Below are 57,671 nucleotides of genomic sequence, written 5' to 3'. Positions count from 1 at the left end.
TTATGAAGGTTCATCCAATCACCATTCTGGTTCTTCTCTTACTTTCTAGCAATATTTATGGTGTTATCGGAATGATTGTAGCAGTACCAACATATTCTATCCTAAAAGAAATTACGAAGTTCTTGGCGAAATTATATGAAAATCATAAAGAAGCCAAAGAAAAAGAACTGGAAAAATCAGAATCAATCTAAAAATCAGGGAGACCTGATTTTTTTTGATAAAAAGACTTGAGGTTAGACTGGTCAAAAGTGTTTTAAATGATTCTGTTGGAGAAGGAAAAGAATGGGAAATTATAAGATTTAGAATAATTCACAAAATGTGTGTAAAACACTTGCAATTTAGCTGAAATTTGATAAAATAGTAAGGAAAGTTAGACTGTATTGCCTACTGTCTATCTATAAAATATATTTTATTGGAGGCTTTTACTCAAATGGCAAAAGAAAAATACGATCGTAGTAAACCACACGTTAACATTGGTACTATTGGACACGTTGACCACGGTAAAACTACCCTAACTGCAGCTATCACAACTGTTTTGGCACGTCGCTTGCCTTCAGCAGTTAACCAACCTAAAGACTATGCGTCTATCGATGCTGCTCCAGAAGAACGCGAACGCGGTATCACTATCAACACTGCGCACGTTGAGTACGAAACTGAAAAACGTCACTACGCTCACATCGACGCTCCAGGACACGCGGACTACGTTAAAAACATGATCACTGGTGCTGCTCAAATGGATGGAGCTATCCTTGTAGTAGCTTCAACTGACGGACCAATGCCACAAACTCGTGAGCACATCCTTCTTTCACGTCAGGTTGGTGTTAAACACCTTATCGTCTTCATGAACAAAATTGACTTGGTAGACGACGAAGAATTGCTTGAATTGGTTGAAATGGAAATCCGTGACCTCTTGTCAGAATACGACTTCCCAGGTGACGATCTTCCAGTTATCCAAGGTTCAGCTCTTAAAGCTCTTGAAGGTGACTCTAAGTACGAAGACATCATCATGGAATTGATGAACACTGTTGATGAGTACATCCCAGAACCAGAACGTGACACAGACAAACCATTGCTTCTTCCAGTCGAAGACGTATTCTCAATCACTGGACGTGGTACAGTTGCTTCAGGACGTATCGACCGTGGTACTGTTCGTGTCAACGACGAAATCGAAATCGTTGGTATCAAAGAAGAAACTCAAAAAGCAGTTGTTACTGGTGTTGAAATGTTCCGTAAACAACTTGACGAAGGTCTTGCCGGAGATAACGTAGGTGTCCTTCTTCGTGGTGTTCAACGTGACGAAATCGAACGTGGACAAGTTATCGCTAAACCAGGTTCAATCAACCCACACACTAAATTCAAAGGTGAAGTTTATATCCTTACTAAAGAAGAAGGTGGACGTCACACTCCATTCTTCAACAACTACCGTCCACAATTCTACTTCCGTACTACTGACGTTACAGGTTCAATCGAACTTCCAGCAGGTACTGAAATGGTAATGCCTGGTGATAACGTGACTATCGACGTTGAGTTGATCCACCCAATCGCCGTAGAACAAGGTACTACATTCTCTATCCGTGAGGGTGGACGTACTGTTGGTTCAGGTATGGTTACAGAAATCGAAGCTTAATTCGATTTAGTTCCCAGAAGAACAATTATTTAAGTCAGACACTAAAAGAATCTTGCTTTGCAAGGTTCTTTTTTGTGTTCGAATTATTTTAGAAGGCGTTCTAGTATAGCGATATGATAGATTTTTTGGTATAATAAAGGTTATGGAAATCGAAAAAACCAATCGCATGAATGCGCTTTTTGAATTTTATGCGGCGCTTTTGACAGACAAGCAGATGAACTATATTGAACTCTATTATGCTGATGATTATAGTCTTGCTGAGATTGCTGAAGAGTTCGGTGTCAGTCGTCAGGCTGTCTATGACAATATCAAGCGGACAGAAAAGATTCTAGAAGATTATGAGATGAAACTGCACATGTATTCGGACTACATTGTCCGCAGTCAGATTTTTGACCAGATCTTAGAGCGTTATCCCAAGGATGACTTTCTGCTGGAGCAGATAGAAATTTTAACAAGTATTGACAATCGGGAGTAATCATGGGCAGTCTAGTTATTTATCAAGGATTACCTTGCAAACTATTAGCCGCAGAGGAACCATTTCCTACTCGACTACAGATTATCTCGCCCAATGATATCTCCAAAGCTATGAAAATAGGTTTTAGCTGTTGGGGATATCCAAATGAAATCATGAAAGAAATCACACCCGAAGAACTTGAGTGTTTGCAACATTTCGGACGATTTCCACTGAATTGAGTAAATAGGAGAAAAAAATGGCATTTGAAAGTTTAACAGAACGTTTACAGAACGTCTTTAAAAATCTACGTAAAAAAGGAAAAATCTCTGAGGCGGATGTCCAAGAAGCAACCAAAGAAATTCGTTTGGCCTTGCTTGAAGCCGACGTTGCCTTGCCTGTTGTAAAAGACTTTATCAAGAAAGTTCGTGAACGTGCAGTCGGACACGAGGTCATTGATACCCTTAATCCTGCGCAACAGATTATCAAAATCGTTGACGAGGAACTGACAGCTGTTTTAGGTTCTGATACGGCAGAAATTATTAAGTCACCTAAGATTCCTACGATTATCATGATGGTCGGTTTGCAAGGGGCTGGTAAAACAACCTTTGCTGGTAAGCTGGCTAACAAACTCAAGAAGGAAGAAAATGCACGACCTTTGATGATTGCTGCGGATATTTATCGTCCAGCAGCCATCGATCAGCTGAAAACACTTGGACAACAGATTGATGTTCCTGTTTTCGCTCTTGGAACAGAAGTACCAGCTGTTGAGATTGTTCGTCAAGGTTTGGAGCAAGCACAAGCCAATCACAACGACTATGTTTTGATCGATACGGCGGGTCGTTTGCAGATTGATGAGCTCTTGATGAATGAGCTTCGTGACGTGAAAGCACTGGCTCAACCAAACGAAATTTTGCTCGTCGTTGATGCCATGATTGGTCAGGAAGCGGCCAATGTCGCCCGTGAGTTTAATGCTCAGTTGGAAGTGACTGGTGTCATCCTTACCAAGATTGATGGGGATACTCGTGGTGGTGCGGCTTTGTCTGTTCGTCATATCACTGGAAAACCTATCAAGTTCACTGGTACGGGTGAAAAGATAACAGATATCGAAACCTTCCACCCAGATCGTATGTCAAGCCGTATCCTCGGTATGGGGGATATGCTGACCTTGATCGAGAAAGCTTCTCAAGAATACGATGAGCAAAAAGCTCTTGAAATGGCTGAGAAGATGCGTGAAAACACCTTTGATTTCAATGATTTCATTGATCAGTTAGATCAGGTGCAAAACATGGGGCCAATGGAAGACTTGCTCAAGATGATACCAGGTATGGCTAACAACCCAGCCCTTCAAAACATGAAGGTCGATGAGCGCCAGATTGCTCGTAAACGTGCCATCGTGTCCTCTATGACACCTGAAGAACGTGAAAATCCTGATTTGTTAAATCCAAGTCGTCGCCGTCGTATCGCTGCAGGTTCTGGAAATACCTTTGTCGAAGTCAATAAATTCATCAAGGACTTTAACCAGGCCAAACAGCTCATGCAAGGTGTTATGTCTGGGGATATGAACAAAATGATGAAGCAAATGGGGATCAATCCAAATAACCTTCCTAAAAATATGCCAAATATGGGTGGCATGGATATGTCTGCCCTTGAAGGAATGATGGGACAGGGTGGCATGCCTGACTTGTCAGCTCTCGGAGGAGCAGGAATGCCAGATATGAGTCAGATGTTTGGTGGCGGACTCAAAGGTAAAATTGGTGAATTTGCCATGAAACAGTCCATGAAACGCATGGCCAACAAAATGAAAAAAGCTAAGAAAAAACGCAAATAAAAAAGGAAGGAAAGCTGAAGTGCTTTCCTTTTTCAATATAGAATATGTACTTTCTATGATTAGGCAATTTTCTTAATCGAAAAATTGATTAAATAGAAAGAGAGATTTCAAATCCTTGCAGCCATTCGGATTTTACTGTGATGTCGATTTTTAAAGCATCTGCTAATTGTTTGACCAGATAGAGGCCCATGCCTGTTGATTTTTTCCTGGTATCTCCCGAGTCTCCTGTAAAGCCTTTTTCAAAGATATGAGGGAGGTCGCAAGCTTTAACTCCGCAGCCATTATCCCTAATAATCAGACTTGTGCGTCCCTTGTCTTTTGACATAGAAATGCTGAGTTTGGGCTTGTCAGAGCTGTATTTAAGGGCGTTGGCGAGGATTTGGGAGAGGATAAATTCAAAACTGCGTTGATCAGTGTAGCAAGTTCCTTGTATATTTTCTAGCTGAATCGTAAAATTCTTTTCTTTGAGTAAGGGATCAAAGTTTTCCAAGAGATCTTGGATACATTCTTCTAGATCAAGGTCTTCAAATAGAAAATCATTTTTCTCACTTTTCACCCTGTAGTAGAATAGGATTTGTGATACATTTCCTTGGATTTGATTTTTCACATAGTCCAACTTAAAAGCTGTATCCTTAGGCAACTGGTCACTTTGGTTGTCCAAAAGGAGGGAAAGAAGCGATAGAGGGAGTTTAATCTCATGCGCCCATTTTTCAACATAGTCCTCGTATTCGGATAGTAATGAGTTGAGTTTTCCTATTTCAGACTGCTTTTGATAAAGTGTATCTGCCATTTTTTCAATGCTTTCTTTCTCTGAGGCACTTGATAATTGCAATAATTCAAGCTCAGTATCGATCTTAGGATTGGATATGAAGGCTTTATAGGCAGCGGATTTTTTTCTTTCTTTTCTTATCATTAGGAATGATAGGATGAAAAAAAGCAGGACGGTGGCTAAAATATAGAGAAGGATGAGGGCTTGAAACATTCTCACATCTGAAAGCCAAAGCAGGACAGCTGTAAATAGATCAAATGCTAAGAGAACAAGTAACCAAGGCAGATAAGTAGCTAGATATTTTAGATTATGTTTCATCTGGGCTTACCTCTTCTAGCTTGTAACCAATACCTCTGACGGATTTGACTTGAAGGGCAATGCCAGCCTGTTTCATCACCTTTTTCAGCCTTGCAATATTTACTTGTAGGGCATTTTCATCGATGAACTCAGTTGTATTCCACAGTTTCATGCTCAATTCTTCTTTTGTGACGACAGAATCAGTTGCCACTAATAGGGTTTCTAACAGTTTCCCTTGATTTTGGGGGAGTAAAATCGAATGTCCGTTGATATAAAGGGTATAGGTATTTCGATCCAGCAGGAAATTATCTTTTTCAAGTAGATTTTGCCTACCTTCATAGCGTTTCAAGATGTTTTCTATACGAGCCAAGAATCTTTCTTTCTTGAAAGGCTTTGTTAGGTACTCATCAGCCCCTAATTTTAGGGCATAAATCTCATCTTTTAATTGTTCACGGGAAGTGAGAACCAATATGGGCACAGAGCGTTTTGACTTGAGATTTTTACAAATTTGAAAACCTGTTTCTCCTGGCAAATTCAAATCCAGTATGATTAGATCCGTATCGTATTGCAGCACTTGCTGGGTTGTATCTTTGAAGTCAGTCAACTTATCAACCTGATAACCCGCTTTCTCTAACAAGATGACAATTTCATCTCGAATCAAGGCCTCATCTTCAATAACCAGAATATGCTTCATATCGGTTCCTCCTTTTCCTAATTTATTCTACCTTATTCATCTCTTTTGGGTTCCATTAAGGACAATAAGTACTTGTTGCTATTTTTCTTTACAATTCTAATATAGATGACTTCGAAGCCTGCTAAAAGCAGTACTATCAGCATGGCTGTGATAAATTTCTGCCCCATGACCATTCTTGCACTGGCTGGTACTATTCCTGTGAGGAGGGAGCCCACTCCGAAGCTACTACTGATAAGTGCAAGGGCTATTGGCAGACCGAAATACCAGTTGACTTGCTTTTCTGACGATTTACAAAGAGTTTCGTAATTAGCTCCAAGATGAATCAAGGTTTGGTATCGTCTGTAGGATTGTCTCTGACCCATCAAAAATTGAACGCCGATGATTGTATTTGCCACAACAAGGAAGATGATAGCCAGATAGATGGTGACATAGCTGGCAGAGATAATGTAAAATAATTGTCTTCCCATATTTTGTATATAGCTTTCATAGCCAAGAGAGGTTTGATTTAACTTTTTATTGGTATCTGAGATAGCTCTCATCAGGCCTTTTTCCTTGACTAGCTCAGGAGCCAAGATACCGCTGACATAGTTTGAATAGTGACCGTCTGTATAGCTCATAAAGGTCTCATCTGGGACTATGAGGGCAACAGAGAGGGTTATTTCACGATCCGTTACGATTGGCAAAGACTCCACCTCTCCAATCAATTTTACATCATTTTCCATGACTTTGATTTGAGGCTTCGTCTTCAGAACAGAGTTGACGAGACTTTCATCTGGCAGAAAATCTTTCCCCATATACAAATATGCTTCCTTACTAGTTAATTCTAGAGGAGGGAGATTGGCAGTCTTTCTGAGTTCGTTGTATTCGGAAACAGGCATGAGGTGGGAAGTAGTAGACTGTTTAAATTTATGGAGCAAAATTTCCTTGTTCTTGCTGTCTTTTTGCTTTTTCAACTCCTTGATGACCTCTTCGAAGGACACGGACTCGTGTTCTTTAGGCATGCCCACTTTAATTTGCAGAATCTTTGAAAACTGTGATGCTAGTCCAGCAGCTTCAAGCTCTTTTTTTACTGTATTTACATCAAGATTTTCATCTGTTTCCTGCTTGCTATCTCTAAATGTATAATCCAATACGTGGGTTTGATTGCCTGAATTGCCACTTGCAATGGCCACACCTGCTCCAAAGAGGCACAAGGCAGAAAAGATTAAGAGGGAGCAGATGGCCAGTATAGTTGAGCGCTGGATAACTAATTCCTGAATCTGTCTAAAATTATAGGCATGAAGTTTTCGATTGTTTCCAAGCTTAACCAAAAAGTCTATAAATAAACGCATACCAAAGAAGAGGAGGATAGTTCCCAGAGTCCCCAAGAAAACAGTGATGCCCATGGTTATAACACTTTTCCAAGCTCGTCCACTCATACCCATGTAATAGGCTGTTCCTAGAAGCAAAATTCCGAGGACTGAAGCAAGAAGGTACACACCCTTGGGGAGTAGTTTCTTCATTCCAGAAGGAGAATAGGATAGCAGATTTCCAATTTCCTTATTGGCCGTCTTTGCACTTAAAAGAACAAAAACAGCTAATTTTACGGCTAGGAAGCCGATTACTGTATAGAATAGAGCTGTGGTAGATAGAGAAAATTGATGTTCAATAATCCCTAGTCCTACAATTTTAGCGGTTATTAGGCTAATCAGTTCTGAAATTAAGATAGAAATAGGAAGGCCTATTCCAAGGGCAAGGATACTGTTTCTCAAATCCTCAAGCAGGAGTAGCAAGAACAGTTTGCTTCTTCGCATTCCCAGTGTGAGATAGACACCAAATTCATGTTTTCTTCTTTCCATCTGCATACTGCTTGCGAAGTAGACTAGAAAAAAGAGAATAAAGAGCGTTGCAACATAAAGAATGGGAATCATGCTAAAGAGTTTATTTACAGCGTCACTCTCTATTTGTTTGAGAAAGATCATCACATCTTGATGGGACAAAGAAAGGATGATGTAAAAGGAGATAATAGAAAGAACCATGGAACTGAAGTACAAGCCATTATTCTTTCGATCTCTCTTGCTATTTCTTGAGACTAATTTAGAAAACATTGCCATCACCTCCAGCTAGCGTAGCCATGACCTTTAGTATTCTGTGGTAAAAATCTTCCTGACTCTCTCTTGGATAATCGCGTCGGATTTCATGGAATAGTTTTCCGTCTTGGATAAACAAGATGCGGTTGCAAAAGCTGGCTGCGACTGAATCGTGTGTCACCATGAGAATGGTGGTTTCTTCCACTTGATTCATTTCAGCTAATTTTTGCATCAAAATGGTCGCATTTTTTGAATCCAAAGCCCCTGTGGGCTCATCCGCAAATACAATCTTAGGGTCTAAAATCAAGGCACGCGCAGCAGCTACCCTTTGCCGTTGACCACCCGATAATTGAGATGGGAACTTATCCAGAAGTTCAGAAATATCCAGATATTGGGAAAGCAATTCTAACCGAACCTTGCTTTCGTTGGCATCGACCTTGTGCAAAGACAAGGGAAGTAAAATATTTTCTTTGGCTGTCAAATTGTCCAAAAGCTCAAAATTTTGAAAGAGGTAACCGATTTCCTTACCACGATAATCAGCTAACTGACTACCTTTTAATTGACTTAAATCCTTTTCTTGCATTTGAATGGAGCCGTCAGTTGGCTTGATGATAGTGGCGAGACAGTTAAGAAGGGTTGTTTTCCCAGAACCACTGCTCCCCATAATCCCTAAGAACTCACCTTTGACAACTTGAAAAGATATGCCGTTCAAGGCCTTAGTGATATTCGGCTCTTTTCCATAATGCTTTGTTAATGATTCTACTCGTAAAATTGTTTCCATGTTAAACACCTCCATCTTTTGTTACTTTCATTATAGTATGAATCAGAGTAGAATAACACTTACGGATGATGTAAGAAATCTTTATCGCTGACATTTATAGTCAAGTTATTGGACTTATACTTACTATATTATAGCATGGATTCAGGGATTTAAAAAGGGAGTCTCGGAAGATACTCCAATTTAAAAGCAAATGCTATGAGAGAAGAAGTAACCAGAATGGCTGGAAAAGTAGTGGTGAGTGATAATAATATCAGAAAGAGTAAATTTAATTACAATCAGTATATTAAAAAGATTCGATCTAAAGTTTTGTCTGACTAATGAGGTCGATCTGATTAAACTTTTGATTCCTAATAATTCAAAAAATGTTGAAATAGAAATTTCATTTTCTCCCTTTCAAATCTAAAAAGTTGAGATTTTGATATAGAATCAGCTATAGCATGCTTAAAGAATATTCGATTAATTTTCTAAAATATCGAAAAGCTCTCTGTAATGTTTCACAATTTAGTCCCCTTAATTTTCTTTTCGAGCTATAAACATGCCATATTCTTTAGGAATGACTAACACACCATTATTAAACTCCCTTTCCAATCTTTTATGAATAATTCCCTCTTCTAGTGAACCTATTTCTGAAATTCCTTTCAAGGATTGAATATATTGAACTAGATCGTCTATACTTGTTACCTGTAGCTCGTCATCATAAATTAATTTTTCCACAGTGTCAAAATGCCTATTTAAATAAGCCTTTCCATTTTGTAAAGTAAAAGTTTTATTTTCTAAATCTTGAACAACCTCATCTTTAAATAAGCTTGCCAAATAATCTACAACTCCATTTTCACCAAATGTAGCACAATAAAAAATGCCCCCGTTTTTTAAAACTCTATTCACTTCAGAGAGAGCTTTAGGAATGTCATTTACATGATATAGAAGCATATTGGCAATAACAATATCAAACGTTTCTTTCTCAAAAGAAACATTTTGGATATCCATTATTTCATAATTGACATTGTCTCTATTTCCAATCACTGCCCTAGTAGTTTCTACCATGTCACTAGAAAAATCCGTAATTACCAATCGCTTCATCTTGTCTATAGAATCAAGATTACTTTTCCACAGTTCTCCTGTGCCGCATCCCAATTCTAGAACGTTAATTTCATCAGTAATTTGGTAGTTAGAAAAAATCCAATTATTAAAGCCCAATTTATTTTTTGAATACTTCTTATGTAGTTTTACTCTAATGTCAAGATTATCTTGTTTTGCATATTGTTCAATTACTCTATTAATCATTTTAAATTACCTCCACTTTATAATTTGACATTATATCACAAAAATAAAGGTAGCGTAAAATAAGTTGTATAAATACAAAAAGGAATAAATCCGTTATAGTAGAGTTATAACACATTACTAGAAAGAAATTTATTACTATGACTCAGTTTACCACATATTCTCCAACGTATAAAAGCTGAGTATAGTTTAGAGGAATAATTTTAGTATTTGTTGTTAATGCAAAATAAAAAGCTTTAGAAATCAATATTTCTAAGGCCTTTTAAACTTATTAACTCTATTCCCACTCAACTGTTGCTGGTGGTTTACTTGTAATGTCGTAGACGATACGGTTTACGTGATTCACTTCATTTACGATACGTACAGAGATTTTTTGAAGGACTTCCCAAGGAATTTTAGCAAAGTCAGCTGTCATACCATCGATAGAAGTAATGGCACGAATGGCGATTGTGTAGTCGTAAGTACGACCGTCACCCATAACACCAACTGAACGAACGCCTGTGTTGACAGTGAAGTATTGCCAGATATCACGGTCCAGACCAGCTTTAGCAATTTCTTCACGAAGGATGGCATCCGACTCACGAACAGTTTCAAGTTTTTCCTCAGTGATTTCACCCATGACACGGATAGCAAGTCCTGGTCCTGGGAATGGTTGGCGCCATACGATGTGGTCTGGCATACCAAGCTCTGTACCAAGGGCACGAACTTCGTCCTTGTAGAGGGTATTCAATGGTTCAATTAGTTCAAACTGCATGTCTTCTGGAAGACCACCAACATTGTGGTGTGATTTGATGGTTTGAGCAGTATCTGTACCAGACTCAATCACGTCAGTGTAAAGCGTTCCTTGAGCAAGGAATTTTACATCTTTTAGCTTGCTTGCTTCGTCATCAAAGACATAAACAAACTCATTACCGATAATTTTGCGCTTTTGCTCAGGATCAGAAACACCAGCAAGTTTATAAAGGAAACGTTTAGCGGCATCTGCTTTGACAATGTTCAAACCAAACTTACCACCAAGCATGTCCATAACTTGGTCAGCCTCTCCCTTACGAAGAAGACCGTGGTCTACAAAGATACAGATCAATTGATCGCCGATTGCTTTTTGAAGAAGAACTCCAACAACAGAAGAGTCAACACCACCTGATAGACCGAGAAGAACACGCTTGTCGCCTACAGTTTCGCGGATTTTCTTGATCTGCATATCGATGAAGTTGTCCATTGACCAGTCACCCTTAGCTTTACAGATGTTAAGGGCAAAGTTTCGAAGGATATCATTTCCATATACAGAATGGCGAACTTCTGGGTGGAATTGGATACCATAGATGTGCTTGTCAGGGTTTTCAATGGCTGCATAAGGACAGTCAGCAGAAGTTCCAGTACGAACGAAATCAGCTGGAATCTCTGTAACAGCATCGCCATGGCTCATCAAAACAATCTGTTCTTCAGGAGTTCCTTCAAAGAGGGCAGAAGTGGTATGGGTAAGTGGTGATTGGCCATACTCACGGTTACCAGCATCACCTGCAGGGACAACTTTTCCTCCAAGTTTATGAGTTAAAAGTTGCATACCATAGCAGATTCCCAAAATTGGAATACCAAGTTCAAAAATTTCTGGGTCAATATCAAATGAACCATCTTCGTATACAGAGTTTGGTCCACCAGAGAGGATGATTCCTACAGGGTTAATCGCACGAACCTCTGCAGCTGAGATTTTGTGACTCTTTAGCTCCGAAAAAACACCAATCTCACGGATACGGCGTGAAATCAGCTGGTTGTATTGGCTACCATAGTCCAGCACGATGATTTTTTCTACATCTTGCAAATCAGTTGAAATGTTGCTCATCTTTTTCCTTTCTCAAAAGAAATATCTTTTTCAATATTCTATCACAAATAGGGGCGAATTACCAACTAAACAAGGCAAAGTTTGACTTTTTCTTAGCAAATACGGTACAATAGAGAAAATATAGAAAAGAAGTGAAAATCATGTTACCAGCTTATATGAAAATCCACGATCAGATCAAGAAGGATATAGATGAGCATCATTGGAAAATCGGAGAGAGACTTCCAAGTGAGCGAGATTTAGCGGAACAGTTTCAGGTTAGTCGGATGACCTTGCGACAAGCTATCTCCCTCTTGGTTGAGGAAGGAGTTTTGGAGCGTCGTGTAGGAAGTGGAACCTTTGTTTCTAGTACTCGGGTCCAAGAAAAAATGCGGGGGACGACCAGTTTTACGGAGATTGTCAAATCTCAGGGGAAAGTTCCTTCCAGCCAACTCATTTCTTATAGAAGAACCATTCCAAATGAGCAAGAGGTCGCTAAGCTAGGCATTTCACCAACTGAAAATATCATCCGTATGGAACGGGTGCGTTACGCTGACCAAGTTCCACTAGTCTATGAAGTCGCATCCATTCCTGAGAAATTTATTAAGGATTTCAAAAAAGAAGAAATCACCAGTCATTTCTTCCAAACCTTGCAGCAGCATGGCTACCGGATTGGCAAATCCCAACAGACCATTTATGCGAGATTGGCTAAGGAAAAGATAGCTCACTATCTGGAAGTTGAAAAAGGGCATGCCATTTTAGCGTTGACTCAGGTCTCTTATCTTGAAGATGGGACGGCTTTTGAATATGTAAAAAGTCAATACGTGGGCGAACGCTTTGAATTTTATCTTGAAAATAACTAGTCTAGAAAGGCTAGTTTTTTGTTTTAGGAAAGATTAGAATTGTCAAAACAATCTGTCTAGGCTTGATTTTATCGCTTATTTACTATAAAATGAGAAGGAAAAACGTCAAACTTTTATATTGCAAATAGGAGAAAACATGACAAAAACATTAAAACGTCCTGAGGTTTTATCGCCTGCAGGGACTTTAGAAAAGCTAAAAGTAGCTGTCCAATATGGTGCGGACGCAGTCTTCATCGGTGGACAGGCCTATGGTCTTCGTAGCCGTGCTGGAAACTTTACCTTTGAACAGATGGAAGAAGGCGTGCAGTTCGCAGCTAAGTACGGTGCCAAGGTCTATGTGGCTGCTAACATGGTTATGCACGAAGGAAACGAAGCTGGTGCTGGTGAGTGGTTCCGTAAGTTACGTGATATCGGAATCGCGGCAGTTATCGTGTCAGATCCAGCCTTAATCATGATTGCAGCAACAGAAGCACCAGGTCTCGAGATTCACCTCTCTACTCAAGCCAGTGCGACCAACTATGAAACTCTAGAGTTCTGGAAAGAACTTGGGTTGACCCGTGTGGTTTTGGCTCGTGAAGTTTCAATGGAAGAATTAGCAGAGATCCGCAAACGTACAGATGTTGAGATTGAGGCCTTTGTCCATGGAGCCATGTGTATTTCTTACTCAGGTCGCTGTACGCTCTCAAACCACATGAGTATGCGTGATGCTAACCGTGGTGGTTGTTCTCAGTCTTGCCGTTGGAAATACGACCTCTACGATATGCCTTTTGGTAAAGAACGTAAGAGTCTTAAGGGGGAGATTCCAGAAGAATTTTCGATGTCTGCCGTTGACATGTCCATGATTGACCATATACCAGATATGATAGAAAACGGTGTAGACAGTCTCAAGATTGAAGGTCGTATGAAATCCATCCACTATGTTTCAACTGTGACCAACTGTTACAAGGCGGCTGTAGATGCTTATCTTGAAAGTCCTGAGAAATTTGAAGCCATCAAACAGGACTTGGTAGACGAGATGTGGAAGGTTGCTCAACGTGAATTGGCAACAGGTTTCTACTACGGTACGCCGTCTGAAAATGAACAGTTATTTGGCGCACGTCGTAAAATTCCTGAATACAAGTTTGTCGCTGAAGTGGTAGCGTATGATGATGCGACTCAAACGGCAACCATTCGTCAACGGAATGTCATCAACGAAGGCGATCAAGTGGAGTTTTATGGACCAGGTTTCCGTCATTTTGAGACTTATATTGAAGATCTTCATGATGCCAAGGGCAATAAAATCGACCGCGCTCCAAATCCAATGGAACTCTTGACAATCAAGGTTCCACAACCTGTTCAGGCAGGTGACATGGTCCGCGCTCTCAAGGAAGGTCTCATTAACCTCTATAAGGAAGACGGGACAAGTGTTACAGTTCGTGCCTAGATAAGGAAAAGTGAATGATTCAAGCACAAGGTTTGTTAGTTGATGATGAAAGTAGATGTATTCATTATCATGGCGAAAAGGACATCGTTTCCCTTCAGTGTTATGAGTGTAAGAAATACTATGCTTGCTATCAGTGTCATAATACTATAGAAACGCATGTATTTTCGCCCTATCCCTTGGCGCTTACCGAGGATCAACCGATTTTATGTGGGGCTTGTAAGAGGACAATGACATTTCAAGAATATCAAAAACAGCTAGCTTGTCCTTACTGTAGTGCTCCATTTAATCCAGGTTGCAAAAAACACTATTCCTATTATTTTAAATAAAATGAATTCATCCAAGTTTCAAACTTGGATTTTTTCAATTTGTTTCAGAAAACAGAGTGAAAGTGGAAAAACACTTGCTCTAAAATGAGAAATTTTTCTGTATAATAGGATAAAAATGGCAAAAATAGAAATAAATTATCTGAAACGCTTTCAACGTGAGTAAAAAGTTGACAAATTAAAATTTTAGGACTAAACTAAGTAAGTAAATTTTAAATAAAAGGAGAATTCATCATGAATTTAACATTTTTCGGTCTTTGTCTTGCCTGTATGGGTGTATCCCTTGCAGAAGGTATGTTGATGAACGGTTTGTTCAAATCAGCTGCTCGCCAACCAGACATCATTCCACAATTGCGTAGCTTAATGATCATGGGGATTGCCTTTATTGAAGGAACATTCTTTGTAACTCTCGTATTTTCATTTATCATCAAATAAAGAGAAGTATAAAATGGAAAAGGGAGGATTCTAGATGGAAGAAAGTATCAATCCAACCATCAATATTGGTCCTGTTACCTTTGATTTGACCTTGACAGCCTTGACCTTGCTGTCAGTAGTCGTTATTTTTGGCTTTATCTATTGGGCAAGTCGGAATATGACTGTGAAACCCAAAGGAAAGCAAAATGTACTGGAGTATCTCTATGACTTCGTAGTCGGATTTACAGAACCTAATGTAGGCTCACGGTACATGAAAGATTACTCACTCTTTTACTTGTGTTTATTTCTTTTTATGGTGATCGCAAACAATCTTGGTTTGATGGCCAAACTTCAAACTACAGATGGGACAAACCTTTGGACATCGCCAACTGCCAATCTTCAATTTGACTTGGCCTTGTCATTTGGAATTATCCTGATGACCCATATAGAAGGAATTCGTCGCCGTGGTGTTAAAAAGTATCTGAAAGGCTTTGTTACCCCAGGTTTTATGACACCGATGAATCTCCTTGAAGAAGTCACGAATTTCCTATCACTTGCTTTGCGGGTATTCGGAAATATCTTTGCCGGAGAAGTGATGGCTAGTCTGCTCATCACACTTTCTCATCAGGCTCTTTATTGGTATCCAGTCGCATTTGTTACCAATCTAGTCTGGACGGCGTTTTCTGTGTTTATTTCCTGTGTTCAGGCTTATGTATTCACAGTCTTGTCTTCTATGTATCTAGGAAATAAAATTAATGATGAAGAGTAGAAAGGAGTAACAGATGCAAGTAACAGTAGGTGAATTAATTGGTAACTTTATTTTAATCGCTGGCTCTTTTATCCTTTTGATTGTCTTAGTTAAGAAATATGCGTGGTCAAACTTGACAAGTGTCTTCGAAGAAAGGGCAAATAAAATTGCTGCTGATATTGATGGAGCTGAACAGGCTCGTCAAAAAGCAGAAACTCTTGCCCAAAAACGTGAAGATGAATTAGCTGGTAGTCGCAACGAAGCCAAAACAATCATTGAAAATGCTAAAGAGACTGCAGAGAAGAGTAAAGCAAATATTCTGGCAGATGCTAAAGTTGAAGCAGGTCGCTTAAAAGAGAAGGCGAATCAAGAAATTGCTCAGAATAAAGCTGAGGCTTTGCAAAGTGTTAAGGGCGAGGTGGCAGATTTGACGATTAGTCTCGCTGGTAAAATCATCTCAAAAAACCTTGACAGTCATGCTCATAAGGAACTCATTGATCAATATATCGATCAGCTAGGAGAAGCCTAATGGACAAGAAAACAGCAAAGGTAATTGAAAAGTACAGCATGCCTTTTGTCCAATTAGTGATTGAAAAAGGAGAAGAGGACCGGATTTTTTCAGACTTGGATCAAATCAAGCAAGTCGCAGAAGAAACGGGCTTACCTTCTTTTTTAGCTCAGGTGGCAGTTGATGAGTCTGATAAGGAAAAAACAGTTGGTTTTTTTCAAGACTCTGTCTCACCTTTAATGCAAAACTTTATTCAGGTTCTGATTTACAATCACAGAGCAAATCTTTTTTATGATATCATTGTTGATTGTTTGAATCGTCTTGAAAGAGAAACCAATCATTTTGTAGTTACGATTTCTTCAGCTCATCCTTTAACGGACGAACAGAAGGAACGTTTGCTTCCCTTGATAGAGAAAAAAATGTCTCTGAAAGTACGGAGTATCAAAGAACAAATTGATGAAGGGCTCATTGGTGGTTTTGTCATTTTTGCTAATCACAAGACAATTGATGTGAGTATTAAACAACAACTTCGAGTTGTTAAAGAAAATTTGAAATAGAAAGTGGTGTTCTTTTGGCAATTAACGCACAAGAAATCAGCGCTTTAATTAAGCAACAAATTGAAAATTTCAAACCCAATTTTGATGTGTCTGAAACAGGTGTTGTAACCTATATCGGGGACGGAATTGCGCGTGCTCACGGTCTTGAAAATGCCATGAGTGGAGAGCTGTTGATTTTTGAAAACGGCTCTTATGGGATGGCGCAAAACTTGGAGTCTACAGACGTTGGGATTATCATCCTTGGAGACTTTACAGATATTCGTGAAGGTGATACCATTCGCCGTACAGGTAAAATCATGGAAGTCCCTGTGGGTGACAGCCTGATTGGACGTGTTGTCGACCCACTTGGTCGTCCAGTTGATGGTCTTGGAGAAATCCATACTGACAAAACTCGTCCAGTAGAAGCGCCAGCTCCTGGCGTTATGCAACGTAAGTCTGTATCAGAACCATTGCAAACTGGTTTGAAAGCTATTGACGCCCTTGTACCGATTGGTCGTGGTCAACGTGAGTTGATTATTGGTGACCGTCAGACAGGGAAAACAACTATTGCAATTGATACTATCTTGAACCAAAAAGGGCAAGATATGATCTGTATCTATGTAGCGATTGGACAAAAAGAATCAACAGTTCGTACGCAAGTAGAAACACTTCGTCAGTACGGTGCCTTGGACTACACAATCGTTGTGACAGCCTCTGCTTCACAACCATCTCCATTGCTCTTCCTAGCTCCTTATGCTGGGGTGGCTATGGCAGAAGAGTTTATGTACCAAGGGAAGCATGTTTTGATCGTTTATGATGATCTTTCAAAACAAGCGGTAGCTTATCGTGAACTTTCTCTCTTGCTTCGTCGTCCACCAGGTCGTGAAGCCTTCCCAGGGGATGTTTTCTACCTCCACAGCCGTTTGCTTGAGCGCTCAGCTAAAGTTTCTGATGAACTTGGTGGTGGTTCAATCACAGCCCTACCATTTATCGAAACGCAAGCAGGAGATATCTCTGCATATATCGCAACCAACGTAATTTCAATTACAGATGGGCAAATCTTCCTTGGAGATGGTCTCTTTAATGCAGGGATTCGTCCAGCTATTGATGCGGGTTCATCTGTATCTCGTGTAGGTGGTTCCGCTCAAATCAAAGCCATGAAGAAAGTAGCTGGTACGCTTCGTATCGACCTTGCTTCTTACCGTGAACTAGAGGCCTTCACTAAGTTCGGTTCTGATTTGGATGCAGCAACACAGGCTAAGTTGAACCGCGGACGTCGTACGGTAGAAGTATTGAAACAACCAGTTCACAAGCCTTTGCCTGTTGAGAAACAAGTTACTATCCTGTATGCTTTGACACACGGATTCTTGGATACAGTTCCAGTGAATGACATTGTTCGTTTTGAGGAAGAGTTCCATGATTTCTTTGATGCGCAACATCCAGAGATTTTGGAAACCATTCGTGAAACAAAAGACTTGCCAGAAGAAGCAGTCTTGGATGCTGCGATTACAGAGTTTCTCAATCAATCCAGCTTCCAATAAGAATAGAGGTGTCAGATGGCAGTATCTCTAAATGATATTAAAACAAAAATCGCCTCAACAAAAAATACTAGTCAAATCACTAATGCCATGCAAATGGTATCAGCTGCCAAGTTAGGTCGCTCTGAAGAAGCAGCACGCAATTTTCAAGTTTACGCTCAGAAGGTTCGTAAACTTTTGACGGATATTTTGCATGGTAACGGATCTAGCGGTTCAACCAATCCGATGCTCATCAGTCGTCCAGTTAAGAAAACAGGCTATATCGTTATTACTTCAGACCGTGGCTTGGTTGGAGGTTATAATGCTTCCATCCTTAAAGCCGTTATGGAGTTGAAAGAAGAATACCATCCAGATGGTAAAGATTTTGAGATAATCTGTATCGGTGGTATGGGAGCTGATTTCTTTAAGGCTCGTGGCATTCAACCAATCTATGAATTACGAGGCTTGGCCGACCAACCTAGTTTTGATGAAGTTCGTAAAATTATTTCAAAAACGATTGAGATGTATCAAAATGAACTTTTTGACGAACTCTATGTCTGCTATAATCACCACGTCAATACACTTACCAGTCAAATGCGTGTGGAGCAAATGCTTCCGATTGTTGACCTTGATCCAAACGAAGCAGATGAGGAGTATAGCTTGACATTTGAGTTGGAAACAAGCCGAGAAGAAATTTTGGAGCAATTGTTGCCACAGTATGCTGAAAGTATGATTTATGGTGCCATTATCGATGCCAAGACAGCTGAAAATGCCGCTGGTATGACAGCTATGCAGACAGCGACTGATAATGCCAAGAAAGTCATCAATGATTTGACCATCCAGTATAACCGTGCCAGACAGGCGGCGATTACACAAGAAATTACAGAAATTGTAGCAGGTGCTAGTGCCTTAGAATAAGGCTTTACCCTGTACATATCAAAATGAACTTAGGGCCTAGGTAAACTAGGAACCGACAGTATCTTATATAGAATAGGAGAAGGAGATGAGTTCAGGTAAAATTGCTCAGGTTATTGGACCCGTTGTAGACGTTTTGTTTGCGGCAGGGGAAACACTTCCTGAGATTAACAATGCACTTGTCGTCTACAAAAATGACGAAAGAAAAACAAAAATCGTCCTTGAAGTAGCCTTGGAGTTGGGTGATGGTATGGTCCGTACTATCGCCATGGAATCAACAGATGGTTTGACTCGTGGAATGGAAGTTTTGGACACAGGTCGTCCAATCTCTGTGCCAGTAGGTAAAGAAACTTTGGGACGTGTCTTCAATGTTTTGGGAGATACCATTGACTTGGATGCTCCTTTTGCTGAAGACGCTGAGCGTCAGCCAATTCATAAAAAAGCTCCAACTTTTGATGAGTTGTCTACGTCTTCTGAAATTCTCGAAACTGGGATTAAGGTTATCGACCTTCTTGCCCCTTACCTTAAAGGTGGGAAAGTTGGACTCTTTGGTGGTGCCGGAGTTGGTAAAACCGTCTTGATCCAAGAATTGATTCACAATATTGCTCAAGAACACGGTGGTATTTCGGTATTTACCGGTGTTGGGGAACGTACTCGTGAAGGGAATGACCTTTACTGGGAAATGAAAGAGTCAGGCGTTATCGAGAAAACAGCCATGGTATTTGGTCAGATGAATGAGCCACCAGGAGCACGTATGCGTGTCGCCCTTACTGGTTTGACAATTGCCGAATACTTCCGTGATGTAGAAGGCCAAGATGTGCTTCTCTTTATCGACAATATATTCCGTTTCACTCAAGCTGGTTCAGAAGTATCTGCCCTTTTGGGTCGTATGCCTTCAGCCGTTGGTTACCAACCAACACTTGCTACGGAAATGGGTCAATTGCAAGAACGTATCACATCAACTAAGAAAGGTTCTGTAACCTCTATCCAGGCTATCTATGTGCCAGCGGATGACTATACTGACCCTGCGCCAGCAACAGCCTTCGCTCACTTGGATTCAACGACCAACTTGGAGCGTAAGTTGGTACAGTTGGGTATCTATCCAGCCGTTGATCCGTTGGCTTCAAGCTCTCGTGCCTTGGCACCTGAAATTGTCGGAGAAGAGCACTATGCAGTTGCTGCTGAAGTCAAACGTGTCCTTCAACGTTACCATGAATTGCAAGATATCATTGCTATCCTTGGTATGGATGAGCTTTCTGATGAAGAAAAGACCTTGGTTGCTCGTGCCCGTCGTATCCAGTTCTTCTTGTCACAAAACTTCAACGTTGCAGAACAATTTACTGGCCAACCTGGTTCTTATGTACCAGTAGCAGAAACAGTTCGTGGTTTCAAGGAAATCCTTGATGGTAAACATGACCACTTGCCAGAAGACGCCTTCCGTGGTGTCGGTTCAATCGAAGACGTCATTGCTAAGGCAGAGAAAATGGGATTTTAAGAGGTGATCTATGGCTCAGTTAACTGTCCAGATCGTGACACCAGATGGCCTCGTCTATGATCACCATGCCAGCTTTGTATCGGTACGAACTCTGGATGGTGAGATGGGGATCTTGCCACGACATGAAAATATGATTGCGGTTTTAGCGGTTGATGAAGTAAAGGTAAAACGAATCGATGATGATACTCATGTGAACTGGATTGCAGTGAACGGAGGAATTATCGAGATTGCCAATGACATCATTACCATCGTAGCAGACTCAGCAGAACGCGCTCGTGATATCGATATCAGTCGTGCAGAACGTGCGAAACTTCGCGCTGAACGTGAAATCGAAGAAGCTCAAGACAAGCACTTAATCGACCAAGAACGACGCGCTAAGATTGCTCTTCAACGTGCTATTAACCGTATCAATGTCGGAAATAAACTATAATCAAAAAATGAACTTGAAACTCAAGTTCATTTTTTTTAATGTGGGAAGTTGATGCAAACTGCTTCAGGAACATGGAAGTCGTTAGAAAGCTCCGCAAGACGGCCACTTTCAGGATTACGCTTAAAGACGGTTGCATTATCAGAATCTTGGTGAACAGCAATGAGAAACTCTTGATCAGGAGTTAGGTCGAAATCACGTGGATTTTGTCCATGTGTTGGTACTATCTCTAATAATTCCAGACTGCCATCAGCGAGGATTGTATAGACGGCAATGGAATCGTGGCCTCGATTGGATGCATAAAGGTATTTACCATCTTTTGAGAGACGAATGGCAGCAGTAGCATTGAATCCCTCATAGCCATCTGGTAAGGTTGAAATGACTTGCATGCGTTCAAATTCACCAACCCCATCGTAAATCAAGACTTCAATGGTACTATTAAGTTCGCAAATGAGATAGGCAATCTTATAGTGATGGTGGAAAACGATGTGGCGTGCACCTGCTCCAGCTTGGCTGTGATAAGTGTAGAGTTTATTTAGTTTTCCTTCTGGACTAACATCATAGGTCGTTACTTCATCTGTTCCTAGATCACATGTGACAAGGTACTGGTCAGGTGTTAGATCCGTAAAGTGTACATGTGGGGAAGTTTGGTTTTCATGAGGACCATGTCCACTATGCTGAACTAGATCTGTTTGGATGAGGCTACCATCCGTTTGACGTTTATAAACCAGAACTTGACCTTTATGATAGTTGGCCCCATAAACGAGATTACGCTTTTCATCCACTGCCACATAACAATGGGGAGCGCCTTCTTCAACCACATGATTTAACAAAGTACCATCTGTCTTGTAGGCAGCGATTCCACCCAAGCCATCCTGACTCCCTACGGTGTATAAGTGTTGTTGTTGGTCAAAGGCAAGGTAGGTCGGACTTGGTTCAGGAGCAAAGAGTTCAAGATTTGCAAGCTGGCCTGTCTCTGTATCAAAATCTGCCTTGTAAATCCCTTTAGATAAGCGACGAGTGTAAGTTCCAAAATAAACAGTTTTTTTCATGTCCATACCTCTTAATAATGATAAGTTCATTATACCACAAAATGACAGTCTGGAAGTGTTCATTTAATCTATGTAAGCACTTTAATAAGAGTTATTTTAAATTAAAAATGGTATAATGAGAGAATGACAGAAAGGATGTATTTATGGAACATAAAGAGAAACATTTTAGCCTATCTTGGTTTTTTAAGTGGTTTTTAGATAATAAAGCCATCACTGTATTTTTAGTAACCTTGTTACTGGGGCTAAACATTTTTATTCTAAGTAAGATTAGTTTTATCTTTTTACCTGTTTTGGATTTTTTAGGGGTTGTCATGTTGCCAGTTATTTTATCTGGTTTACTTTATTACCTCCTCAATCCGATTGTTGACTGGATGGAGAAACACAAGATCAATCGCGTTCTTGCTATCAGTATAGTTTTTGTCATTATTGGACTTTTTATCATTTGGGGTCTGGCAGTCGCTATTCCAAATCTGCAACGCCAAGTCTTAAATTTTGCAAAGAATGTACCGACTTATCTTAAGGATGCTGATATGGTTATCAATGACCTTGTAACCAAACGCTTGCCAGATGATTTTAGACCTCAGTTGGAGCAGGTTCTTGCAAATGTTTCTACAGAAGCAACGATATGGGCCAGCAAAATTTCTTCTCAAGCCGTCAACTGGGTCAGCGCCTTTATCAGTAGTGTTTCTCAGGTGATTGTAGCGGTCATTATCGTACCCTTTATGCTCTTCTATCTCTTGCGTGATGGAAAAGGCTTGCGAGATTATTTGACTAAGTTTATTCCAACGAAGTTAAAAGAACCTGTGGGTGAAGTCCTATCGGATGTCAATAAACAGCTGTCAAACTATGTTAGAGGACAGGTTACAGTTGCTATTATCGTGGCGATTATGTTTATTATCTTCTTTAAGATTATTGGTCTCAGATATGCTGTGACTCTTGGTATTACGGCTGGTATCCTCAATCTAGTACCTTACCTGGGTAGTTTCCTTGCCATGCTTCCAGCTCTAGTTCTTGGCTTGATTGCAGGACCAGTCATGCTTTTAAAAGTCGTCATTGTCTTTATTGTTGAACAAACGATTGAAGGACGCTTCGTATCGCCTCTTATTTTAGGTAGCCAACTGAACATCCATCCGATTAATGTCCTCTTTGTTCTCCTAACTTCAGGTTCTATGTTTGGTATTTGGGGAGTCTTGCTGGGAATCCCTGTCTATGCCTCTGCCAAGGTCGTTATCTCAGCTATCTTTAACTGGTATAAAAAAGTCAGCGGTCTGTATGAAGAAGAAGGGGAGGAAATCAAGAGTGAACAATAGTCAACGTATGCTCCAGGCTTTGGATGAACAGGATTTAAGCAAAGCGGATCAGTATTTTCACAAAGCCCTCGAAACAGATTCAAGTGAAGTTCTTTACGAACTAGCAAGCTATCTTGAGGTAATTGGCTTTTATCCTCAAGCAAAAGAAATTTACCAAAATATCGTTACAGAATTTCCAGAAGTGAATCTGAACTTAGCCAGCATTGTTAGCGAGGATGGCAATGTTGAGGAAGCCTTTGCTTACCTTGAGGAAATCACACCTGAAAGTGACTGGTATGTATCGGCCTTGGCCTTGAAGGCTGACCTCTATCAGTTGGAAGGATTGACAGATGTAGCGCGTGAAAAGTTACTGGAAGCCTTAAACTACTCAGACGATCCCTTATTAGTTTTTGGTTTGGCTGAGTTGGATAGCGAGTTAGGGAATTATCAGGAAGCTATTCAGGGTTATGCTCAATTAGACAATCGCTCTATCTATGAGCAAACGGGCGTCTCAACTTATCAGCGAATTGGCTATGCTTATGCCCAGTTAGGCAAGTTTGAAGCTGCAACTGAATTCTTAGAAAAAGCCTTAGAACTAGAATACGATGACCAAACTGCCTTTGAACTGGCTAGTCTTTACTTTGACCAAGAAGAGTATCAAAAATCTGTTCTTTACTTTAAGCAGATTGATACCATTTCACCAGATTTTGAAGGATATGAGTATGGTTATAGTCAAGCCTTGCACAAGGAACATCAGATAGAAGAAGCACTTCGTATCGCTAAACAAGGTTTGGAGAAAAATCCATTTGAAACTCGGCTCTTGCTAGCAGCCTCACAGTTTTCATATGAATTGCATGATGCTAGTGCTGCAGAGCAGTTTCTCCTTACTGCCAAAGAAGATGCAGAAGACCTTGAGGAGATTTTCCTTCGTCTCGCAACCATTTATATGGAACAAGAACGGTATGAGGATATCATCGCTCTTCAAAGTCAAGAACCAGAAAATCTCTTGACCAAGTGGATGATTGCCCGTTCATATCAGGAAATCGAGGATTTAGATAAGGCCTATGAGCTCTATCAAGAACTGTCATCTGACCTCAAGGACAATCCAGAGTTTCTGGAGCAATATACTTATCTCTTGCGTGAATTGGGATATTTTGAAGAAGCCAAAGTACAAGCCAAAGCTTATTTAAAAATCGTTCCAGATGATGTTCAGATGCAAGAACTCTTAGAAACACTTTAAAAGTTATCTCTCTAAAAAAGCGTATCCGTCAATTTGGCAGATACGTTTTTTTGAAAGAAATAGAATTTTTTTACAAAAACCCTTGCTAAATTGTTTATTTATGCTATAATAGGAACAATAATTTTTAGGAGGTGCAGTATGTCTTATTTGTTTGAGATATTACCGAGTTTATTGAGCGGTGCAAGCATGACTTTACAGGTTTTTGTACTGGTCTTGATTTTTTCTATTCCCTTGGGCGTTTTGATTGCCTTTGCCTTGCAAGTCCATTGGAAACTCCTCCATTATCTGATCAACATTTATATCTGGATCATGCGGGGAACACCCTTGCTCTTGCAATTGATCTTTATCTATTATGTGCTCCCAAATATTGGGATTCGTTTGGATCGCCTTCCTGCGGCTATTATTGCCTTTGTTTTGAATTATGCGGCTTACTTTGCTGAAATCTTCCGTGGGGGGATTGATACCATTCCTAAGGGGCAATATGAGGCTGCTAAGGTCTTGAAGTTTAGCCCTTTTGCCACAGTGCGCTATATCATCTTACCACAGGTGACCAAGATTGTTCTTCCTAGTGTATTTAATGAAGTCATGAGTTTGGTCAAGGATACTTCTCTGGTCTATGCTCTAGGGATTTCAGATTTGATTTTGGCTAGTCGTACAGCAGCCAATCGTGATGCTAGTCTGGTTCCTATGTTCTTGGCAGGAGCAATTTACTTGATTTTGATTGGTATTGTGACTATCCTTGCCAAAAAAGTTGAGAAGAAGTACAGTTACTATAGATAGGAGGTTGCCATGTTAGAATTACGAAACATCAACAAGGCCTTTGGTGGCAAACAAATCTTAACTAATTTCAGCCTATCAATTCCTGAAAAGCAAATCCTGGCAATCGTAGGTCCATCAGGAGGTGGCAAGACCACCTTGTTACGTATGCTAGCTGGATTGGAAACAATCGATTCAGGGGAAATTTACTATAACGGCGAATCGCTAGCTTTAGACGAACTAGAAAAGCGCAACCTACTAGGATTTGTCTTCCAAGATTTTCAACTTTTCCCTCATTTATCAGTTCTGGACAATTTGACCCTATCGCCTGTGAAAACTATGGGAATGAAGCAGGAAGAGGCTGAGAAGAAGGCGCGTGGACTCTTGGAACAGTTAGGACTAGCAGGGCATGCAGATGCTTATCCCTTCTCACTATCAGGTGGGCAAAAGCAGCGGGTGGCTTTGGCGCGTGCTATGATGATTGACCCAGAAATCATTGGTTACGATGAACCAACTTCTGCCTTGGATCCAGAATTACGCTTGGAAGTGGAAAAACTGATTTTGCAAAATAGGGAACTTGGGATGACGCAAATTGTGGTTACCCACGATTTACAATTCGCTGAAAATATTGCAGATGTATTATTAAAAGTAGAGCCTAAATAGGAGGAAAAATAATGAAAAAATTGATGCTTGTATTAGTCAGTCTAATGACTGCTTTGTTCTTAGCAGCTTGTGGGAAAAATTCTAGTGAAACTAGTGGAGATAATTGGTCTAAGTACGAGTCTAACAAGTCTATTACTATTGGGTTTGATAGTACTTTTGTTCCAATGGGATTTGCTCAGAAAGATGGTTCCTATGAGGGATTTGATATTGATTTAGCTACAGCTGTTTTTGAAAAATACGGAATTACGGTAAATTGGCAACCGATTGATTGGGATTTGAAAGAAGCTGAATTGACAAAAGGAACGATTGATCTGATTTGGAATGGCTATTCCGCTACAGACGAACGTCGTGAAAAGGTAGCATTCAGTAACTCATATATGAAGAATGAGCAGGTATTGGTTACTAAGAAATCGTCAGGTATCACGACTGCAAAAGGTATGACTGGAAAGACTTTGGGAGCTCAAGCTGGTTCATCTGGTTATGCGGACTTTGAAGGAAAGCCAGCGATTTTGAAGGATATTGTCGCTAATAATGAAGCGAATCAATACCAAACTTTTAACGAAGCCTTGATTGATTTGAAAAACGATCGAATTGACGGCCTATTGATTGATCGTGTCTATGCAAATTATTATTTAGAAGCAGAAGGCATTTTAAACGATTATAATGTCTTTACAGTTGGACTAGAAACAGAAGCTTTTGCAGTTGGAGCACGTAAGGAAGATACTACTCTGGTTAATAAGATAAATGAAGGATTTTCTAGTCTTTACAAGGATGGTAAGTTCCAAGAAATTAGTCAAAAATGGTTTGGAGAAGATGTAGCAACCAAAGAAGTTCAAGAAGGACAGTGAGATAAAATAGTGGATGAGACTGCGTTTTGATTAGCAAAACGTAGTCTTTTTATCAATTGGGAAAGAGCATAATAGCCATTTAATATAGCGGATTAAATCTGGAATAGTATACTGTGACTTCTAAAACATTGCTAGAAATTGATTTGACTTTCCCAATCAATTTGTTCAGATTTTATTTCATTTCACTATATTCTGGAAAGATTTTCTAAATTTTTTCCTCAAATTGAGTCTCTTTTCTTATCAAAAAATCTCTGGCAAAAACCAGAGGATAAGGGGTTATTTCATTGTTGGGAAGAGTAGAACGTCACGGATAGTGGTTGTATCAGTGAGGAGCATGCAGAGGCGGTCAATACCGATTCCCAAACCACCTGTTGGTGGCATACCGTATTCAAGAGCCTCAATGTAGTCGTAGTCGATACCTGTTGCTTCGTCGTCACCAAGTTCTTTAGCTTTTGCTTGGGCTTCAAAACGGCTAAGTTGGTCGATTGGGTCGTTCAACTCGGTAAAGGCATTACCGTATTCTTTAGTCATGATGAAGAGTTCGAAACGGTCTGTAAAGCGTTCGTCTTCAGGATTTTTCTTAGCGAGTGGAGACACAGCTACTGGATGTCCATAGACAAAGGTTGGTTGGATCAAGGTTTCTTCAACGAACTCTTCAAAGAAAGCGTTGATGATGTGACCTACTTCAGTGTAGTGTTTCTCAACTGGAACTTTCTTCTCAGCAGCGATATCTTTGGCTTCCTCGAAGGTCATGTCTTGCCAGAAATCTACGCCAGTAATTTCCTTGATAGCATCCACCATGTGAACACGTTTAAATGGTTCATTAATTTTGATTTCAGTTCCTTGATAATTAACTGGGCCATCCCCCTTAACTGCCTTAGCAGCGTGTTGGATAATACCTTCCGTCAAGTCCATGATATCTTGGAAGTCAGCATAAGCTTGATAAACTTCGATAGAAGTGAACTCAGGGTTATGAGTGGCGTCCATTCCTTCATTACGGAAGATACGGCCAATTTCATAGACACGTTCCATACCACCAACAATAAGACGTTTTAAGTGGAGCTCAGTCGCGATACGAAGCACCATGTCAATGTTTTGGGCATTGTGGTGAGTGATAAATGGACGAGCAGCAGCACCACCAGCTTCGTTGTGAAGAACAGGTGTTTCCACTTCAAGGAAACCTTTTTGATCAAGATAACGACGGATTTCAGAGATGATTTTTGAACGAGTGACAAAACGTTCAAAGCTTTCACGGTTAGAAATCAAGTCAAGGTAACGTTTACGGTAAATTGTTTCAACGTCAGTCAAACCGTGGAATTTCTCTGGAAGTGGGCGAAGTGCTTTAGACAAGTGCGTGATGTGTGTGGCCTTGATAGAGAGCTCTCCCATATCTGTACGCATCACTTCACCTTCGACACCAAGGAAGTCACCGAGGTCAGCCTTTTTGAAGATTTCGTAGTTTTCTTCACCGACTTCATCTTTACGAACGTAGATTTGGATTTGACCTTCTCGGTCTTGAAGATGGGCAAAGCCAACTTTCCCTTTACCACGTTTAGTTACTAAACGTCCAGCGATAGTAGCAGTTTCATTTAATTCATGTAATTGTTCTTTACCAAGTTCTGCAAATTTGTCTTTTAGTTCTTGTGAGTTAGCAGTACGTTCAAAACGTTTTCCGAAGGGATCGATTCCTTGTTCACGGAGCGCAGCCATTTTTTCACGGCGAACGATCTGCTGGTCATTTAGTTCTTCCATATGTTCTGTAGACATGGGTTCCTCCTAGTTTTACTCAAAATTTGATACGATGAGTCATTTTTGCGATACTCCCATTTTATCATAAATAGCAGAGAAATTCACGGATATTCTTTGAAAACTAAAAAGAACTTGACCATTGGGATCAAGTTCCATTATTTTTCTTGATAGGAAGTGTCATTCCATCTTTCCAGAGTGAAGGTTTCAAAATCCTCAGTGTCCAAAATTGTTAGACTAGCATTGGCCAAGCCCCCATCTTTGCGAAGGTGAGCCTCTTTATAACCTAAGAGAGTGCGTAGGCTAGCTGTGAGATTTGCCCCATGACCGACGATTAGAATGTTTTCAGCCAGACTTTCTTTCAGAGATTTAATAAATTGAATGGTGCGCTTGGTAGTACTGTAAAGGGATTCTGCTTCAAACATTCTCGTATCAAACTGAGCCAGATTGGAGCGGAAGGCCTTGATTTGTTGAGGGTAGATGGCATCGAGAGTTGCGATTTTTAAACCTTCAAGTTTCCCAAGATGCCATTCACGCAGGTCTGGAATGCTTTCTAAAGGACAAGGTATCTGAAGTTGACTTTGGATAATTTCAGCAGATTTGACCGCTCTGGGTAAATCACTTGAATAAATCGTATCAAAAGGTATTTCCTTGAGATACTGACCAAGTTGCTTTAGGGTGTCAATGGATTCCGGAAGAAGGGGCGAGTCACCACCAGCGCCTTGAAAACGTCCTTCAAGATTCCAGAGGGTGCGACCATGACGAACAAAATAGAGTTTCATTACTTACTTTCCTCCAAGATATCAGCAAAATCCGCTTTTACAAAGCTGGCCAAGTCTTGAGGGCGTACGATGATACTATGCCCGACTTCCCCAGCAGAGACAATCATTTGGTCCAAATCCAAAGCAGTCTGATCAATAAAAATTGGATAATTGTGTTTCTGACGAATACCGACAGGGTTGTTAGCTCCATGAACATAGCCTGTCGTTTTTTCCAAATCTTTTTGAGGAATCATACTCACTTTTTTATTGCCAGAAACCTTTGCTAGTTTTTTCTCAGCGAGGTGTTCTGTTATGGGAAGGATTCCGATGATTGGTCCTGTCTTGTCTCCCAAAAGAGCCAAGGTTTTAAAGATATGTGTTCGATCATACTCTGAAGGAAGTTCTCCTTCAAGCGCATTGATTTGAATCCCTGTGTGCTCAATCCCTGCCTTAGTTAAGATTTGTTCAACCAAGGTTTTTTTAATCTTGATTTTCTTTGCCATTATTTATATTTATCCTCCAACTGACTCATCCAGATACCAAGCCAAATACCAAGTGCGAAGAAGAATGCGATGAGAACATAACTCACAATAGAAAGTCCGGTGTATTGGATACTTTCAGCATTTCCGGCATTTGGGATCAAAATTAAGAGGGTGCTTGAAAGCACAATCCCAATGATAAAGTGATAAACACGGGAGTGGTAGTTGTTCAAGGCGTGATCCATTAATTTTGAAAAGATAATGAGGGTTGCTCCTGCACCAATGCCGATAGGAAGGAATGTTCCAAATAAATCAAAAGTCTTAAAACCAGTGAGCATTGGAGCGTACAGTCCCAAAATCAAAAGTAGATTTGACGGACTTAAACCAGGCACCAAGACACCAAGAGCTAAAAGAACACCTGCCAAGATGAAGTTTGCAAAACTAGCACTGAGTGAACCTACGACAAAATTGAGAGCGTAAAGGCCCAATCCTGAAAGGATAAAGGTAGTCCAGAACCAGACTAGGTCAATTTTATCACGATCAGATTCTCGAGTAGATTCTTTAAGGAGGCTAGGAACTGTACCGATGATAGCTCCCGCAAAGCTCCACAAAACATAGACTTGATAATTTTCTAGCAAATACTCGATCGGATAAGAAAACAAACCAATGCCTAGCAACATCCCGATAGCTACTGGGATAAAGTAAAGGACATTCTCTTTAAAATCCTTAAAGGGATGAGCCAGAAAGCCAATCATTCGCTCGTAAATTCCCAAAATAGCTGCTAAAACACCGCCAGAAATTCCCGGTAGGATAAATCCTAATGCGATGACGATTCCTTTAATAACTCGTGCAATCCATGAAAACATAATAAAATCCTCAATTTCATAAAATTCTTTCTCTATGCTATCAATTATAACACAGACAGGGAGAAAATGAAAAAACAAGTGAAAAAGTTTGTTATTTTCACTTGTCTTATGGCCTTAAAAATAGTTTTCTGAAGGTTTCTTCCTTCTCTTTAGTAGTAGAAATCAAATTGATGTCCAAATGATGTTCAAATCCTGCAATTCTCCCCTTAGATGTGTACTGGTGGAGGTCGTAGTCCAGATCAGTATTTGGCTTAGTTTCAAAATAACCAGAGTCAGTTCCATAGGAAGGAATCCAAACAGCAGAGAATTTATCTGTATTGATACTATGCTCTTGCATGAAGTAAACCCCAACGTAGATGCCGATGTTTTTAGCGCCGAGATCTGCCAGTTTGGCACGAAAGGCTTCAACGCCTTCATTCATATCGGACATTGTTTTTTCTTCAACATCTAACCAGTAGTAGCTAGGATTGTAAGGAGAAGCAGCGTTGTAGAAGACTTCAGCAGCTTTCTCCATATCTTCTTTACTTTTTCCAGCTACATAGGCATAAACCCCCACAGGGACATTCCGTTTTTGGAATTCTGATATGTGATTTTTATAAGCTTTATCGACACCATTGATAAAGGCAGCATCATTTGCTTCAGTATGCTGAGCCCCATTGTGCACGCGAACAATAACACCCGAAATGTTTTGAGATAAGGTGTCGTAGTTAATCTCCTCAGGTCTTTGCCAACCAGAGACGTCGATAATGGGCTTGTCAAGATTATGCAAGGCTTGTGTTTCAACTTGAAGAGCATTTGGCTTAGTTTTGATAGGATGATCCTCAAAACTTGGTTTGTTGAGGAGTAAAATCGCTATGAAAATTCCAAATAAACTCAAAATAATAGCAGGATGAATTTTTTTTCTCATACTTGTTTAGTTTATCGTAAAAATTTAAAAAAATCAAAGGAAACAGTTTAGAAATGTAGACAAGTAGGGGAGATTTTCAGGAAAGCACCTGTTTGTTTGTTCTTTAAAGGTAAAATTATGGTATAATATAAGGGAATTTTTACAGAAAAGAGAATAGTATGTCAAATTATGCCATTATTTTAGCAGCGGGTAAAGGTACTCGCATGAAATCAGATCTTCCAAAGGTACTTCATAAAGTAGCAGGAATTTCGATGTTGGAACATGTTTTTCGTAGTGTTGGTGCTATTCAACCCGAAAAGACAGTTACCGTAGTGGGACACAAGGCTGAGTTAGTTGAACAAGTCTTGGCTGGACAGACAGACTTTGTCACCCAATCAGAGCAACTAGGAACAGGGCATGCTGTCATGATGGCAGAGCCCATTCTCCAAAATCGCACTGGGCACACTTTGGTTATTGCTGGAGATACTCCTCTGATTACAGGTGAAAGCTTGAAAAATCTCTTGGATTTCCATATCAATCACAAAAATGTGGCGACGATTTTAACAGCTGAAGCAGCAGAGCCTTTTGGGTATGGTCGTATCGTCCGTAACGATAATGCTGAAGTTCTTCGCATTGTGGAGCAAAAGGATGCGACTGATTTTGAAAAACAAATTAAGGAAATCAATACTGGTACTTATGTTTTCGATAATGAACGTCTTTTTGAAGCCCTTAAAAACATCAACACCAACAATGCCCAAGGTGAATACTATATTACTGACGTGATTGGTATTTTCCGTAATGCGGGTGAGAAGGTTGGAGCCTATACTCTGAAAGACTTTGATGAAAGTCTTGGAGTAAATGACCGTGTAGCTCTTGCGACTGCGGAAGCAGTGATGCGCCGCCGTATCAATCAAAAACATATGGTCAATGGTGTCAGCTTTGTTAATCCAGAAGCAACTTACATCGACATTGATGTCGAGATTGCTCCTGAAGTCCAAATCGAAGCCAACGTTACCTTGAAAGGTCAAACGAAGATTGAGGTAGAGACTATTTTAACAAATGGAACTTATATCGTGGATAGTACTATTGGAGCTGGAGCTGTGATTACGAATTCTATGATTGAGGAAAGTAGTGTTGCGGACGGTGTGACAGTTGGTCCTTTTGCCCATATACGTCCAGGTTCAAGCCTAGCTGCCCAAGTACACATTGGAAACTTTGTTGAAGTAAAAGGATCTTCAATCGGTGAAAATACCAAGGCGGGTCATTTGACTTATATCGGAAACTGTGAAGTGGGTAGCAACGTTAATTTCGGTGCTGGTACCATTACAGTTAACTATGACGGGAAAAACAAATACAAGACGGTTATCGGCAATAATGTCTTTGTTGGATCAAACTCAACCATCATTGCCCCAGTGGAACTTGGTGATAATTCTCTTGTTGGAGCTGGTTCAACGATTACAAAAGATGTTCCAGCTGACGCCATTGCTATTGGACGTGGACGTCAAGTTAATAAAGATGAATATGCACTACGCTTACCTCATCATCCTAAGAACCAGTAGGAGTCGATCATGGAATTTGAAGAAAAAACGATTCACCGAAAGGAAATCTATCAAGGTCCTATTTTCAAACTAGTACAAGATCAGGTAGAACTGCCAGAAGGAAAGGGGACTGCCCAACGTGACTTGATTTTTCACAATGGAGCTGTTTGTGTACTAGCCGTGACAGTTGAGGACAAAATCGTTCTCGTTAAGCAATACCGAAAGGCTATCGAGGCGGTTTCTTATGAGATTCCTGCTGGTAAACTAGAACTTGGTGAAAATGCAGATCCAATGGCAGCGGCACTTCGTGAATTGGAAGAAGAGGTTGCCTACACTGGTAAGTTAGAACTGTTGTACGATTTCTATTCTGCGATTGGATTTTGTAACGAAAAACTAAAACTCTACCTTGCTAGTGATTTGGCCAAGGTGGAAAACCCTCGTCCACAAGATGATGATGAAACCTTGGAAGTTTTAGAAGTAAGTCTAGAGGAAGCCAAGAACCTGATCCAGTCAGGTCATATCTGTGATGCCAAGACCATTATGGCGATTCAGTACTGGGAACTACAAAAGAAATAGAGGAGCAACCCATGGGAAAACCTTTATTAACAGACGAAATGATTGAACGTGCCAACCGAGGTGAGAAAATCTCAGGACCACCTCTTCAAGATGATGAGGAAACAAAGATCCTACCAACAGCTTCACAACATTTTGTTTATTCACGTTCTAGAGACCATGGTTTTAGTCAAGATACACTTACAATAGAAGTAGAGCCAACGATTCATAAGAGTCGCCGCATTGAGAACACCAAGAGAAATGTTTTTAATTCGAAACTCAATCGAATTCTGTTTGCGGTAATTTTACTTTTGATTTTGCTAGTTTTGGCAATGAAACTCTTGTAATTGAAAGGAAATAAAATGAAAATTGGAATCATTGCTGCCATGCCAGAAGAGCTGATACATTTGACTCAGAATTTGGACAAACATCAAGAAGTCCAAGTCATGGGAAATACCTACTACACTGGCACTATTGGCAAGACAGAAGTTGTCCTAGTTCAGAGTGGGATTGGAAAGGTCATGTCGGCTATGAGCGTAGCTGTTCTAGCTGACCATTTTCAAGTTGAAGCCATCATCAATACAGGTTCTGCAGGAGCTCTTGCAGATGGGATTGCTGTTGGTGATGTGGTGATTGCGGATAAACTAGCTTATCATGATGTGGATGTGACTGCTTTTGGCTATGCTTATGGTCAGATGGCTGGTCAACCCCTTTACTTTGAATCAGATCAGAAGTTTATCACTAGGATTAAAGAAAGTTTATCTCAAGTAGAACAGACCTGGCACCTAGGCTTGATTGCTACAGGGGACAGTTTTATAGCTGGAGAAGATAAGATTGCTACTATCAAGTCCCACTTTCCAGATGTTTTAGCAGTGGAGATGGAAGGGGCGGCCATTGCTCAGGCGGCTCAGGCTCTTGACCTACCTTTCCTAGTCATTCGTGCTATGAGTGACAATGCCAATCACGAAGCCTCTATCTCTTTTGATGAGTTTATTATCGAAGCTGGACGTCGTTCTGCCCAAGTCTTATTAGCCTTTTTAAAGGCCTTAGATTAAGCGGAAATTTGACAGTTTATCTAGCTTATGATAAGATTTAAATAAAGAAAAGCTAGAAAACGTTTCAGAGGATATTATGAGTATTGAAATGACCGTCAGCGAGATTGCAGAGGTCTTAGGACTATCTCGTCAGGCAATCAACAATCGTGTTAAAGAACTTCCCGAAGAAGACACGAAAAAAAATGACAAAGGTGTAACAGTAGTTACTCGAAGTGGCTTAATCAAGCTAGAAGAAATCTACAAAAAAACGATTTTTGAAGATGAACCAGTCAGTGATGATGTCAAACAACGCGAACTGATGGAAATCTTGGTCGATGAGAAAAATGCTGAAATTCTTCGTTTGTACGAGCAACTCAAGGCCAAGGATCAGCAACTGGCAGAAAAAGATGAGCAGATGCGCATCAAAGACCGCCAGATTGCAGAAAAGGACAAACAATTGGACCAACAGCAACAGTTAACTCTTCAAGCAATGAAGGATCAAGAAAGCTTGAAACTCGAGTTGGACCAAGCAAAAGAAGAAGTCCAAGCAACCAAAAAAGGCTTTTTTGCTCGCCTATTTGGAGGAAAATAAAGAAGCTGTTTGGGTTAGTCACTAACCTAATAGCTTCTTTTCTTATTTATAGTTTAAATTGAGTCGAAATTGAGGTAAATGATGGAAAAATTAAGAGACTATATCGCCTTTGACTTAGAATTCAATCAACACGAAGGGGTTACTCATTTAATTCAGGTATCAGCAGTTCGTTTTCAAGATGGTCAAGAGATAGGTGCCTTTGATTCTTATGTCTATACCAGCGTGCCTTTAAAGAGTTTTATTAATGGTTTGACAGGAATTACAGCTGAAACCTTGAAAGATGCGCCAAAAGTAGAACAAGTTTTACAGGACTTTCAGGCTTTTGTTGGCAACTTACCCATCGTTGGCTACAATGCAGCTAAGAGTGATTTGCCTATTCTCATAGAGCATGGCTTGGACTATCGTGACCAGTATAAGGTCGACCTATATGATGAGGCTTTTGAACGCCGTAGTTCCGACCTACACGGCATAGCAAATCTTAAATTACAAACTGTAGCAAGTTTTCTAGGCTTTCACGGGAAGTCTCATAATAGTTTAGAAGATGCCCGCATGACGGCGCGTGTTTATGAAGCCTTTTTGGAGTCTGACGAAGGAAAACTATTGTTAGAAGAACAGAGTAATCTATCCATGAATCCCTTTGGTGGGCTAGACTTATCTCAATTTCTAGACTAGGAGTGCCTATGAAACCTGAAAAACCTAAAAAACTAGGTTTTAGGAAAATTTACCTCAACCTAGATAAAGTTCTCTTCCTCTTTTTCTTAATTTTCATGATGGTGGAATATCTGTGGTTACCTCTCAATTCTTTTCTTGCTGGTCTTTTACTCAGCCAGACGGGATATTTGTTTATTTCTTACAATAATATTTTTGCCATTATCACGAGTTCTCCTTTAATCAGTCTGGCCTTTCTCGTCTTGATTGTAATCAATCTTTTGGTGGCCTATTTCCAGATTTGTCTCCTCTTTATTGGGGCGCGTCACCTTCTATACCACGAAAAGAGAACCTTGATTGAGTACAGTCGCAAAGTTTTCCAGCAAAGTTTTCTGTTCATGAAACGCTTGAGCTTCTGCAAGATGGCTTTTCTATTCTTCTACGTAGCCATGCTCTTTCCTTTCATCAGGAAAATTTTAAAAATTTATTACTTAAATAAAATCGTTATTCCAGACTTTATCGTGACTTATCTGGAAGACAAGCACTGGCTAGTGGGCTTGATGATTTTTGCCTCTGCTTGGATTTTGCTCTATGTGTCTGTCCGACTCATGTTTACCCTTCCGAAGATTCTCTTTGAAAAGAGGACTGTGAGAGAAGGAGTAAAATATAGCCTACAAAAGACAAAAAAACAAGTTCTCTTTTATGCTTGGAACTTGCTACTCATTATTATTAAAACCTATCTCTTTTTCTTCCTTCTCTTGACTCCCTTGCTAATAGGACAGATTGTAATTGACAATTTAACACAGAAAGAATCACTGATTCTTGGAGTTATCAACTTTGTCTTGATAAAAAACATCCACTATATGGCCTTGACTTATTTCCTTGTTAAGTTTGTCTCCTTTTTGACAGGTGAGGAACTGGAGATTATGCCAAGAAGAAAAAAAGATCATTTGATGAGATGGGGAGTTATGGGCTGCGCTAGTATCTTTTTTGCGCTGGAAGGTTATATCTATCTGGAAGCTCCTGTGACAAATACCCCTTTAGTCATTTCACATAGGGGCGTTTCAAACAAAAATGGTGTACAAAACACTGTACAGTCTTTGGAAAAAACAGCGCAACTGAAACCAGATTTGATTGAAATGGATGTACAGGAGACCAAAGATGGTCAGTTTGTGATGATGCATGACGCCAATCTTAAGAACTTAGCAGGTATCAATGCCAGACCTCAAGACTTGACTTTGGAGGAGTTGACAGGGTTAGATATTTCTGAAAATGGCTATCGAACCAAAATATCTAGTTTTGATGACTATCTCAATCGCGCGAATGAACTTCATCAAAGATTGTTGATTGAAATCAAAACCAGTAAAAAAGACAGTCCACAAATGATGGAACGTTTTCTAGAGAAGTATGGAACAATTATCAAGCAGTATGGTCATCAGATGCAATCACTAGACTATCATGTGATTGACCAAGTTTTGAAATATGATTCGACTATTCCAGCTTATTTCATCTTGCCTTATAATAGTATTTTCCCAAAAACCAAGGCAACTGGCTATACCATGGAGTATTCAACATTGGATGAATATTTTGTTACTAAACTTTGGTATACAGAACAAAAGCTTTACGTATGGACCATCAATAGCTCTGACGCACTTGATAAATCGTTGCAGTTGTCAGTGGATGGGATGATTACAGATGACATGGAGATGCTACAGGAGACTTTAGCAGCAGCTCAGGAAGATCCAGAATACACCGATCTCCTTTTGAAAAAAGCTACGGAGTTCTTTAATTTCTAACATAGAAAAAAGGAGAAGTGAACCTTCCTCCTTTTTCTGTAGGTGATTAGAATGGTAATTTTCCAGCGAAAGCACCTAGTTTTTTCTTAGTCGTTTCGTTGATTTGTTCTAGAGCAGAGTTGATGGCTTGAACGGTCATATCAGACAAGGTTTCTAGGTCTTCTGGATCTACAACTGCTGGACTGAAGTCAATGCTGACCACCTTTTTGTCTCCAGTTAAGGTCGCTTGAACAAGGTCTTGAGCAGACTTTCCAACAAATTGCATAGCAGCGAGTTCTGCTTGACTTTGTTCCATTTGTTTTTGAAGTTTTTGTGCTTGGCGCATCATGTTTTGCATGTTCATCATAGTGATTTACAGTTCCCTTTTTCTATTATTTTCTTTTTTATTTTATCAATTTTAGGAGTAAAAGTCTATTATTAGTTTAAAGCTAAATTTCAAATTCAAGTTAGTCAGCAAGCAGTCTTCTCTGGGAGACTTGTAGTCCAAGCATTTTTTAGGATAGTTGTTGATCCAATTTTCGATGAAGGCGACTTCTTTAGGAGTCGTTTTCTTGGTTCCTTTAGGCAACCATCTACGAATGAACCTGTTGTGATTTTCATTGGTTCCCCTTTCCCAAGAGGCATAGGGGTGTTGCGCATAGTAGATATGCTCCTTAGAAAACACATCAGACAAGCGGTTGAATTCGGCTCCATTATCTGCCGTGATGGAAAGAATTTTGTATTGTCTTAAGATGAGTTTTAGAGCCTGATTGACGGACTCAGCGCTTTTATTGGGAATCAATCGGATAATTTGGTGTCTGCTCCTTTGATTCGTCAAGACCAGGAGACAGTGGTTTTTCGCTCTTGTGAGTAAAACCGTATCAATCTCGTAGTGCCCATTCTCCAATCGAAGATTGATAACCTTGGGACGCTGTTCAATGGATTGACCAGCAGGTTTAAAGTTGAGGCTAGCTTGTTTCTTGACAGTTTTTCCTTTTCTAGGATAAAGTAGATTCTGTTTGGTCAATCCTAATTTTCCATGATGAATCTAGTGGTAGATGGTAGAAATTCCCACTGTAACGCCCTTAGACTTGACCATCATTTCAGGAGACAACTTTTGGTTATAATAGTGGAGGATCTTTACCGAAAAAGACCTACTATCCAGTAGCCCCCTACTGTACTAGTCCTTTTTTAGCTTATCTATGGTATAATAGAAGGTAGATTTATCAATTGGAGTATGAAGGATTTTATGATTAAACTTGTAGCAACCGATATGGATGGAACCTTTCTAGATGGAGAGGGTCGGTTTGATATGGAACGCCTCAAAAACTTGCTTGTTTCCTACAAGGAAAAGGGGATTTATTTTGCTGTGGCTTCAGGTCGCGGTATCTTGTCGCTGAAAAAGCTGTTTGCGGATGTACGTGATGAAGTGATTTTTATAGCTGAAAATGGGAGCTATGTTGAGTTTCATGGAGAGGATATGTACGAGGCTACTATGTCTCGGGATTTTTACTTGAGCACTTTTGAAGCTTTAAAGAAATCGCCCTATTTTGATGAAAACAAAATGCTCTTGACTGGGAAAGAAGCTTGTTACGTATTAGATACAGTGGATGAGACCTATCTCATGTTTAGTCGTCACTACAATGAAAATATTCAAAAAGTAGCGAGTTTGGAAGATATCACGGATGAGATTTTTAAATTCACCACCAACTTTACAGAAGATACGATAGAAGCTGGAGAGGCCTGGGTCAATGAAAACGTTCCTGGTGTGAAAGCCATGACCACAGGTTTTGAATCCATCGATATTGTCTTGGACTATGTTGATAAGGGTGTGGCTATTGTTGAGCTGGCAAAAAAACTGAATCTGACCATGGATCAGGTTATGGCGTTTGGCGATAATCTTAATGACCTTCATATGATGCAGGTTGTGGGGCATCCAATCGCTCCTGAAAATGCGCGACCAGAGATTTTAGAATTAGCAGAGACAGTGATTGGCCACCATAAGGACCAGTCAGTGATGGCTTATATGGAGGGCTTGTAATGGCAGTTATTAAATTGATTGCATTGGACTTAGATGGCACCTTGCTGACAACGGATAAAAAGCTGACAGATCGAACTAAGGCGGTCCTCAAAGCTGCGCGTGACCGTGGCATCAAGGTCGTACTGACAACGGGACGTCCTCTAAAGGCTATGGATTTCTTTCTCCATGAGCTAGGTACTGACGGTCAGGAGGATGAGTACACCATCACCTTTAATGGTGGTCTGGTGCAGAAAAACACGGGAGAGATTCTCGATAAAACAGTCTTTTCAATCGATGATGTTTCACGATTATACGAGGAAACTGAAAAACTCGGACTTCCGTTAGATGCCATTTCAGAAGGAACAGTTTATCAAATCCAGTCTGACCAAGAAAGTATCTATGCTAAGTTCAATCCAGCCCTGACCTTCGTACCTGTCGCTTTTGAAGATCTATCTAGTCAGATGACGTATAATAAATGTGTAACTGCCTTTGCCAAAGAACCTTTGGATGCAGCGATTCAACAGATTTCTCCAGAATTGTTTGACCAATATGAAATCTTCAAATCGCGTGAAATGCTATTGGAATGGTCACCGAAGAACGTCCACAAGGCAACAGGTTTAGCAAAATTAATTAAACACTTGGGAATCGATCAAAGTCAAGTCATGGCTTGTGGTGACGAGGCCAATGACCTTTCTATGATTGAGTGGGCAGGTCTAGGAGTTGCCATGCAAAATGCAGTTCCAGCGGTTAAGGAAGTTGCCAATGTGATTACCCCGATGACCAACGACGAGGAAGCCGTTGCCTGGGCTATCGAAGAATACGTGCTAAAGGAGAACTAAAATATGGGATTATTTGACCGTCTATTCGGAAAAAAAGAAGAGCCGAAAATCGAAGATATTGTAAAAGAAGCACTGGAAAATCTTGATTTGTCAGAAGAGGTTGAAGAAAACCAAACGGCAGTCGAAGAAACTTCTCAGGAAGAGACAACAAGAGAAAAAGTGGAAGAAACACCAGCTCAAGAAGAAATTCCTAAGATCTCAACAGAAGAAGTTATTGAACCAGAAGCAGTCGAGGAAACTGCTCAGGAAGAGCTTGAGCTAGAATCTGATGAATTGGAACAATTCCAAGAGCCTGAAGAAGTTTTAGAAGAAGAGAGCCAAGAAACTGAAGAAGAACTAGCGTCAGAAGTAGTAGAAGAAGAACTTCCTCAGGTTGAGGAAACCGTTCAGGAAAAATATGACCGCAGTCTAAAGAAAACCCGTACGGGATTCGGAGCTCGTTTGAATGCCTTCTTTGCCAACTTCCGTTCTGTCGATGAAGAATTCTTCGAGGAATTGGAAGAACTGCTCATCATGAGCGATGTCGGTGTGCAAGTTGCTTCAAATTTAACAGAAGAACTACGCTATGAAGCCAAATTAGAAAACGCTAAGAAGCCTGACGCACTTCGTCGTGTCATTATCGAGAAATTGGTTGAACTCTATGAGAAGGATGGCAACTACGATGAACAAATCCATTTCCAAGATGGTTTGACAGTCATGCTCTTTGTCGGAGTCAATGGTGTTGGGAAAACAACTTCTATCGGGAAATTGGCTCATCGCTACAAACAAGCTGGCAAGAAAGTCATGTTGGTTGCGGCAGATACCTTCCGTGCTGGAGCCGTTGCCCAGCTAGTAGAATGGGGCCGTCGTGTGGATGTTCCTGTTGTGACGGGGCCTGAAAAAGCTGATCCAGCAAGTGTGGTCTTTGATGGGATGGAACGTGCTGTAGCAGAAGGAATTGATATTCTCATGATTGATACAGCAGGTCGTCTGCAAAACAAGGACAACCTTATGGCCGAGTTGGAAAAGATTGGCCGTATTATCAAGCGTGTCGTTCCTGAAGCACCCCATGAAACCTTCCTGGCACTTGATGCTTCAACTGGACAGAATGCCTTAGTACAAGCTAAAGAATTTTCGAAAATTACCCCTGTTACCGGTATTGTATTGACTAAGATTGATGGAACTGCTCGAGGTGGTGTTGTTCTGGCTATCCGCGAAGAACTTAATATCCCTGTAAAATTGATTGGTTTCGGTGAAAAAATCGATGATATTGGGGAATTTAACTCAGAAAACTTTATGAAAGGTCTCTTAGAAGGTTTGATTTAATACAAAATAAATATCCTGCAAGTCAATCTTGCAGGATATTTTTGCTATTCTAAACGGCCATCTTCACGATAGGCGATATCTGGTTGCCAGGTCCATTCGGCTCCATACTTCTCAAGTAAGTCAAAACTAGCTTGAGGTCCCATGCTTCCAGCTTTATAGTCATGAAGTGGAGCACCGTTTTCAGCCCAGAGCTCTTCGATACGGTCAATCAATTTCCATGAAGCACTTACCTCATCCCAGTGGCTAAAGTTGGTAGAGTTGTTGTTCAAGACATCGTAGATTAATTTCTCGTATGGCTCTGGTGAGGCTCCAGTAGCAGTAGCATCTGTACGGTAATCCAGAGAGCTTGGAGCCAGGTTAAACTCTTCACCGACTTGCTTCCCATTTAGGCTGAGAGAGAAGCCTTCAGTTGGTTGGATATAGATGGTCAGGATATTTGGCGCCAAAGGCTCACCGAAGATAGAGTCCATTTGCTTAAAGACGATATTGACGTGAGTTCCTTTTTCAGTCAGACGTTTCCCTGTTCGGAAGAAGAAAGGAACACCACGGAAGCGATCGCTGTCTACAAAGAAGGCACCAGATGCAAAGGTTTCTGTTGTAGATTCAGGATCGACATTTGGCTCGCTACGATAGGAAATGTATTTCATGCCATCGATTTTACCAGAGCGATATTGACCACGGATAAACTGTTCTTTCAATTCTTCCTCAGTTGGATGATAGAGGTTTTTAAAGACCTTAATCTTTTCAGCACGAATCTCATCTTTTGTAAAACTAGCTGGTTTGTCCATGGCTAGAAGAGAGAGAAGTTGTAGAGTATGGTTTTGCACCATATCACGGAGGGCACCAGATTCATCATAGTAGCCGCCGCGTTCTTCAACACCTAAGCGTTCCGCAAAGGTAATTTGAACATTATCGATGTGTTCGCGATTCCAAACATTCTCAAAGATCATGTTGGCAAAACGAACCGCAAAGATACTTTGAATCATCTCTTTACCTAGGTAATGGTCAATTCGGTAGATTTGCTCCTCATCAAAGGCTGCAAGGAGATCTTCATTGAGTTTGCTTGCTGTTTCGTAGTCTGTACCAAATGGTTTCTCAACGATCAAGCGCTCAAAACCTTTGCCATCTACAATGTTTTCAGATTTTAGGTGCTTTGCAATGGTCCCAAAGAACTGAGGTGCCATAGACAAGAAGAAGAGCTTATTGTGTTCAGCTTGGTATTTTTCATTCAGCTCAGCTTGTAATTGACGCAAAGCAATGTAATGTTCCGTATCATTCACATCATGGCTTTGATAGTAGAAGTGGCTAGCAAATTCTTGGGCTTGCTCGGTACTATCTGCCAAATCAAGGATGGACTCGACAACTACAGATTCAAAATATTCCTTACTCCAAGGTCTACGAGCTGTTCCGATGACTGCAAAATGCTCAGAAAGATTGCCTGATTTATAGAGTCTGAAAAGGGAAGGGTAGAGTTTGCGTTTAGCTAAGTCTCCACTCGCACCGAAAATTGTAACAATAACCTTTGATGACATCTAGCTACCTAATTTCTATATTTTTTCCTAGTCGGACTAGGGATGAGATTTCCTCATTGTCATAGTTTTTATTTTATCATAATTTTCAAAAAAATCAAAAAATCCAATACGCAATTAAAAAACTGCAAGGAAAACCTTACAGTTTTGTTTTATACGTTTAAGACCTTGTCCAAGAACTCTTTCAGACGAGGGTGTTGCGGATTGTCAAAGATTTGATCTGGAGTTCCATCTTCCAGGAATTCACCATCAGCCGTAAAGATAACACGGTTGGCCACCTGACGAGCAAATCCCATCTCATGAGTTACGATAATCATGGTCATGCCTTGTTCCGCCAATTCCTTCATAACATTCAGTACATCTCCAACCATTTCAGGGTCCAGAGCTGAAGTTGGCTCATCAAAGAGCATGATATCAGGATTCATGGCAAGTCCACGAGCGATAGCTACACGTTGTTTCTGACCACCTGAAAGGCTATCTGGATTAGCCTTAGCTTTGTCCGCAAGGCCGACTTTCTCCAGCAGTTCCATTCCCAATTTCTCAGCTTCTTCTTTGGTCATCCGTTTGTGCTCAATAGGTGCAAAAGTGATATTCTCTAGGACGGACATGTGAGGGAAGAGATTGAAATGTTGGAAAACCATTCCGACGTTCTCGCGAACATGGTCGACATTGGTTGATTTTTCAGTCAAATCATAACCATTTACTGTAATGTGACCACTCGTTACCTCCTCGAGAAGGTTAAGGCTACGTAGGAAAGTGGATTTACCAGAACCAGAAGGACCGATGATACAGACAACATCACCTTCATAGAATTTAGTAGTAATGCCTTTTAAAACTTCGTTTTTTCCATAATACTTATGCAAATCATTTACATCAATTTTTAGTTTTGCCATTAACGAATCCTCTTTTCTAAGCGTTTCGCTAGTCTAGTCAAAAGCGTGATAATTACAAGATAGAAGATAGCAAGGATTGCATACATCTTGAAACTTTGGTAGTTACGGGCGATGATAATCTTACCAGTTTGGAAAAGTTCCACCAAACCGATAGCAGATACGATGGTTGTATCTTTAAGAGCGATAACGAATTGGTTAACGAAGTTTGGCAACATCAATTTAGTCGCTTGTGGCAAGATAATCTTACGCATGGTTTTTCCATAAGAGATACCAAGACTGCGACTGGCCTCCATTTGTCCAACTGGAACAGCTTGAATCCCACCACGAACGATTTCAGCGATATAAGCAGCAGCATTGAGTGAGAGGGCAATAGTACCAGCTACAAAGTCATTGATTGGACTTTGTTGGCCTGTAATGGACTCGATGAAGTTTGGAATTCCCCAGAAGATGAAGGCAGCAAGGATCATCAAAGGAATTCCTCGAATAACGTCAACGAAAATCTCAGAGATAAGACGAAGAGATTTGTATGGGCTAACGCTAAACATACCAAAGATAATCCCAATTACAATGGCGATTGCAAATGAAATAAGGGCTAAAGCAAGTGTGATTCCAAGTCCACTAAGGAGTTGTTTGTAGTTGTTTTGAAGCAAGCCCCAGATGGTTGTTTCGTCAACCGTACTTGTAGAAGTAGTTGTTGCTCCGCTAGCCAGATACTTGTCGAGAATTTTTTGAAATTCACCGTTTGCTTTGAGGTTGGCAAGCCCCTTATTGAACATTTGAATCAATTCAGGGTTTGTTCCTTTTTTAACGGCAAAGGCTGTTTCACCGATTGGAGTTCCAGCGATTGGTGTTTTCAATTTTTGCCCTTGGCTGATAGAATATTTGAGAACGGGCTCATCATCCATCACGGCATCGATAGCTCCAGTGTTGAGACTGTCATACATAGATGCGCCATCTGAAAAGGTTTTAATCTTGTAGCCGTATTTGCTTTGATTTTCAGTTAGAAACGTTTGAGAGGCAGTTCCGTTTTTTACACCAACTGTCTTATCCTTGAGATCTTCATAAGAAGCAATGGTACTGGATTCTTTTACACCGAGAATCGTATTAGCAGTGTAGTAGGAATCAGAGAAATCAAATGTAGCTTTACGAGCGTCCGTAACAGACATACCAGCGATGATACCGTCTGCTTGTCCGGCCTGAACAGCACTGATCGCTGCGTCAAAGCCTGGGTTAGTAATCTCAATTTCAAATCCTTGATCTTTGGCAATAGCCTTGATCAAGTCCATGTCAATACCAGTGTACTCGTTGTTTGAATTTTGAAATACAAAAGGTGCAAAAGATGAATCACTGGCAATAACATACTTAGGTTTAACTGTGTCAGCTTTTACTACTCCTAATGAGAAAATGGGAAATAAAATTAGCAAAAATGCTAGGATTTTTTTCTTCATTTTAAGTCTCCTTTCCGAATATTTTCCCATTATATCAGAAAAAAGAAGAAAAGGCAAATTTTAAGGATTTCTATGTTAGAAGATATAACATACAAACCCTTTATTTCTTTCTTGAATTACCACTACAAAGTGCTATAATAATAGAAGAAATGAGGGCGGGAACATGAAGAATAAAAGAATATTTAAAGACTTCCAATCTTCCCAAATGAGTTTAAATATTTACACAAGTCCTTTGTTAGCCTTTGTTTTTGTCTTTATAGGAGAGTTTGTTGCATATACTTTGTATGGTATTAGCTTGTTAGCTCTCATCGGGCTTGCTAGAAATTTTGGAGAGGCTGGTCAAAATCTTGCAACCTACTTGCAGACCTTGCAGGAGAGCTTGACGGATAAAACAAGTGACTTTCGTTTAATTTTAGAATTGCTGGCCTTTGGTTTTATTCTCAACACTGTATTCAGATGGACTAGAAAAATTGAGAAAAGACCTATTCGAACCTTGGGATTTTATAGAGAGAATTTCCTCAGCAATCTTCTTAAAGGATTTGGTCTAGGTTTGGCACTTTTTCTTCTGACCTTGTTAGGTTTGGTGGGCTTAGGGCAATATCGTTTGGAGTCCATTCACTTGAATCCTTATTCGCTTACCTTTGTTGTCTTTACTATCCCATTTTGGATTTTACAGGGGACAGCAGAAGAAGTGGTATCCCGTGCATGGCTCCTTCCTCAATTAGCCTTAAGAACCAATCTAAAACTTGCTGTTGTCATATCTAGCATATTTTTTACCCTGCTTCATATGGGGAATTCTGGTTTAACACCTCTATCTCTAGTGAATCTTTTTTTATTCGGGGTTGCCATGGCTCTTTACCTTCTCAAAACCGATACAGTTTGGGGTGTTGCAGGTATTCATGGGGCTTGGAATTTTGCTCAAGGAAATCTCTTTGGGATTTTAGTTAGTGGACAACCATCAGGAACGTCTCTAATGACCTTTTTACCACAAGGCAATCAAGGATGGCTATCAGGTGGTTCTTTTGGCATAGAAGGTTCTATCATGACAAGTCTGGTATTGCTACTGCTGATTGTCTATCTCGCTTATCAATTAAAGAAAGAAAATGAAAGGATGTGACTTGGGTCTGTCCTTTTCTTCGTGAAAATGCTACAAGTATGCTAAAATAGGAATAGCACATCGAGAGAGGATTCTTATGATCAATCGCATTACAGACAATCAATTTAAACTAGTATCAAAATACCAACCTTCAGGGGACCAACCTCAAGCCATCGAGCAGTTGGTTGATAATATCGAGGGTGGAGAAAAAGCACAGATTCTGATGGGTGCGACAGGTACTGGGAAGACTTATACCATGAGTCAGGTCATTTCCAAAGTCAATAAACCCACTCTGGTCATTGCTCACAATAAGACTCTGGCAGGTCAGCTCTATGGAGAATTTAAGGAATTTTTCCCTGAAAATGCTGTTGAGTACTTCGTATCCTACTATGATTATTACCAACCAGAGGCCTATGTACCTTCTAGCGATACCTACATTGAGAAGGACAGTTCTGTTAATGACGAGATTGACAAACTCCGCCACTCAGCGACTTCAGCCCTTCTGGAGCGTAATGATGTCATCGTTGTAGCTTCTGTCTCTTGTATCTATGGTCTGGGTTCGCCAAAGGAATACGCTGATAGTGTTGTTAGTCTCCGTCCAGGCCTTGAGATTTCTCGTGATAAACTTCTGAATGACTTGGTTGATATCCAGTTTGAACGCAATGATATTGATTTCCAACGGGGAAGATTTCGTGTACGTGGGGATGTGGTGGAGATTTTCCCAGCTTCCCGTGATGAACACGCTTTTCGAGTAGAGTTCTTCGGAGATGAAATTGACCGTATCCGAGAAGTTGAGGCTCTGACGGGTCAGGTATTAGGAGAAGTGGATCATCTGGCGATTTTTCCTGCTACTCACTTTGTGACCAATGACGATCACATGGAAGTTGCCATTGCCAAGATTCAGGCCGAGTTGGAGGAGCAGTTAGCTGTCTTTGAGAAGGAAGGTAAACTGCTAGAAGCCCAGCGTTTGAAACAGCGGACAGAGTATGATATTGAGATGTTACGTGAGATGGGTTATACAAATGGAGTTGAGAACTACTCTCGTCACATGGATGGTCGTAGTGAAGGAGAACCTCCTTATACGCTTCTCGATTTCTTCCCTGATGATTTCTTGATCATGATTGATGAAAGTCATATGACCATGGGGCAAATCAAGGGCATGTACAATGGAGACCGTTCGCGTAAGGAAATGCTGGTTAATTATGGTTTCCGTTTGCCGTCTGCCTTAGACAATCGTCCTCTTCGTCGTGAGGAGTTTGAAAGCCATGTGCACCAGATTGTTTACGTTTCAGCGACACCTGGTGACTATGAAAATGAACAGACCGAGACAGTGATTGAGCAAATCATTCGTCCGACAGGTCTTTTGGATCCTGAAGTGGAAGTCCGACCAACTATGGGACAGATTGATGACCTCCTAGGTGAAATCAATGCCCGTGTTGAAAAGAGCGAACGAACCTTTATCACAACCTTGACCAAGAAAATGGCAGAGGACTTAACTGACTACTTCAAAGAAATGGGCATCAAGGTCAAGTACATGCACTCGGATATCAAAACCTTGGAGCGGACAGAGATTATCCGTGACCTACGCTTGGGTGTTTTTGATGTCTTGGTCGGAATCAACCTGCTCCGTGAAGGGATTGACGTGCCTGAAGTAAGTTTGGTTGCTATTCTAGATGCTGATAAGGAAGGCTTCCTACGTAACGAACGTGGTCTCATCCAGACTATTGGACGTGCTGCTCGTAACAGCGAAGGGCATGTTATCATGTATGCGGATACGATGACCCAGTCTATGCAACGTGCTATCGATGAAACAGCTCGTCGTCGGAAAATCCAGATGGCTTATAATGAAGAACATGGTATTGTGCCACAAACTATTAAGAAGGAAATCCGTGACCTAATCGCCGTAACCAAGGCAGTTGCCAAGGAAGAGGACAAGGAAGTCGATATCAACAGCCTCAACAAACAAGAACGCAAAGAACTCGTCAAGAAACTGGAAAAACAAATGCAAGAAGCCGTCGAAGTGCTTGACTTTGAACTTGCTGCCCAAATTCGTGATATGATGTTGGAAGTGAAGGCGTTGGGGTAGTGAAGGAGAAAAATGGAAAATTTAAATTATTTTACTGGTGAATTTAGTGAATCCGAATTAAAAAATCATTTTGATTCCTTAAATGAAGAAAAACTGAAATACGAACTTAAAAATTTTATAAATCAATATCTAGATTTAGATGAAGAAGAACAATTGAAATATGCTAGGATTGTTTTAGTTATTTGTAGTGAATTTGAAAAACAAATTGATAAAGAAATAGAAAAGAAGTTGTTAGAGTTTTTCAATAAGCTCTTTGTAGATCATTTTTTAAATGTTTCAAATTTTGTAATTAGACATTATTTGTATTTTTTGTATTCTTACTTTTATAAAGAACTTGATTATGAAGACTATTCAACATTAATTGATAATAATAGTTTATTTTTATACTTATGTCATAAAGTAACTACGGAGAGTCTTACAGAAGATCACCTAACCCCTTATGTTATCGACGGTTTGTTATCAGTTTTTTTGTGTGTATTTGCATTTACAAGATTTGATTATGTAAAAAGAGTTGATTTAGAAAAGAACTTGATAGAACTTATTGATGTTATATTTAAAAACATTAATCTTAAATTATTTGAAATAATTGACTTTTGGTATTTTAGATTAGATGAGCTTGTTTCAATTTTTCAATTTGAGCACTTAAAGATAATAAATAACTATTTCATGGAGAATCCTCAATCTGAAGATATTGATGCCTACCTAGATTTTATATCAAGGCATTTTGATGATATAATTGAAGATTCAATAGAAGTTATTCGAAAGATAGCAGAAGAAAATGATTCGGATATCATCCGAAATCAAGCTATTAAGATAATTGAGAAATATGATAACGATTATTTAAATGAGAAAAGTGATCCAGAATCTATCTCAGCATTTGATGCTGAACAACTTTTAGAACAAGCGGACAAGATTATATACTATATTCGTTCTAAATTGACTGTTGATGCAAATGAGTTGAAAGAAATAGGTTCCTTTGGACATTATACTAAGATTGACACTTTAACAAACTACCTCATAAAAGCCGACTGGAAGAATGACAATGATGACAATGATTCTAAAGTGAAATCTCCCTATTTGCGGCTTACTAATCTCAAGCAGCTAAATGACCCGATGGAAGGAAGGGCAATCCACGATTATTTGGGTATAGATAATACTTTTTTTCAACAATACCAAACTTCCAATGTTTTTATATCCTCTCTAACCACGGTATCTGATAGTTTACCTATGTGGAAGGAATATGCAGATTCATCTCAAGGTGCCTTCCTTGAATATAATCTGTCTTATCTTGAAGATATAGTTGCTCATAAATCTATAGAGTTTGTTAAAGTTCATTATTTAGATTTAATGTCAGAAAATAAAGATGAAACAGATGTTGGTAAATCTCTTGATAATTTAAAACAGATATTTAAAAAATTGAAAGAGCTGGAAGCTGAAAAAGAATTAAAAAGTTTTGCTGAGAAATTGAAGAAGATTTCTTATCTTTTCAAAGTTAAAGACTATGAGTATGAAATGGAGTATCGTATTTTAATTAATTTAGATGATACAGCGATACAAAATATTATTAATAGAGATGCTAATGATTCATCAAATGAGAAATACTTGAAGAAAGAAGAAATTGGGTTAGAAGTTTTTGATAAAGTTAACTATAATGATTTTAGGAAGTATATCGTATTAAGCCCAAAAGATAATGGCAGATATGATTTATTTGTATACATTAATCTGGCTCCTTTGAAATACTCAAAAGTAATTCTGGGGCCAAAGGTTACGGATGCAGACTATATTGCTCCTTATCTCAAACTTGCTAATCCTGATATAGAGATAGAAAGTTCAAAGATCCCTTATCGTTAAGTTTAGAAAAAATTAAAGCTTCAAAGAAATTATAATCTTTTTATTAATAAGGAGAAGCTAGTAATGAAAAAAATTTTACTTTTAATTTTCTTCATTGTAAATATTGTCCCTTTATTCTTTATTCTACGTTTTGCCTTCCTTTTCTTTACAACAACTTATGACATTTTCCCTGAAGCAAATCAATCGGAGGTAGAGGCAGCAGTAAGAAGAACCCTTGATTTGTATGGTTTTAAAGGAGATATGAAGGTTACGAAGTTTTCTAGAGATAAATGGACTTCTGAAAAATACAAAATTGAATACGATTATAGTGAAGAGGTTGATGGAAGTAGAGTCACTGTGAGTCATGCCTTGTTTTATCGTCCAAAGTCCTCAAAATACCATCCCCAAAAGACTGATGAAGAACTAGCCTATGATGGGAGTACGAAAACCATGTTACAAGAATTTTCAGACATGGCTCATAAACTACTTAACCAGCATCCTGTCAGTATTTCTCACAAAGAGAAGGTAGAGAGTTTTTTTAAGCAATATGAAAATCCAAATCTAGAATATGTGAATAGTTACTGGAGTGTCGATACTGAATCTGGGAATATTCAAGACTATTATGCTCTCATTGAAAAGAATCGTAAGGAAGGGAAAGCTTTTCAAGGTTTGTATGATCTCCCTATTGATGAATTCTTGGAAAAAGAAATGATTAAAGGATACATCATCTATCGCGATATTGTTTTAGAAGAGGGTGAGAAAGATTATTTTGGTAGTGAAGGTGGACTGAATGAGTTTATCAAGAATGGAATAGATAATGCAGAGCTACCAGATGCCCTTTATGAGGTTTCTTACTACTATGGTGCTAAAGGATATCGTTCAGGTAGTAGTGTCTCTTTAAAGGTTCAAAACCATAAGATGCTCTATTATGGAAGTAATTTTAACTAAAAATTTTATATGTAATAATTTGTGTTAAAATAATAGACGAGATAATTTAAAAGTGATAGATATTAGTCATTAGTTAGTAGTTTGAATTTAAAGGAGGAATAAATAGTGAAAAATTCGAGTACTTTTAACAAGCTTATTTATATCGTCCTATATTCCTTACTGATAGCATTTGTTATTGTTCATGTCATATTATGGTCATTTGGTTTATCATTTACTCCGATTATTTGGAATATTTGGCTCTTTCTTCTAATTTTTACTCTATTTATTCGCTTTTTGAAGTCCTTTGCAATTCTTGATCTTCTTTTTGGGATATTTGGACTGAAATTTATTCCCATAGCGTGGAATACAAAGCTTTTTGTTCCAATTATCCTCTCTATTTCGCATATTTTTATTTACTTTTTAAAGAGGAAATATCGCTTCCTTGAAGGAGTGCGCAGTGCGATTTGTAGTTTTTATATTTGGTTATTTGTAATTGTCGTTTTCGTCTTTATTCCAAATCCTCCTGTTCCAATCACGATTGATTATGAAGTTAGGGAACAAGAAATTGTCATTAAAAAAGGATATTTGCTTCATGATGTATACTATTATCATGAGTTGATTAATCCCTTTATCATGAAATCTGATATTAAGTTCGAAAAAGTCATATAACAAATTAGAAAGTGAGTAAATTTATGTCCCGTGCGCAAGCAACCATTTTAACCAATATCTGTCTGATTGAAGACCTTGAAACTCAGCGCGTGGTTATGCAGTATCGCTCTCCTGAAAGGAATCGCTGGTCTGGTTATGCCTTTCCTGGAGGTCATGTAGAAAATGGCGAGGCTTTCGTAAAGTCTGTCATTCGTGAAATCTATGAAGAAACAGGATTGATTATCCAAAATCCTCAACTGGTCGGTATTAAAAATTGGCCCTTAGATACAGGTGAGCGCTACATCGTCTTTTGTTATAAGGCGACAGAGTTTACTGGAAGTCTCCAATCATCCGAAGAAGGAGAAGTATCTTGGGTGCAAAAAGACCAGATTCCAAACTTGGATCTGGCCTATGATATGCTACCCTTGATGGAAATGATGGAAGCACCTGACAAGTCAGAGTTCTTCTATCGCCACCGTACAGAGGACGGCTGGGAGAAAGAAATTTTCTAGTCTTTTACTAAATAACCTAACTGATCCAAGGCCTCCTCGATATAGTGGAGGTCTTGTTGTGTTTCAGCTTCAACAAGGTGGTAATGGATGCCGTCTGTCAATTCAGAAAGTGGTCTAAAGTCAGAATTCTCGACTTGTTCCAGAAAATGCTGGACATCTCGGCGACAGGTGAGTTTGAGCAGAGTTTCAATTTCACCATAAACGGGATGATCAATTAAGATATTTTGAACGCGTCCGCCATTATCTACTATAGCCAAAAGTTCCTGACCAATTTCTTCCAGTTCATGTTTCACTTTAAAGAGTTTGTGGACGTAGGGGTTGGCATCATTTTCTTTGTAGATATAACCACGATTGGTTGACAAGATAGGAGCGCCATCGGCTCGCAAGATGGCAATGTCTTGGACGATGATTTGGCGTGTGACATGAAAGTGTTCAGCCAAGGTTTGACCATTGAGAGCTTTTGGTGACTCTTTTAACAGTTTGAGAAGAGCTTGTTTGCGATCCTTTGTCATAGTTTTTCCTTTTAGCGACGTTTTCGAAGCACTTTATAGACAGCTAGTGCTAATGTATAGTCTATCATACTATGGACAATTGTTCCAAAACCAACTAGGACAAAGAGAACATAAAACATATTTTCAACGTTTGTCCCTGAAGTAGCATAGAAGATGATACAAGCCAGTACTTCAGCAATAGCGTGAACAACACCCAAAACAAAGTTAAAAATCCAAGATGCCTTTGGTTTATCCAAGGTTTCAGGGAATTTTTTTAAGTAAAATGCTCCCAAAATACCAAAAACGATGTGAGAAAAGGCGCGCAGGACGATAACCATGGGATAGCCTGCCATCAGGAAGCCGAGACTAGAAGCGATGATCACAAAAGCAGCCATCAAAGGTGATAGGAACATGGCGATAAAGATGGCGATATGGCTTCCTAAAGTGTAAGAAGCTGGTGGGATGACGATTTTAAAAGGCATAATGATCGGAATCAAAATCGCGATTGCTGTGAGTAGTGCAGTCATGGTCATAAACTGCGTTTTTTTCCGTATATCCATAAGAACCTCCATTTAACTGTATATACACAAGTATAGTACAATAAATAAACAGACATGTCAAGAATTTATTTTGATTTTATTGGAAATTTTCAAAAGTATAGGTGGTAAATTCAAAAAATTTTCATATATTTTCAAAATTTTGAACTAATGACTCCTTGGTAAATAACTTTTTATGAGTAGAAGATGAGCCTTTACTGGTGAAAACTAAAACTCCACCTTCAGGACGAAAGTGGAATTATGCTTATTTCTTCAAGGTTTGTAATCGTGGGACAATTGCTACAGTTAGGATGGCTGAGATGAGTAGTTCAGCAATTGAGTTTGTAGAGATAACAGTTGCTAGGAGTTTTTGGATATTGCCATCAAAGACATTTCCAAAAAGGAAGAAGATTCCCCCAAGGACAAAGACGGTATTGGTAAGAGAACCGAGAGCACCGGCAATGATGAGGCCTGTTCTGTTTTTCAATAATTTATAAACTAGGTAAGGAGTCAGACCAATCAAAACGCGAGGGACAATAGCGATAATCGCAGAATAGATATTTCCGTTCGGTACGAATGGTGAGAAGAGGTAGCTGGTTGGAAGGATGGTAATCGTGTTTACCGTCAAGCTAAGTAGCCCCATCAAGAAACCAAGTGTAACTCCAACTCGAGGGCCGTAAATAATACTTGCAATGATTACCGGAATATGAACGATGGTTGGTTTGATTGGAAATGGGAAAAGATTAAACAGGATTGAACTTAAAAAGTGGATAACGAGCATAGTTGCAAAAAAGATTGCAATGGGCGCAATATTAGAGCGTTTTTTCATCGAGGGTTTCCTTTATTCTTTCTAAAATAGTATTCAGGTCAGCTAGGGCGCCTTTTCCGTAATCGCCACAGGCTAGTAGAGATTCCTTTGGAGAGATAATCTGATAACCATAGGTCTCTAATGTTTTTAGATTAGCCTGAGTTGCCGGATGGTCATACATTTTTGTGTTCATGGCTGGTGCGACTAACTTTTTGACGTGGTCTGGCAGGGCAAGAGCTGTACTCGTAACCATGTTATCCACAAAACCATGCGCAAGTTTGGCAATGGTATTAGCGGTAGCGGGGACGACGATAAAAAGGTCGGTTTCTTTTCCTCTTTCGATATGATTGACTTGATCAGGATAGGGTTCCTGCATGACATCAAGATGAACTGGATTCTGTGAGAGTACCTGTAGTGTCAAAGGCTGGATAAACTCTCTCGCTGCCTCAGTCATTAGGACAGTGACATCATGGCCTTGTTTTTTTAAAGAACTGACGAGATCAGCTGATTTATAGGAGGCAATAGAACCTGTCACTGCGATCAGAATATTTGCCATGGCTTTCCTTTCTATGAATCGTAAGCATGAATTTTCTCAAGTAGGAGGCTTGCAATTTCCTCTTTTGTTTGAACAGTTTGAAGATGGTCTTTCTCAACAAAGATTGCCCGATGCTGATTTGCTGAAATTTGAGTTAGGTCATTTGCAATGATTAAGTCTGCTTGGTTCTTGATAAGACTCTTTCGTGCGATCTCAATAAGATAATCCTCAGAGACATCAACCAGCAGTTTAAAGCCAATTAGATGAATAGCAGGATTCCATTCCTTGACTAGAGAGATGATTTTGGGTGTTTTTTTCAAAAATAAAACCTGCACCTCATCATTGGAAGAGATCTTAGCTTCTTTGTTTTGCTTGTCTAAAAATTCTTCTGGATTAGAGCTAGCCTGTACCTCCTCAAGCCCCGTCATATAAACAGGAGTGTAGTCAGAAACTGCCATAGAATGAATCAGAACCTGATAATTTTGAACATGCTCTTTCATTTCTAAAAGAAGATCATGAGTATTTTTGATTTCTCGAATGGTTAGATAGGGATGAGGTTCTGGCTTCACAGCTCGGTTTGTCGTTATCAGACAAACCTCATGACCAGCAGCAAGTAGGGTTTCGGTGATGATTTTCCCCAAGAGACCAGTAGAATGGTTCGTAATAGAGCGGACTCTATCGATAGATTCACTCGTACCGCCCGACGTAACTAAAATTTTCATAGGACTATTGTACACAAAAATAAACGTTAAGTAAAATGAAAGCGATAAAATTTTGCTAAAACAAAGCTACACTATAGTTTACAACTATAAAGGCATATAAAATTTTTCAAAGGGCTCTAAAAATCTTGAAATTTAGGATATTTACGAACGTTCTAAGAGTTTAAGGGTGTTAAAAATCTTTTTTTGTGTTATAATGAATTATCACATTAGAGATTAGAGGAGTTTTGAATGAAAACAGATATTGAAATCGCACAGAGTATTGAGTTAAAGCCAATCGTGGATGTTGTAGAGAAACTGGGTATTTTTTACGATGATTTGGAGTTGTACGGAAAGTACAAGGCTAAGCTCAGTTTTGATAAAATTCGTGCAGTTGAGAGTATTCCAGTTGGGAAATTGATCTTGGTAACTGCCATCAACCCAACGCCTGCAGGTGAAGGGAAGTCAACCATTACCATTGGTCTTGCAGACGCCTTGAATAAAATTGGTAAGAAAACCATGATTGCTATTCGCGAACCGTCTCTTGGTCCAGTCATGGGGATTAAGGGTGGTGCTGCTGGTGGTGGTTATGCCCAAGTGTTGCCAATGGAAGACATCAACCTCCACTTTACTGGAGATATGCATGCCATTACAACTGCCAACAATGCCCTTTCTGCTTTGATTGACAATCACTTGCACCAAGGGAATGAGCTGGGAATCGACCAACGTCGCATTCTCTGGAAACGTGTCGTGGACTTGAACGACCGTGCCCTTCGTCATGTTACCGTTGGACTTGGTGGCCCTCTAAATGGTATTCCACGCGAGGATGGTTTTGACATTACCGTTGCTTCAGAAATCATGGCCATTCTTTGCTTGGCGACTGATATTGAAGATTTGAAACGTCGTTTGGCTAATATTGTAATCGGTTATCGCTATGACCGTACCCCTGTTTCTGTAGGGGATTTGCAGGTTGAAGGTGCCTTGGCTTTGATCTTGAAGGATGCTATTAAGCCGAACTTAGTTCAGACAATTTACGGTACACCCGCTTTTGTACACGGTGGTCCTTTTGCCAATATTGCTCATGGATGTAACTCAGTTTTGGCAACAAGCACAGCCCTTCGCTTGGCTGACTATACAGTTACTGAAGCTGGTTTTGGTGCGGATCTTGGCGCTGAGAAATTCCTTGATATCAAGACACCAAACTTGCCAACTTCTCCGGATGCAGTAGTTATTGTCGCAACCCTTCGTGCCCTCAAGATGAATGGTGGAGTTGCTAAAGATGCTTTGACAGAGGAAAATGTGGAAGCCGTTCGCGCAGGTTTTGCCAATTTACAACGCCACGTTGAGAACATCCGTAAGTTCGGTATTCCAGCAGTTGTTGCGATTAACGAATTTGTCACTGATACAGAAGCTGAAATCGCAGCCTTGAAAGAACTCTGTGCTTCAATCGATGTTCCAGTTGAGTTGGCTAGTGTATGGGCTGATGGCGCAGAAGGTGGAGTAGCGCTTGCTGAAACGCTTGTCAAAACAATCTCAGAAAATCCAGCTAACTACACTCGTCTTTATGACAATGACCTTTCTGTCCAAGAAAAGATTGAAAAGATTGTTACTGAGATCTATCGCGGTAGCAAAGTGAACTTTGAGAAGAAAGCCCAAACGCAAATCGCTCAAATCGTTCAAAACGGATGGGACAAATTGCCAATCTGTATGGCTAAAACTCAGTACAGTTTTTCTGACAATCCAAATGCACTTGGAGCACCAGAAAACTTTGAAATTACCATTCGTGAGTTGGTACCAAAACTAGGTGCAGGTTTTATCGTTGCTCTTACTGGTGATGTTATGACCATGCCAGGTCTTCCAAAACGTCCAGCCGCTCTCAATATGGATGTTGAAAGTGATGGAACCGTTCTAGGATTGTTCTAATATTTAGATGATATTTAAAGAGTTTGGAAATGCTATC

At 39.8% G+C, this 57,671-nt stretch carries 58 protein-coding genes and 1 pseudogene (1 of these 59 running past the window's edge); 37 read left to right on the top strand and 22 right to left on the bottom strand.

Going from position 1 to position 57,671, the window contains the following annotated elements; translation table 11 throughout:
* The 5 genes from GOM48_RS05780 to ffh form a co-directional block, all read left to right on the top strand.
* Positions 1-191 carry the final stretch of an AI-2E family transporter gene (locus GOM48_RS05780; protein WP_235096404.1) on the top strand. Its footprint begins 925 nt before the window's first position, so 191 of the gene's 1,116 nt are visible here — the last part of the coding sequence; its start codon lies off the left edge, out of view; its stop codon occupies positions 189-191.
* Positions 192-430: 239 nt separating this feature from the next.
* The gene (gene tuf, locus GOM48_RS05775) at positions 431-1,627 is read left to right on the top strand and encodes an elongation factor Tu (RefSeq protein ID WP_001040719.1); all 1,197 of its coding nucleotides are present in this window, start codon (positions 431-433) and stop codon (positions 1,625-1,627) included.
* Between the two features lie 142 nt (positions 1,628-1,769).
* Positions 1,770-2,102: a putative DNA-binding protein gene (locus tag GOM48_RS05770; RefSeq protein ID WP_061427218.1), complete on the top strand. Its 333-nt coding sequence runs from the start codon at positions 1,770-1,772 to the stop codon at positions 2,100-2,102.
* A gap of 2 nt (positions 2,103-2,104) precedes the next feature.
* Entirely contained in the window at positions 2,105-2,320 is a 216-nt protein-coding gene (locus tag GOM48_RS05765) for a hypothetical protein (RefSeq protein ID WP_000535217.1), read from the top strand.
* A gap of 17 nt (positions 2,321-2,337) precedes the next feature.
* Positions 2,338-3,909, top strand: coding sequence for a signal recognition particle protein (gene ffh, locus GOM48_RS05760; protein ID WP_000863612.1), 1,572 nt, complete (start codon positions 2,338-2,340; stop codon positions 3,907-3,909).
* Positions 3,910-3,997: 88 nt separating this feature from the next.
* On the opposite strand, the gene GOM48_RS05755 is transcribed toward ffh, so the two are convergent.
* The 6 genes from GOM48_RS05755 to guaA all read right to left on the bottom strand — a co-directional run bounded on the left by GOM48_RS05755 (position 3,998) and on the right by guaA (position 11,640).
* On the bottom strand, positions 3,998-4,996 hold the full coding sequence (locus tag GOM48_RS05755) for a sensor histidine kinase (RefSeq protein WP_235096403.1): 999 nt from the start codon (positions 4,994-4,996) through the stop codon (positions 3,998-4,000).
* Entirely contained in the window at positions 4,986-5,669 is a 684-nt protein-coding gene (locus GOM48_RS05750) for a response regulator transcription factor (RefSeq protein ID WP_235096402.1), read from the bottom strand. The genes GOM48_RS05755 and GOM48_RS05750 overlap by 11 nt, the downstream gene beginning before the upstream one ends.
* Before the next feature lie 32 nt (positions 5,670-5,701).
* On the bottom strand, positions 5,702-7,756 hold the full coding sequence (locus tag GOM48_RS05745) for an FtsX-like permease family protein (protein ID WP_235096401.1): 2,055 nt from the start codon (positions 7,754-7,756) through the stop codon (positions 5,702-5,704).
* Positions 7,746-8,519 carry an ABC transporter ATP-binding protein gene (locus tag GOM48_RS05740; protein ID WP_235096400.1) on the bottom strand — a complete coding sequence of 258 codons (774 nt, stop codon included), beginning with the start codon at positions 8,517-8,519 and terminating at the stop codon, positions 7,746-7,748. The genes GOM48_RS05745 and GOM48_RS05740 overlap by 11 nt, the downstream gene beginning before the upstream one ends.
* Before the next feature lie 510 nt (positions 8,520-9,029).
* Complete coding sequence (locus tag GOM48_RS05735) at positions 9,030-9,803, bottom strand: class I SAM-dependent methyltransferase (RefSeq protein WP_235096399.1); 774 nt, start codon at positions 9,801-9,803, stop codon at positions 9,030-9,032.
* A 274-nt stretch (positions 9,804-10,077) separates the two neighbouring features.
* Complete coding sequence (gene guaA / locus GOM48_RS05730; RefSeq protein ID WP_235096398.1) at positions 10,078-11,640, bottom strand: glutamine-hydrolyzing GMP synthase; 1,563 nt, start codon at positions 11,638-11,640, stop codon at positions 10,078-10,080.
* Between the two features lie 140 nt (positions 11,641-11,780).
* Between guaA and GOM48_RS05725 the strand changes: the two genes are divergently transcribed.
* The 11 genes from GOM48_RS05725 to GOM48_RS05675 all read left to right on the top strand — a co-directional run bounded on the left by GOM48_RS05725 (position 11,781) and on the right by GOM48_RS05675 (position 20,788).
* The gene (locus GOM48_RS05725) at positions 11,781-12,479 is read left to right on the top strand and encodes a GntR family transcriptional regulator (protein ID WP_235096397.1); all 699 of its coding nucleotides are present in this window, start codon (positions 11,781-11,783) and stop codon (positions 12,477-12,479) included.
* A 136-nt stretch (positions 12,480-12,615) separates the two neighbouring features.
* Complete coding sequence (locus tag GOM48_RS05720; protein WP_235096396.1) at positions 12,616-13,902, top strand: peptidase U32 family protein; 1,287 nt, start codon at positions 12,616-12,618, stop codon at positions 13,900-13,902.
* 14 nt (positions 13,903-13,916) lie between these two features.
* The gene (locus tag GOM48_RS05715) at positions 13,917-14,228 is read left to right on the top strand and encodes a CHY zinc finger protein (protein ID WP_235096395.1); all 312 of its coding nucleotides are present in this window, start codon (positions 13,917-13,919) and stop codon (positions 14,226-14,228) included.
* A 231-nt stretch (positions 14,229-14,459) separates the two neighbouring features.
* Positions 14,460-14,660, top strand: a complete 201-nt coding sequence (locus GOM48_RS05710; protein WP_001054555.1) for a F0F1 ATP synthase subunit C — start codon at positions 14,460-14,462, stop codon at positions 14,658-14,660.
* Positions 14,661-14,694: 34 nt separating this feature from the next.
* Positions 14,695-15,408: a F0F1 ATP synthase subunit A gene (atpB, locus tag GOM48_RS05705; protein ID WP_038806145.1), complete on the top strand. Its 714-nt coding sequence runs from the start codon at positions 14,695-14,697 to the stop codon at positions 15,406-15,408.
* Positions 15,409-15,421: 13 nt separating this feature from the next.
* The gene (atpF, locus tag GOM48_RS05700; protein WP_038806144.1) at positions 15,422-15,916 is read left to right on the top strand and encodes a F0F1 ATP synthase subunit B; all 495 of its coding nucleotides are present in this window, start codon (positions 15,422-15,424) and stop codon (positions 15,914-15,916) included.
* Complete coding sequence (locus GOM48_RS05695) at positions 15,916-16,452, top strand: F0F1 ATP synthase subunit delta (RefSeq protein WP_038806143.1); 537 nt, start codon at positions 15,916-15,918, stop codon at positions 16,450-16,452. The genes atpF and GOM48_RS05695 overlap by 1 nt, the downstream gene beginning before the upstream one ends.
* 14 nt (positions 16,453-16,466) lie before the next feature.
* Positions 16,467-17,972, top strand: coding sequence for a F0F1 ATP synthase subunit alpha (gene atpA / locus GOM48_RS05690; RefSeq protein WP_038806142.1), 1,506 nt, complete (start codon positions 16,467-16,469; stop codon positions 17,970-17,972).
* A 15-nt stretch (positions 17,973-17,987) separates the two neighbouring features.
* Positions 17,988-18,866: a F0F1 ATP synthase subunit gamma gene (locus GOM48_RS05685; protein WP_235096394.1), complete on the top strand. Its 879-nt coding sequence runs from the start codon at positions 17,988-17,990 to the stop codon at positions 18,864-18,866.
* Between the two features lie 85 nt (positions 18,867-18,951).
* Positions 18,952-20,358, top strand: a complete 1,407-nt coding sequence (atpD, locus tag GOM48_RS05680) for a F0F1 ATP synthase subunit beta (protein ID WP_000094370.1) — start codon at positions 18,952-18,954, stop codon at positions 20,356-20,358.
* Between the two features lie 10 nt (positions 20,359-20,368).
* The gene (locus tag GOM48_RS05675; protein WP_000068036.1) at positions 20,369-20,788 is read left to right on the top strand and encodes a F0F1 ATP synthase subunit epsilon; all 420 of its coding nucleotides are present in this window, start codon (positions 20,369-20,371) and stop codon (positions 20,786-20,788) included.
* 35 nt (positions 20,789-20,823) lie between these two features.
* Here GOM48_RS05675 and GOM48_RS05670 read toward each other — a convergent pair whose 3' ends face one another.
* The gene (locus GOM48_RS05670) at positions 20,824-21,837 is read right to left on the bottom strand and encodes a lactonase family protein (protein WP_235096393.1); all 1,014 of its coding nucleotides are present in this window, start codon (positions 21,835-21,837) and stop codon (positions 20,824-20,826) included.
* Positions 21,838-21,980: 143 nt separating this feature from the next.
* Between GOM48_RS05670 and GOM48_RS05665 the strand changes: the two genes are divergently transcribed.
* The 5 genes from GOM48_RS05665 (at position 21,981) to GOM48_RS05645 (ending at position 26,633) form a co-directional block, all read left to right on the top strand.
* On the top strand, positions 21,981-23,147 hold the full coding sequence (locus tag GOM48_RS05665) for an AI-2E family transporter (protein ID WP_084947910.1): 1,167 nt from the start codon (positions 21,981-21,983) through the stop codon (positions 23,145-23,147).
* Positions 23,137-24,366, top strand: a complete 1,230-nt coding sequence (locus GOM48_RS05660) for a tetratricopeptide repeat protein (protein WP_162284871.1) — start codon at positions 23,137-23,139, stop codon at positions 24,364-24,366. The genes GOM48_RS05665 and GOM48_RS05660 overlap by 11 nt, the downstream gene beginning before the upstream one ends.
* A 138-nt stretch (positions 24,367-24,504) precedes the next feature.
* Positions 24,505-25,146, top strand: a complete 642-nt coding sequence (locus GOM48_RS05655) for an amino acid ABC transporter permease (protein WP_000120845.1) — start codon at positions 24,505-24,507, stop codon at positions 25,144-25,146.
* 9 nt (positions 25,147-25,155) lie between these two features.
* Positions 25,156-25,785, top strand: coding sequence for an amino acid ABC transporter ATP-binding protein (locus GOM48_RS05650; RefSeq protein ID WP_000891749.1), 630 nt, complete (start codon positions 25,156-25,158; stop codon positions 25,783-25,785).
* Between the two features lie 11 nt (positions 25,786-25,796).
* Positions 25,797-26,633, top strand: coding sequence for an amino acid ABC transporter substrate-binding protein (locus GOM48_RS05645; RefSeq protein ID WP_235096392.1), 837 nt, complete (start codon positions 25,797-25,799; stop codon positions 26,631-26,633).
* A gap of 276 nt (positions 26,634-26,909) precedes the next feature.
* On the opposite strand, the gene lysS is transcribed toward GOM48_RS05645, so the two are convergent.
* The 5 genes from lysS to GOM48_RS05620 form a co-directional block, all read right to left on the bottom strand.
* Positions 26,910-28,400 carry a lysine--tRNA ligase gene (gene lysS / locus GOM48_RS05640; protein WP_235096391.1) on the bottom strand — a complete coding sequence of 497 codons (1,491 nt, stop codon included), beginning with the start codon at positions 28,398-28,400 and terminating at the stop codon, positions 26,910-26,912.
* Between the two features lie 137 nt (positions 28,401-28,537).
* Positions 28,538-29,161 carry a histidine phosphatase family protein gene (locus tag GOM48_RS05635; RefSeq protein ID WP_235096390.1) on the bottom strand — a complete coding sequence of 208 codons (624 nt, stop codon included), beginning with the start codon at positions 29,159-29,161 and terminating at the stop codon, positions 28,538-28,540.
* Complete coding sequence (locus GOM48_RS05630; RefSeq protein WP_235096389.1) at positions 29,161-29,643, bottom strand: aminoacyl-tRNA deacylase; 483 nt, start codon at positions 29,641-29,643, stop codon at positions 29,161-29,163. The genes GOM48_RS05635 and GOM48_RS05630 overlap by 1 nt, the downstream gene beginning before the upstream one ends.
* Complete coding sequence (locus GOM48_RS05625) at positions 29,643-30,485, bottom strand: DUF368 domain-containing protein (RefSeq protein ID WP_169446023.1); 843 nt, start codon at positions 30,483-30,485, stop codon at positions 29,643-29,645. Before GOM48_RS05625 ends, GOM48_RS05630 begins: the two co-directional genes overlap by 1 nt.
* Before the next feature lie 106 nt (positions 30,486-30,591).
* Positions 30,592-31,392 carry a glycoside hydrolase family 25 protein gene (locus tag GOM48_RS05620; protein WP_235096388.1) on the bottom strand — a complete coding sequence of 267 codons (801 nt, stop codon included), beginning with the start codon at positions 31,390-31,392 and terminating at the stop codon, positions 30,592-30,594.
* A 158-nt stretch (positions 31,393-31,550) separates the two neighbouring features.
* Between GOM48_RS05620 and glmU the strand changes: the two genes are divergently transcribed.
* The 7 genes from glmU to GOM48_RS05585 all read left to right on the top strand — a co-directional run bounded on the left by glmU (position 31,551) and on the right by GOM48_RS05585 (position 37,531).
* Positions 31,551-32,930: a bifunctional UDP-N-acetylglucosamine diphosphorylase/glucosamine-1-phosphate N-acetyltransferase GlmU gene (gene glmU / locus GOM48_RS05615; RefSeq protein WP_235096387.1), complete on the top strand. Its 1,380-nt coding sequence runs from the start codon at positions 31,551-31,553 to the stop codon at positions 32,928-32,930.
* Between the two features lie 9 nt (positions 32,931-32,939).
* Positions 32,940-33,485, top strand: coding sequence for an NUDIX hydrolase (locus GOM48_RS05610; RefSeq protein ID WP_235096386.1), 546 nt, complete (start codon positions 32,940-32,942; stop codon positions 33,483-33,485).
* Positions 33,486-33,496: 11 nt separating this feature from the next.
* Positions 33,497-33,808, top strand: a complete 312-nt coding sequence (macP, locus tag GOM48_RS05605; protein WP_235096385.1) for a cell wall synthase accessory phosphoprotein MacP — start codon at positions 33,497-33,499, stop codon at positions 33,806-33,808.
* A gap of 15 nt (positions 33,809-33,823) precedes the next feature.
* Entirely contained in the window at positions 33,824-34,516 is a 693-nt protein-coding gene (locus tag GOM48_RS05600; RefSeq protein WP_235096384.1) for a 5'-methylthioadenosine/adenosylhomocysteine nucleosidase, read from the top strand.
* 76 nt (positions 34,517-34,592) lie between these two features.
* The gene (rocS, locus tag GOM48_RS05595) at positions 34,593-35,087 is read left to right on the top strand and encodes a chromosome segregation protein RocS (protein ID WP_000021247.1); all 495 of its coding nucleotides are present in this window, start codon (positions 34,593-34,595) and stop codon (positions 35,085-35,087) included.
* A gap of 81 nt (positions 35,088-35,168) precedes the next feature.
* Complete coding sequence (locus GOM48_RS05590) at positions 35,169-35,759, top strand: 3'-5' exonuclease (protein WP_235096383.1); 591 nt, start codon at positions 35,169-35,171, stop codon at positions 35,757-35,759.
* Positions 35,760-35,767: 8 nt separating this feature from the next.
* The gene (locus GOM48_RS05585; protein ID WP_235096382.1) at positions 35,768-37,531 is read left to right on the top strand and encodes a glycerophosphoryl diester phosphodiesterase membrane domain-containing protein; all 1,764 of its coding nucleotides are present in this window, start codon (positions 35,768-35,770) and stop codon (positions 37,529-37,531) included.
* Positions 37,532-37,577: 46 nt separating this feature from the next.
* Here the strand turns inward: GOM48_RS05585 and GOM48_RS05580 are convergent, their stop codons facing one another.
* Together GOM48_RS05580 and GOM48_RS05575 are read right to left on the bottom strand one after the other, a co-directional pair.
* Positions 37,578-37,877 (bottom strand): YbaB/EbfC family nucleoid-associated protein, encoded by a 300-nt coding sequence (locus tag GOM48_RS05580; protein WP_235096381.1) that lies wholly within the window; start codon positions 37,875-37,877, stop codon positions 37,578-37,580.
* 51 nt (positions 37,878-37,928) lie between these two features.
* Positions 37,929-38,654 (bottom strand): annotated as a pseudogene (locus tag GOM48_RS05575) (IS30 family transposase); the annotation flags it as partial.
* Positions 38,655-38,759: 105 nt separating this feature from the next.
* On the opposite strand from GOM48_RS05575, the gene GOM48_RS05570 reads away from it, so the two are divergent.
* From GOM48_RS05570 to ftsY, 3 genes are read left to right on the top strand one after another with little or no spacing between them, the layout of a single operon-like run.
* Positions 38,760-39,551 (top strand): Cof-type HAD-IIB family hydrolase, encoded by a 792-nt coding sequence (locus tag GOM48_RS05570; RefSeq protein ID WP_235096380.1) that lies wholly within the window; start codon positions 38,760-38,762, stop codon positions 39,549-39,551.
* Positions 39,551-40,369 carry a Cof-type HAD-IIB family hydrolase gene (locus tag GOM48_RS05565; protein WP_235096379.1) on the top strand — a complete coding sequence of 273 codons (819 nt, stop codon included), beginning with the start codon at positions 39,551-39,553 and terminating at the stop codon, positions 40,367-40,369. Before GOM48_RS05570 ends, GOM48_RS05565 begins: the two co-directional genes overlap by 1 nt.
* A 3-nt stretch (positions 40,370-40,372) precedes the next feature.
* Positions 40,373-41,674: a signal recognition particle-docking protein FtsY gene (gene ftsY, locus GOM48_RS05560; protein ID WP_235096378.1), complete on the top strand. Its 1,302-nt coding sequence runs from the start codon at positions 40,373-40,375 to the stop codon at positions 41,672-41,674.
* 44 nt (positions 41,675-41,718) lie between these two features.
* On the opposite strand, the gene zwf is transcribed toward ftsY, so the two are convergent.
* The 3 genes from zwf to GOM48_RS05545 all read right to left on the bottom strand — a co-directional run bounded on the left by zwf (position 41,719) and on the right by GOM48_RS05545 (position 45,544).
* Positions 41,719-43,206 (bottom strand): glucose-6-phosphate dehydrogenase, encoded by a 1,488-nt coding sequence (gene zwf / locus GOM48_RS05555; RefSeq protein WP_235096377.1) that lies wholly within the window; start codon positions 43,204-43,206, stop codon positions 41,719-41,721.
* 149 nt (positions 43,207-43,355) lie between these two features.
* Positions 43,356-44,096 carry an amino acid ABC transporter ATP-binding protein gene (locus tag GOM48_RS05550; RefSeq protein ID WP_001096336.1) on the bottom strand — a complete coding sequence of 247 codons (741 nt, stop codon included), beginning with the start codon at positions 44,094-44,096 and terminating at the stop codon, positions 43,356-43,358.
* Positions 44,096-45,544 (bottom strand): amino acid ABC transporter substrate-binding protein/permease, encoded by a 1,449-nt coding sequence (locus tag GOM48_RS05545; protein WP_084925819.1) that lies wholly within the window; start codon positions 45,542-45,544, stop codon positions 44,096-44,098. The genes GOM48_RS05550 and GOM48_RS05545 overlap by 1 nt, the downstream gene beginning before the upstream one ends.
* 163 nt (positions 45,545-45,707) lie before the next feature.
* Here GOM48_RS05545 and GOM48_RS05540 point away from each other — a divergent pair, with 163 nt between their 5' ends.
* The 5 genes from GOM48_RS05540 (at position 45,708) to GOM48_RS05520 (ending at position 52,643) form a co-directional block, all read left to right on the top strand.
* Positions 45,708-46,661: a CPBP family intramembrane glutamic endopeptidase gene (locus GOM48_RS05540; protein ID WP_235096376.1), complete on the top strand. Its 954-nt coding sequence runs from the start codon at positions 45,708-45,710 to the stop codon at positions 46,659-46,661.
* A 76-nt stretch (positions 46,662-46,737) separates the two neighbouring features.
* Entirely contained in the window at positions 46,738-48,726 is a 1,989-nt protein-coding gene (gene uvrB, locus GOM48_RS05535) for an excinuclease ABC subunit UvrB (RefSeq protein ID WP_235096375.1), read from the top strand.
* Between the two features lie 12 nt (positions 48,727-48,738).
* Complete coding sequence (locus GOM48_RS05530) at positions 48,739-50,577, top strand: DUF2971 domain-containing protein (protein WP_235096374.1); 1,839 nt, start codon at positions 48,739-48,741, stop codon at positions 50,575-50,577.
* A 63-nt stretch (positions 50,578-50,640) separates the two neighbouring features.
* Positions 50,641-51,504 carry a hypothetical protein gene (locus GOM48_RS05525; protein ID WP_235096373.1) on the top strand — a complete coding sequence of 288 codons (864 nt, stop codon included), beginning with the start codon at positions 50,641-50,643 and terminating at the stop codon, positions 51,502-51,504.
* Between the two features lie 671 nt (positions 51,505-52,175).
* Positions 52,176-52,643 carry an 8-oxo-dGTP diphosphatase gene (locus GOM48_RS05520; RefSeq protein ID WP_235096372.1) on the top strand — a complete coding sequence of 156 codons (468 nt, stop codon included), beginning with the start codon at positions 52,176-52,178 and terminating at the stop codon, positions 52,641-52,643.
* Here the strand turns inward: GOM48_RS05520 and GOM48_RS05515 are convergent.
* From GOM48_RS05515 to coaB, 5 genes are all read right to left on the bottom strand, one after another.
* Positions 52,640-53,155, bottom strand: a complete 516-nt coding sequence (locus GOM48_RS05515; RefSeq protein ID WP_000159165.1) for a transcription repressor NadR — start codon at positions 53,153-53,155, stop codon at positions 52,640-52,642. The two genes, GOM48_RS05520 and GOM48_RS05515, sit on opposite strands and share 4 nt — an antisense overlap.
* An 11-nt stretch (positions 53,156-53,166) precedes the next feature.
* Positions 53,167-53,694, bottom strand: coding sequence for an ECF transporter S component (locus tag GOM48_RS05510; protein ID WP_235096371.1), 528 nt, complete (start codon positions 53,692-53,694; stop codon positions 53,167-53,169).
* Positions 53,695-53,935: 241 nt separating this feature from the next.
* Complete coding sequence (locus tag GOM48_RS05505) at positions 53,936-54,499, bottom strand: ECF transporter S component (protein ID WP_235096370.1); 564 nt, start codon at positions 54,497-54,499, stop codon at positions 53,936-53,938.
* Entirely contained in the window at positions 54,483-55,034 is a 552-nt protein-coding gene (coaC, locus tag GOM48_RS05500; RefSeq protein WP_235096369.1) for a phosphopantothenoylcysteine decarboxylase, read from the bottom strand. Before coaC ends, GOM48_RS05505 begins: the two co-directional genes overlap by 17 nt.
* Positions 55,035-55,045: 11 nt before the next feature.
* A complete protein-coding gene (gene coaB / locus GOM48_RS05495) occupies positions 55,046-55,735 on the bottom strand; it encodes a phosphopantothenate--cysteine ligase (RefSeq protein WP_235096368.1) in 690 nt (229 codons plus the stop codon).
* Between the two features lie 228 nt (positions 55,736-55,963).
* On the opposite strand from coaB, the gene GOM48_RS05490 reads away from it, so the two are divergent.
* The gene (locus GOM48_RS05490; RefSeq protein WP_235096367.1) at positions 55,964-57,634 is read left to right on the top strand and encodes a formate--tetrahydrofolate ligase; all 1,671 of its coding nucleotides are present in this window, start codon (positions 55,964-55,966) and stop codon (positions 57,632-57,634) included.
* Positions 57,635-57,671: the final 37 nt, after the last annotated feature.

The sequence above is a fragment of the Streptococcus oralis genome, from assembly GCF_021497885.1.
Classification (GTDB): domain Bacteria; phylum Bacillota; class Bacilli; order Lactobacillales; family Streptococcaceae; genus Streptococcus; species Streptococcus oralis_BQ.
The sequence above is the reverse complement of the archived record's forward strand: the minus strand, read 5'-3'. Positions and strand labels throughout refer to the sequence as shown.

Coding starts and splice junctions, on each gene's coding strand:
- tuf (WP_001040719.1), top strand. CDS start 431: ATGGCAAAAGAAAAATACGATCGTAGTAAACCACACGTTAACATTGGT.
- GOM48_RS05770 (WP_061427218.1), top strand. CDS start 1,770: ATGGAAATCGAAAAAACCAATCGCATGAATGCGCTTTTTGAATTTTAT.
- GOM48_RS05765 (WP_000535217.1), top strand. CDS start 2,105: ATGGGCAGTCTAGTTATTTATCAAGGATTACCTTGCAAACTATTAGCC.
- ffh (WP_000863612.1), top strand. CDS start 2,338: ATGGCATTTGAAAGTTTAACAGAACGTTTACAGAACGTCTTTAAAAAT.
- GOM48_RS05755 (WP_235096403.1), bottom strand. CDS start 4,996: ATGAAACATAATCTAAAATATCTAGCTACTTATCTGCCTTGGTTACTT.
- GOM48_RS05750 (WP_235096402.1), bottom strand. CDS start 5,669: ATGAAGCATATTCTGGTTATTGAAGATGAGGCCTTGATTCGAGATGAA.
- GOM48_RS05745 (WP_235096401.1), bottom strand. CDS start 7,756: ATGTTTTCTAAATTAGTCTCAAGAAATAGCAAGAGAGATCGAAAGAAT.
- GOM48_RS05740 (WP_235096400.1), bottom strand. CDS start 8,519: ATGGAAACAATTTTACGAGTAGAATCATTAACAAAGCATTATGGAAAA.
- GOM48_RS05735 (WP_235096399.1), bottom strand. CDS start 9,803: ATGATTAATAGAGTAATTGAACAATATGCAAAACAAGATAATCTTGAC.
- guaA (WP_235096398.1), bottom strand. CDS start 11,640: ATGAGCAACATTTCAACTGATTTGCAAGATGTAGAAAAAATCATCGTG.
- GOM48_RS05725 (WP_235096397.1), top strand. CDS start 11,781: ATGTTACCAGCTTATATGAAAATCCACGATCAGATCAAGAAGGATATA.
- GOM48_RS05720 (WP_235096396.1), top strand. CDS start 12,616: ATGACAAAAACATTAAAACGTCCTGAGGTTTTATCGCCTGCAGGGACT.
- GOM48_RS05715 (WP_235096395.1), top strand. CDS start 13,917: ATGATTCAAGCACAAGGTTTGTTAGTTGATGATGAAAGTAGATGTATT.
- GOM48_RS05710 (WP_001054555.1), top strand. CDS start 14,460: ATGAATTTAACATTTTTCGGTCTTTGTCTTGCCTGTATGGGTGTATCC.
- atpB (WP_038806145.1), top strand. CDS start 14,695: ATGGAAGAAAGTATCAATCCAACCATCAATATTGGTCCTGTTACCTTT.
- atpF (WP_038806144.1), top strand. CDS start 15,422: ATGCAAGTAACAGTAGGTGAATTAATTGGTAACTTTATTTTAATCGCT.
- GOM48_RS05695 (WP_038806143.1), top strand. CDS start 15,916: ATGGACAAGAAAACAGCAAAGGTAATTGAAAAGTACAGCATGCCTTTT.
- GOM48_RS05685 (WP_235096394.1), top strand. CDS start 17,988: ATGGCAGTATCTCTAAATGATATTAAAACAAAAATCGCCTCAACAAAA.
- atpD (WP_000094370.1), top strand. CDS start 18,952: ATGAGTTCAGGTAAAATTGCTCAGGTTATTGGACCCGTTGTAGACGTT.
- GOM48_RS05675 (WP_000068036.1), top strand. CDS start 20,369: ATGGCTCAGTTAACTGTCCAGATCGTGACACCAGATGGCCTCGTCTAT.
- GOM48_RS05670 (WP_235096393.1), bottom strand. CDS start 21,837: ATGAAAAAAACTGTTTATTTTGGAACTTACACTCGTCGCTTATCTAAA.
- GOM48_RS05665 (WP_084947910.1), top strand. CDS start 21,981: ATGGAACATAAAGAGAAACATTTTAGCCTATCTTGGTTTTTTAAGTGG.
- GOM48_RS05655 (WP_000120845.1), top strand. CDS start 24,505: ATGTCTTATTTGTTTGAGATATTACCGAGTTTATTGAGCGGTGCAAGC.
- GOM48_RS05650 (WP_000891749.1), top strand. CDS start 25,156: ATGTTAGAATTACGAAACATCAACAAGGCCTTTGGTGGCAAACAAATC.
- GOM48_RS05645 (WP_235096392.1), top strand. CDS start 25,797: ATGAAAAAATTGATGCTTGTATTAGTCAGTCTAATGACTGCTTTGTTC.
- lysS (WP_235096391.1), bottom strand. CDS start 28,400: ATGTCTACAGAACATATGGAAGAACTAAATGACCAGCAGATCGTTCGC.
- GOM48_RS05635 (WP_235096390.1), bottom strand. CDS start 29,161: ATGAAACTCTATTTTGTTCGTCATGGTCGCACCCTCTGGAATCTTGAA.
- GOM48_RS05630 (WP_235096389.1), bottom strand. CDS start 29,643: ATGGCAAAGAAAATCAAGATTAAAAAAACCTTGGTTGAACAAATCTTA.
- GOM48_RS05625 (WP_169446023.1), bottom strand. CDS start 30,485: ATGTTTTCATGGATTGCACGAGTTATTAAAGGAATCGTCATCGCATTA.
- GOM48_RS05620 (WP_235096388.1), bottom strand. CDS start 31,392: ATGAGAAAAAAAATTCATCCTGCTATTATTTTGAGTTTATTTGGAATT.
- glmU (WP_235096387.1), top strand. CDS start 31,551: ATGTCAAATTATGCCATTATTTTAGCAGCGGGTAAAGGTACTCGCATG.
- GOM48_RS05610 (WP_235096386.1), top strand. CDS start 32,940: ATGGAATTTGAAGAAAAAACGATTCACCGAAAGGAAATCTATCAAGGT.
- macP (WP_235096385.1), top strand. CDS start 33,497: ATGGGAAAACCTTTATTAACAGACGAAATGATTGAACGTGCCAACCGA.
- GOM48_RS05600 (WP_235096384.1), top strand. CDS start 33,824: ATGAAAATTGGAATCATTGCTGCCATGCCAGAAGAGCTGATACATTTG.
- rocS (WP_000021247.1), top strand. CDS start 34,593: ATGAGTATTGAAATGACCGTCAGCGAGATTGCAGAGGTCTTAGGACTA.
- GOM48_RS05590 (WP_235096383.1), top strand. CDS start 35,169: ATGGAAAAATTAAGAGACTATATCGCCTTTGACTTAGAATTCAATCAA.
- GOM48_RS05585 (WP_235096382.1), top strand. CDS start 35,768: ATGAAACCTGAAAAACCTAAAAAACTAGGTTTTAGGAAAATTTACCTC.
- GOM48_RS05580 (WP_235096381.1), bottom strand. CDS start 37,877: ATGATGAACATGCAAAACATGATGCGCCAAGCACAAAAACTTCAAAAA.
- GOM48_RS05570 (WP_235096380.1), top strand. CDS start 38,760: ATGATTAAACTTGTAGCAACCGATATGGATGGAACCTTTCTAGATGGA.
- GOM48_RS05565 (WP_235096379.1), top strand. CDS start 39,551: ATGGCAGTTATTAAATTGATTGCATTGGACTTAGATGGCACCTTGCTG.
- ftsY (WP_235096378.1), top strand. CDS start 40,373: ATGGGATTATTTGACCGTCTATTCGGAAAAAAAGAAGAGCCGAAAATC.
- zwf (WP_235096377.1), bottom strand. CDS start 43,206: ATGTCATCAAAGGTTATTGTTACAATTTTCGGTGCGAGTGGAGACTTA.
- GOM48_RS05550 (WP_001096336.1), bottom strand. CDS start 44,096: ATGGCAAAACTAAAAATTGATGTAAATGATTTGCATAAGTATTATGGA.
- GOM48_RS05545 (WP_084925819.1), bottom strand. CDS start 45,544: ATGAAGAAAAAAATCCTAGCATTTTTGCTAATTTTATTTCCCATTTTC.
- GOM48_RS05540 (WP_235096376.1), top strand. CDS start 45,708: ATGAAGAATAAAAGAATATTTAAAGACTTCCAATCTTCCCAAATGAGT.
- uvrB (WP_235096375.1), top strand. CDS start 46,738: ATGATCAATCGCATTACAGACAATCAATTTAAACTAGTATCAAAATAC.
- GOM48_RS05530 (WP_235096374.1), top strand. CDS start 48,739: ATGGAAAATTTAAATTATTTTACTGGTGAATTTAGTGAATCCGAATTA.
- GOM48_RS05525 (WP_235096373.1), top strand. CDS start 50,641: ATGAAAAAAATTTTACTTTTAATTTTCTTCATTGTAAATATTGTCCCT.
- GOM48_RS05520 (WP_235096372.1), top strand. CDS start 52,176: ATGTCCCGTGCGCAAGCAACCATTTTAACCAATATCTGTCTGATTGAA.
- GOM48_RS05515 (WP_000159165.1), bottom strand. CDS start 53,155: ATGACAAAGGATCGCAAACAAGCTCTTCTCAAACTGTTAAAAGAGTCA.
- GOM48_RS05510 (WP_235096371.1), bottom strand. CDS start 53,694: ATGGATATACGGAAAAAAACGCAGTTTATGACCATGACTGCACTACTC.
- GOM48_RS05505 (WP_235096370.1), bottom strand. CDS start 54,499: ATGAAAAAACGCTCTAATATTGCGCCCATTGCAATCTTTTTTGCAACT.
- coaC (WP_235096369.1), bottom strand. CDS start 55,034: ATGGCAAATATTCTGATCGCAGTGACAGGTTCTATTGCCTCCTATAAA.
- coaB (WP_235096368.1), bottom strand. CDS start 55,735: ATGAAAATTTTAGTTACGTCGGGCGGTACGAGTGAATCTATCGATAGA.
- GOM48_RS05490 (WP_235096367.1), top strand. CDS start 55,964: ATGAAAACAGATATTGAAATCGCACAGAGTATTGAGTTAAAGCCAATC.